This is a genomic window from Aneurinibacillus thermoaerophilus, assembly GCF_019603355.1.
Lineage (GTDB): Bacteria > Bacillota > Bacilli > Aneurinibacillales > Aneurinibacillaceae > Aneurinibacillus > Aneurinibacillus thermoaerophilus.
Window position 1 is genome coordinate 145,001 of sequence record NZ_CP080764.1, and the last position, 50,000, is coordinate 195,000.

At 45.9% G+C, this 50,000-nt stretch carries 45 protein-coding genes, 3 rRNA genes, 1 pseudogene and 2 other annotated features (2 of these 51 running past the window's edge); of the genes and pseudogenes, 47 read left to right on the plus strand and 2 right to left on the minus strand.

Going from position 1 to position 50,000, the window contains the following annotated elements:
• The 42 genes from K3F53_RS00730 to tuf all read left to right on the plus strand — a co-directional run.
• Positions 1–321: the end of a MurR/RpiR family transcriptional regulator gene (locus K3F53_RS00730; RefSeq protein ID WP_057897105.1), read on the plus strand. The gene continues 549 nt to the left of window position 1, outside the view; 321 of the gene's 870 nt are visible here — the last part of the coding sequence; its start codon lies off the left edge, out of view; it ends in the stop codon at positions 319–321.
• Position 322: 1 nt separating this feature from the next.
• A complete protein-coding gene (locus K3F53_RS00735; RefSeq protein WP_408863331.1) occupies positions 323–1,483 on the plus strand; it encodes a M20 peptidase aminoacylase family protein in 1,161 nt (386 codons plus the stop codon).
• On the plus strand, positions 1,480–2,319 hold the full coding sequence (locus K3F53_RS00740) for a GNAT family N-acetyltransferase (protein WP_220559260.1): 840 nt from the start codon (positions 1,480–1,482) through the stop codon (positions 2,317–2,319). The genes K3F53_RS00735 and K3F53_RS00740 overlap by 4 nt, the downstream gene beginning before the upstream one ends.
• Positions 2,316–3,428 (plus strand): o-succinylbenzoate synthase, encoded by a 1,113-nt coding sequence (menC, locus tag K3F53_RS00745; RefSeq protein ID WP_057897103.1) that lies wholly within the window; start codon positions 2,316–2,318, stop codon positions 3,426–3,428. The genes K3F53_RS00740 and menC overlap by 4 nt, the downstream gene beginning before the upstream one ends.
• 306 nt (positions 3,429–3,734) lie before the next feature.
• Positions 3,735–4,859, plus strand: a complete 1,125-nt coding sequence (gene pstS / locus K3F53_RS00750) for a phosphate ABC transporter substrate-binding protein PstS (RefSeq protein ID WP_204244850.1) — start codon at positions 3,735–3,737, stop codon at positions 4,857–4,859.
• Between the two features lie 81 nt (positions 4,860–4,940).
• Positions 4,941–5,864: a phosphate ABC transporter permease subunit PstC gene (pstC, locus tag K3F53_RS00755; protein ID WP_057897102.1), complete on the plus strand. Its 924-nt coding sequence runs from the start codon at positions 4,941–4,943 to the stop codon at positions 5,862–5,864.
• Positions 5,861–6,742: a phosphate ABC transporter permease PstA gene (pstA, locus tag K3F53_RS00760; RefSeq protein ID WP_236781927.1), complete on the plus strand. Its 882-nt coding sequence runs from the start codon at positions 5,861–5,863 to the stop codon at positions 6,740–6,742. Before pstC ends, pstA begins: the two co-directional genes overlap by 4 nt.
• A 20-nt stretch (positions 6,743–6,762) precedes the next feature.
• A complete protein-coding gene (gene pstB / locus K3F53_RS00765) occupies positions 6,763–7,512 on the plus strand; it encodes a phosphate ABC transporter ATP-binding protein PstB (RefSeq protein WP_057897101.1) in 750 nt (249 codons plus the stop codon).
• A 294-nt stretch (positions 7,513–7,806) separates the two neighbouring features.
• Positions 7,807–8,265, plus strand: a complete 459-nt coding sequence (locus K3F53_RS00770; protein WP_057897100.1) for a CtsR family transcriptional regulator — start codon at positions 7,807–7,809, stop codon at positions 8,263–8,265.
• Between the two features lie 36 nt (positions 8,266–8,301).
• Positions 8,302–8,823: a protein-arginine kinase activator protein McsA gene (locus K3F53_RS00775; protein ID WP_057897099.1), complete on the plus strand. Its 522-nt coding sequence runs from the start codon at positions 8,302–8,304 to the stop codon at positions 8,821–8,823.
• A gap of 12 nt (positions 8,824–8,835) precedes the next feature.
• A complete protein-coding gene (locus K3F53_RS00780; RefSeq protein WP_057897098.1) occupies positions 8,836–9,903 on the plus strand; it encodes a protein-arginine kinase McsB in 1,068 nt (355 codons plus the stop codon).
• Between the two features lie 42 nt (positions 9,904–9,945).
• On the plus strand, positions 9,946–12,390 hold the full coding sequence (gene clpC, locus K3F53_RS00785; protein WP_220559261.1) for an ATP-dependent protease ATP-binding subunit ClpC: 2,445 nt from the start codon (positions 9,946–9,948) through the stop codon (positions 12,388–12,390).
• Positions 12,391–12,630: 240 nt separating this feature from the next.
• Complete coding sequence (radA, locus tag K3F53_RS00790; protein ID WP_057897096.1) at positions 12,631–14,004, plus strand: DNA repair protein RadA; 1,374 nt, start codon at positions 12,631–12,633, stop codon at positions 14,002–14,004.
• Positions 14,005–14,006: 2 nt separating this feature from the next.
• Positions 14,007–15,086, plus strand: a complete 1,080-nt coding sequence (gene disA / locus K3F53_RS00795; RefSeq protein WP_057897095.1) for a DNA integrity scanning diadenylate cyclase DisA — start codon at positions 14,007–14,009, stop codon at positions 15,084–15,086.
• Between the two features lie 124 nt (positions 15,087–15,210).
• Positions 15,211–15,939: a CDP-diacylglycerol--serine O-phosphatidyltransferase gene (gene pssA / locus K3F53_RS00800; protein WP_057897094.1), complete on the plus strand. Its 729-nt coding sequence runs from the start codon at positions 15,211–15,213 to the stop codon at positions 15,937–15,939.
• Between the two features lie 176 nt (positions 15,940–16,115).
• A complete protein-coding gene (locus K3F53_RS00805) occupies positions 16,116–16,595 on the plus strand; it encodes a CarD family transcriptional regulator (protein WP_057897093.1) in 480 nt (159 codons plus the stop codon).
• Positions 16,596–16,779: 184 nt separating this feature from the next.
• Positions 16,780–17,874: a PIN/TRAM domain-containing protein gene (locus K3F53_RS00810; protein ID WP_057897092.1), complete on the plus strand. Its 1,095-nt coding sequence runs from the start codon at positions 16,780–16,782 to the stop codon at positions 17,872–17,874.
• Positions 17,875–17,885: 11 nt separating this feature from the next.
• Positions 17,886–18,599 (plus strand): 2-C-methyl-D-erythritol 4-phosphate cytidylyltransferase, encoded by a 714-nt coding sequence (ispD, locus tag K3F53_RS00815; protein ID WP_057897091.1) that lies wholly within the window; start codon positions 17,886–17,888, stop codon positions 18,597–18,599.
• The gene (gene ispF, locus K3F53_RS00820; RefSeq protein ID WP_057897090.1) at positions 18,574–19,056 is read left to right on the plus strand and encodes a 2-C-methyl-D-erythritol 2,4-cyclodiphosphate synthase; all 483 of its coding nucleotides are present in this window, start codon (positions 18,574–18,576) and stop codon (positions 19,054–19,056) included. The genes ispD and ispF overlap by 26 nt, the downstream gene beginning before the upstream one ends.
• A gap of 37 nt (positions 19,057–19,093) precedes the next feature.
• A complete protein-coding gene (gltX, locus tag K3F53_RS00825) occupies positions 19,094–20,572 on the plus strand; it encodes a glutamate--tRNA ligase (RefSeq protein ID WP_220559262.1) in 1,479 nt (492 codons plus the stop codon).
• Positions 20,573–20,574: 2 nt separating this feature from the next.
• Positions 20,575–20,818 (plus strand) — a binding site (T-box leader).
• 61 nt (positions 20,819–20,879) lie between these two features.
• Positions 20,880–21,539, plus strand: a complete 660-nt coding sequence (gene cysE, locus K3F53_RS00830) for a serine O-acetyltransferase (protein ID WP_057897088.1) — start codon at positions 20,880–20,882, stop codon at positions 21,537–21,539.
• Positions 21,526–22,938 (plus strand): cysteine--tRNA ligase, encoded by a 1,413-nt coding sequence (gene cysS / locus K3F53_RS00835; protein ID WP_220559263.1) that lies wholly within the window; start codon positions 21,526–21,528, stop codon positions 22,936–22,938. The genes cysE and cysS overlap by 14 nt, the downstream gene beginning before the upstream one ends.
• A 21-nt stretch (positions 22,939–22,959) precedes the next feature.
• Entirely contained in the window at positions 22,960–23,382 is a 423-nt protein-coding gene (locus K3F53_RS00840; protein WP_057897086.1) for a Mini-ribonuclease 3, read from the plus strand.
• 13 nt (positions 23,383–23,395) lie between these two features.
• Positions 23,396–24,139 carry a 23S rRNA (guanosine(2251)-2'-O)-methyltransferase RlmB gene (gene rlmB, locus K3F53_RS00845; RefSeq protein ID WP_057897085.1) on the plus strand — a complete coding sequence of 248 codons (744 nt, stop codon included), beginning with the start codon at positions 23,396–23,398 and terminating at the stop codon, positions 24,137–24,139.
• A gap of 12 nt (positions 24,140–24,151) precedes the next feature.
• Positions 24,152–24,664: an NYN domain-containing protein gene (locus tag K3F53_RS00850; protein WP_220559264.1), complete on the plus strand. Its 513-nt coding sequence runs from the start codon at positions 24,152–24,154 to the stop codon at positions 24,662–24,664.
• Positions 24,665–24,739: 75 nt separating this feature from the next.
• Complete coding sequence (sigH, locus tag K3F53_RS00855; protein WP_057897083.1) at positions 24,740–25,378, plus strand: RNA polymerase sporulation sigma factor SigH; 639 nt, start codon at positions 24,740–24,742, stop codon at positions 25,376–25,378.
• A 177-nt stretch (positions 25,379–25,555) separates the two neighbouring features.
• The gene (locus K3F53_RS00860; RefSeq protein ID WP_057897082.1) at positions 25,556–27,538 is read left to right on the plus strand and encodes a methyl-accepting chemotaxis protein; all 1,983 of its coding nucleotides are present in this window, start codon (positions 25,556–25,558) and stop codon (positions 27,536–27,538) included.
• Between the two features lie 221 nt (positions 27,539–27,759).
• Positions 27,760–27,909, plus strand: a complete 150-nt coding sequence (rpmG, locus tag K3F53_RS00865) for a 50S ribosomal protein L33 (RefSeq protein ID WP_043063763.1) — start codon at positions 27,760–27,762, stop codon at positions 27,907–27,909.
• Positions 27,910–27,945: 36 nt separating this feature from the next.
• A complete protein-coding gene (gene secE, locus K3F53_RS00870; RefSeq protein WP_057897081.1) occupies positions 27,946–28,155 on the plus strand; it encodes a preprotein translocase subunit SecE in 210 nt (69 codons plus the stop codon).
• Between the two features lie 39 nt (positions 28,156–28,194).
• On the plus strand, positions 28,195–28,728 hold the full coding sequence (gene nusG, locus K3F53_RS00875) for a transcription termination/antitermination protein NusG (protein WP_057897080.1): 534 nt from the start codon (positions 28,195–28,197) through the stop codon (positions 28,726–28,728).
• Between the two features lie 27 nt (positions 28,729–28,755).
• Complete coding sequence (gene rplK / locus K3F53_RS00880; protein WP_057897079.1) at positions 28,756–29,181, plus strand: 50S ribosomal protein L11; 426 nt, start codon at positions 28,756–28,758, stop codon at positions 29,179–29,181.
• 118 nt (positions 29,182–29,299) lie between these two features.
• Positions 29,300–30,010 carry a 50S ribosomal protein L1 gene (rplA, locus tag K3F53_RS00885; protein ID WP_408863273.1) on the plus strand — a complete coding sequence of 237 codons (711 nt, stop codon included), beginning with the start codon at positions 29,300–29,302 and terminating at the stop codon, positions 30,008–30,010.
• A 45-nt stretch (positions 30,011–30,055) separates the two neighbouring features.
• Positions 30,056–30,190: a sequence feature (ribosomal protein L10 leader region), on the plus strand.
• Between the two features lie 28 nt (positions 30,191–30,218).
• Positions 30,219–30,716, plus strand: coding sequence for a 50S ribosomal protein L10 (gene rplJ, locus K3F53_RS00890; RefSeq protein WP_057897077.1), 498 nt, complete (start codon positions 30,219–30,221; stop codon positions 30,714–30,716).
• 27 nt (positions 30,717–30,743) lie between these two features.
• Positions 30,744–31,109, plus strand: a complete 366-nt coding sequence (gene rplL / locus K3F53_RS00895) for a 50S ribosomal protein L7/L12 (protein WP_057897076.1) — start codon at positions 30,744–30,746, stop codon at positions 31,107–31,109.
• A 176-nt stretch (positions 31,110–31,285) separates the two neighbouring features.
• Entirely contained in the window at positions 31,286–31,885 is a 600-nt protein-coding gene (locus K3F53_RS00900; protein WP_220559265.1) for a class I SAM-dependent methyltransferase, read from the plus strand.
• Between the two features lie 260 nt (positions 31,886–32,145).
• Complete coding sequence (gene rpoB / locus K3F53_RS00905; RefSeq protein WP_057897074.1) at positions 32,146–35,673, plus strand: DNA-directed RNA polymerase subunit beta; 3,528 nt, start codon at positions 32,146–32,148, stop codon at positions 35,671–35,673.
• 35 nt (positions 35,674–35,708) lie between these two features.
• Entirely contained in the window at positions 35,709–39,350 is a 3,642-nt protein-coding gene (gene rpoC, locus K3F53_RS00910; RefSeq protein WP_057897073.1) for a DNA-directed RNA polymerase subunit beta', read from the plus strand.
• An 80-nt stretch (positions 39,351–39,430) separates the two neighbouring features.
• On the plus strand, positions 39,431–39,676 hold the full coding sequence (locus K3F53_RS00915; RefSeq protein WP_057897072.1) for a 50S ribosomal protein L7ae-like protein: 246 nt from the start codon (positions 39,431–39,433) through the stop codon (positions 39,674–39,676).
• Positions 39,677–39,830: 154 nt separating this feature from the next.
• Positions 39,831–40,253, plus strand: coding sequence for a 30S ribosomal protein S12 (gene rpsL, locus K3F53_RS00920; protein ID WP_057897071.1), 423 nt, complete (start codon positions 39,831–39,833; stop codon positions 40,251–40,253).
• Between the two features lie 59 nt (positions 40,254–40,312).
• A complete protein-coding gene (gene rpsG / locus K3F53_RS00925; RefSeq protein WP_057897070.1) occupies positions 40,313–40,783 on the plus strand; it encodes a 30S ribosomal protein S7 in 471 nt (156 codons plus the stop codon).
• A 69-nt stretch (positions 40,784–40,852) separates the two neighbouring features.
• On the plus strand, positions 40,853–42,934 hold the full coding sequence (gene fusA, locus K3F53_RS00930) for an elongation factor G (protein WP_057897069.1): 2,082 nt from the start codon (positions 40,853–40,855) through the stop codon (positions 42,932–42,934).
• Between the two features lie 143 nt (positions 42,935–43,077).
• A complete protein-coding gene (tuf, locus tag K3F53_RS00935) occupies positions 43,078–44,268 on the plus strand; it encodes an elongation factor Tu (RefSeq protein ID WP_057897068.1) in 1,191 nt (396 codons plus the stop codon).
• A 425-nt stretch (positions 44,269–44,693) separates the two neighbouring features.
• Here the strand turns inward: tuf and ftsW are convergent, their stop codons facing one another.
• On the minus strand, positions 44,694–45,881 hold the full coding sequence (gene ftsW / locus K3F53_RS00940; RefSeq protein WP_057897067.1) for a putative lipid II flippase FtsW: 1,188 nt from the start codon (positions 45,879–45,881) through the stop codon (positions 44,694–44,696).
• A gap of 289 nt (positions 45,882–46,170) precedes the next feature.
• On the opposite strand from ftsW, the gene phoU reads away from it, so the two are divergent.
• On the plus strand, positions 46,171–46,815 hold the full coding sequence (phoU, locus tag K3F53_RS00945) for a phosphate signaling complex protein PhoU (protein WP_220559266.1): 645 nt from the start codon (positions 46,171–46,173) through the stop codon (positions 46,813–46,815).
• A gap of 78 nt (positions 46,816–46,893) precedes the next feature.
• Here phoU and K3F53_RS00950 read toward each other — a convergent pair whose 3' ends face one another.
• Positions 46,894–47,124 carry a glutaredoxin family protein gene (locus tag K3F53_RS00950; RefSeq protein WP_057897065.1) on the minus strand — a complete coding sequence of 77 codons (231 nt, stop codon included), beginning with the start codon at positions 47,122–47,124 and terminating at the stop codon, positions 46,894–46,896.
• A gap of 165 nt (positions 47,125–47,289) precedes the next feature.
• On the opposite strand from K3F53_RS00950, the pseudogene K3F53_RS19210 reads away from it, so the two are divergent.
• The 4 genes and pseudogenes from K3F53_RS19210 to K3F53_RS00970 all read left to right on the plus strand — a co-directional run.
• Positions 47,290–47,388, plus strand: a pseudogene (locus K3F53_RS19210) (transposase); the annotation flags it as partial.
• 394 nt (positions 47,389–47,782) lie between these two features.
• A 16S ribosomal RNA gene (locus K3F53_RS00960) occupies positions 47,783–49,323 on the plus strand.
• Between the two features lie 89 nt (positions 49,324–49,412).
• Positions 49,413–49,527, plus strand: a 5S ribosomal RNA gene (gene rrf, locus K3F53_RS00965).
• Positions 49,528–49,679: 152 nt separating this feature from the next.
• A 23S ribosomal RNA gene (locus tag K3F53_RS00970) occupies positions 49,680–50,000 on the plus strand; it runs 2,617 nt beyond the window's last position.
• The 16S, 23S and 5S rRNA genes sit together here, the layout of an rRNA operon.

The following is a 50,000-nucleotide window of genomic DNA, read 5'->3' on the forward strand; positions in this document are numbered from 1 at the left end:
AATTGGGTGGTTCTGGCGCTCTCTTTTCGGCGCTATGCAAAGGAAACATTGCGGTTAGCCCGTTTTGCCAAAGAAAAAGAGGCCTGTATTATTGGAATTACAGATAGCCCTGTAGCTCCTATAAGCCGTTATAGTAACTTTGTTCTTCCTGTAGCTGTAACCGAGTCTACACTCGATTCTATACCGGCGCTTTTTTCTTTATTAAACGCATTGGTTACTGCAATATCGATTGAGAAAAACATAGAAATTACCGAGAAGCTCACGCGGTACGAAGAAACGTACGAACGTGTATATCTGGAAAAGGGGGAGAATCGTGAGTGATTTGAAAACGGAAGCCCAGGCTTTGTATCCGGAAATTATGCAGACTTTTGCTCACCTTCACGCAAATCCGGAAGTTAGCTGGAAGGAAGTTAAAACTACAGAATTTTTAGTAAAGAAACTTCATTCTCTTGGCCTCAAGACCATTACTTTTTCCGATTGCACAGGGGTTGTCGGGATATGGGAAAACCTATCTTCTGGAAGTACGGATGGAAAATCATTAACCGTGGCGTTGCGAGCCGATATTGATGCGTTGTGGCAAGCTGTCGATGGAAAGTGGAGGGCAAACCATTCTTGTGGGCACGACGCTCATATGACGGTTGTGCTTTCGGCAGTTCAACTTCTGAAAATAAGCGGATTCATCCCAGATGGCACAATAAAAGTTATTTTCCAGCCGGCTGAAGAAATGGGGGCCGGCGCTTTAAAAATGGTCGAGAAAGGCGTTGCAGATGATGTCGATTATTTGTACGGCGTGCATCTGCGCCCGATACAGGAACTTCCAGACGGGAAGGCGTCACCAGCAATATACAACGGAGCTACCCTTCTTGTACGCGGCGAAATTCACGGCACGACAGCGCACGGTGCGCGTCCGCATTTGGGGGTAAATGCGATCGAAGTAGCATCGGCTTTGCTGCGGGCGATTCAAGACATTCACATTAATCCGATGATTCCCTCCACGGTGAAGATGACAAGCTTGCATGCTGGAGATGAAGGAAGTAGTAATATTATCCCTGATTACGCAAAGTTTACGCTTGATGTCCGAACACAGTCCAATGCAGTGCTGGATGAATTATATGAAAAAATACAGACAGTTGCTTGTCATACGGCGGCGATGTTTGGCGCTCGAATTACACTTTGGCCGGAAGGCAGAACCGCGGCGGCCGAAGTTGCTGAAGAGGCGAAAGTGTTTATGAAACAGGCGATCGAAGATGTGCTTGGAGCAGAAAATACGGCGCCAGATGTTATTACGCCTGGCGGGGAGGATTTCCATTTTTATACGCTTGAGCGTCCCCGCATTAAAGCCACAATGCTGGGTTTAGGGTGCGGGCTTAAACCAGGACTGCATCATCCGCACATGACGTTTAATCGGGAAGCGCTGATTTCTGGTGCGCGAATTATGGCGCGTGCCGTTGTTCATACCTTTGAAAAAGGGGGGGTAAAATGAAGGATCAGCTTACGATTCTTGCGATGAATACCGTTGAGGAAATCGAACGAATTACGGAACTGGAAAAGCAAATTTGGCAAACCGATACACCCATGCCGGTAGACCAAATGCTAACGGCAGCCAAGCATGGTGGAATCGTTCTGGGGGCTTTTGTGGGAGAGAGGCTCGTGGGTTTTCAATATAGTTTTGCAGGTTATAATGGTCAAAAGGCATATGTTTGTTCGCATATGTTAGGTACACATCCAGATTTTCGCCATATGAAAATCGGTGAAAAGCTGAAATGGGCCCAGCGTGAGGAGGCGCTTAAGCTCGGATATGACCTTGTTACATGGACATATGACCCGCTTGAATTGGTGAATGGATATCTTAACATCCATAAGCTGGGTGCGGTTTGTTCCACATATATAGAAAATTGTTACGGAAATATGCAGGACTCATTGAACAGTGGGATCGCATCCGATCGTTTTCAAGTAGAATGGCATATCCGAAGTGAACGAGTGGCACGAAGAGCGAAAGGCGAATTGACACCAAAAGCTGAAATCCCCAAAAAATTCCTTATGGATTGGAGAACAGATATACACAATGATCCTGTTCCAGGAAAGGCAGACTGGAGACAACTGCAAGAGAATCATGTTCTCTATGTTCCGGTTCCTGCCTACTTTCAGCAAATCAAGCGGCGAAATAAGCCACTCGCCATTGCTTGGCGGGAGGCGGCGCGGGAAGTATTCGCCCGTTTGTTTTGTGAGGGCTGGGCGGTAACAGATGTTATCCGGAACGATAAAGAAGCGCCGGTTCATTTTTATGTACTATATAAAAAAGGGGAGTGTATGGTATGAGAATCAAACAAATCATTTTGCGTCACATGAAAATGCGGATGCTGCGACCATTTACCACCAGCTTGGGCACCGAATATGATAAGGAGTTTATTGTAGTAGAAGCAAAAAGCGAAGATGGATTATCGGGATGGGGAGAGTCTGTTGCGGCGATTGAACCTTTCTATAAAGAAGAAACCGTCAAAACAAATTGGCACATTCTTGAAGACTTCTTAATTCCGCTTGTACTTGAAAAACCGATTGCTCATCCGGATGAATTGAATGAAGAACGCTTTAAGCCTATTCGGGGCAATTACATGGCCAAAGCGGCGATTGAGGGCGCCATTTGGGATTTATATGCTAGACAACAAGGGATTCCGCTTGCGAAAGCGCTAGGTGGAGAAAAGAAAAAAATCGAGGTCGGTATCAGCCTTGGAATCGAGGAATCGGTGAATGAATTGTTATCGCTTGTCGAAAAATATGTACAAGAAGGGTATAAGAGAATTAAAGTGAAAATTAAGCCTGGCTGGGATGTAGAAGTGGTACGCGCCGTTCGTGAACGTTTTCCAGACATTCAGCTTATGGCTGACGCGAACTCTGCCTATACACTGGCAGATGCAGAGCGACTCAAAGCTCTTGACGAGTTCAATCTTACAATGATTGAACAGCCGCTTGCACATGATGACATTGTTGATCATGCCGAATTACAGGCGCAACTAAAAACTCCGATCTGTCTTGATGAGAGCATTCATTCTGTTGAAGACGTACGCAAAGCTATCAAACTGGGAAGCTGCGGCGTTATTAACATCAAGATTGGTCGCGTAGGAGGATTGACGGAAGCGAGGAAAATACATGACCTGTGCAAAGAGCGCAATATTCCGGTTTGGTGCGGCGGTATGCTGGAAGCAGGAATCGGTCGTGCGCACAATGTGGCCATTACTACATTGTCTAACTTCATTCTCCCCGGCGACACAGCTGCTTCTTCCCGCTATTGGGAAAAAGACATTATTACACCGGAAGTCACGGTGGAAGACGGATGGATTACTGTACCAGAGAAACCGGGAATCGGCTATGAGCCAGATCATGACTGTATGGATAATTTTACCCTATATAGCAAATCTTATTTTGCATAATCAGGAAAAAATACGGAGTGCTTGTATGACGCAAGCACTCTTTTTTGTTTACATATTTCTTAACATTAAATTTACAATTCGTTCTCAGGTTCACAAAAGCAAAGAGAAACAAGTAGTTTCCAAGGTGGGATGATGCTAGTAAAGCCTGTATTTTTAACGGTGTAAACACTTTGTAAAGATAGGTTAAAGATCGTGTAAAACACCTTGTTGTGCCTGTATTCCTCGATTATTATGAACAACGTAATTATTCAACACAAAAGAAAAAGTAAAACCATTTTACCAAAAATCTTAAGGGGGATTCTCGCAGTGAAGTTGAAGAAGCTCGGCGTACTACTTTTTGCGCTCGTGATGATGTTTTCTCTCGCGGCGTGTGGCTCTTCTGGCCAAAGCTTAAAACCGGAAGGAAACAAAGAAGCTGCAGCAGGAGGAGAACAATCTTCCGGCGATGGGAATGCAGGTTTGTTAAATGGCGCGGGTTCCAGCTTTGTAAATCCGTTATTCTCCAAAATGTTCAGCGAATATTCCAAAGAACACTCTGATGTAAAAGTGAACTATCAGGCGATCGGTTCCGGTGGCGGCATTAAGCAATTGACAGCCAAAACGGTTGATTTCGCTGCTTCTGACGCTCCGATGAAAGAAGATGAAATTAAAGCTGCCGGCGGTAACGTGCTGCATATTCCAGTAACGCTTGGTGGCGTAGCGATTGCATACAATCTTGAAGGTGTAAAAGACCTGAAATTGACTCCAGAAAACCTTGCCGACATTTATAACGGCAAAATCAAAAAGTGGAACGATCCAAAAATCATGGAGAATAACAAAGGTGTAAAACTTCCTAATGCGGATATTTTCCCAGTACACCGCTCCGATGGTTCGGGTACGACTCATATCTTTACAACATATCTGAATAAAGCAGTTCCGGATATGTGGTCAAAAGAACAGACAGGCAAATCCATCAAATGGGCGAATGTTGGTACCGGCGCAAAAGGTAACGAAGGTGTAGCAGGACAGATACAAAACACTCCGGGTTCTATTGGATATATCGAGCTGGCATATGTTATCCAGAACAATATGACCGCCGCGCAAATTAAAAACAAAGAAGGCCAATTCGTGGCTCCGTCTCTCGAATCTGTAACAGCTGCCGCAAAAGGCGCGCTGACGAATATTCCGGAAGATTTGAAAGTGGAACTGAACAATCAGCCTGGCAAAGACAGCTATCCGATTGTCGGTACAACTTGGGCGCTTGTTCCGGAAGATCTGAAAATGGATAAAGCAAAAGCAGAAAAAATGCTGACCATGCTTAAGTGGGTTGTAACGGACGGGCAGAAGTTTGCGTCTGATTTGCAGTATGCGCCGCTGCCGAAAGAATTGCAAGATAAGTGCGTGGAGCAGTTGAAAAAAGTAAAAGTAGATGGGCAACCGGTTCTTAAATAATGAAGAAGCACAAGGAAAAGCGTGCAAAAAACTCCGCGGAGTTTTTTGCCGCTTTTTTCAAGAGAATGGGGAGTGTAATCCTTGAAGAAAAGATATGGAGATCAATTGTTTAAAGGCATCGCGTATATTTTTGGTTTTTCCATTATTGCCTTGCTTGGCATTATGGTATGGGAAATGTTTCGCGGGTCAAGCTTTGCCATTGAAAAGTACGGTCTCGACTTCTTGTTTAGTTCGAATTGGGATCCGGTAGCTGAACAGTTTGGTGCATGGCCCTTCATTTATGGAACCATTGTTTCTTCACTTCTTGCATTGGTTATCGCAACACCCATTAGCGTGGGGATTGCTATCTTCCTTGTTGAGATTGCCCCGAAATGGTTTCGGGATATCGTAGGTTTCTTAATCGAGCTTTTGGCGGCTATTCCTTCTATCGTATACGGCTTATGGGGCATTTTTGTGCTTGCTCCGATTATTCGCGAGTATATCGCCCCTTTATTTATTAACACGTTAGGAAAGTTTATTCCATTTTTTGCGGGTCCGTCCTTCGGGGTGGGGATTTTTACCGCGGGTGTGATTTTAGCTATTATGATTATCCCGACTATCGCTTCCATTTCTCGCGAAGTATTGATGGTTGTTCCTAACGCGCAACGTGAAGCTGCTTTGGCTTTAGGCGCGACGAAATGGGAAATGATTCGTACAGCTGTATTAACATATTCGCGTTCAGGCATTCTCGGCGCGATGATTATCGGCCTTGGCCGCGCCATCGGCGAGACGATGTCTGTCACTATGGTTATCGGAAATCGACCGGAAGTTCCGGATTCAATATTTGACCCCGCCTACACGATGGCGAGCGTCATTGCTAATGAATTTAATGAAGCCTCCTCTGACATTTATATATCTACATTAATTGAGATTGGCTTCTTGCTGTTTGGTGTTACTTTGTTGGTCAATATTTTTGCACGCTTCCTCGTGTGGTCAACGTCTAAAGGCGTACAGGAGGCGAAATGATGGAAACGGTATTAGAAAATATGAAAAAACAAAAAGTAAATAAGTTAAGCGCCAATCTGGGGCGCCGCCGCATGTTCAGCGGATTCATGATTACGCTGACTGTTATCAGTATGATCTTGGCACTGACCCCTTTGTTCAGCATTTTAGGATATGTTATCGTTAAAGGTTTTTCGGCTTTAAATCTTGCGTTCTTCACTGAATTGCCCGCTCCTCCCGGAGAAGCCGGCGGTGGTATGGCGAACGGTATTATAGGTACGTTCACGCTTATTAGTTTAGCATCTGCCATCGGTATTCCAGTAGGACTAATGGCTGGTATTTTTCTTTCGGAATATGGTCGCAACCGTTTTGGTAAGCTAGTTTCTTTTTTGACTGATATTATGCTGGGTATTCCTTCCATTGTCATCGGCATCGTGGTTTATGCGCTCGTCGTGCTTGCGATGGGTGGGTTCTCCGCGTATGCGGGTGGCATAGCGCTGGCATTTATTATGATTCCAGCAGTAACGCGCACGACGGAAGAAATGTTGAAGCTAGTACCGAACCATATCCGCGAGGCGGGGCTTGCACTTGGAATTCCAAAGTGGCGTGTTATTATGCTTATTATTTTACCAACCGCGTTGCGCGGCATTATTACTGGCATTATGCTCGCCATCGCCCGCGTATCGGGTGAGACGGCGCCGCTGTTGTTCACGGCGTTCGGGAATATGTATTGGAGTCAGTCGCTGAATGAACCGATTGCTTCGATGCCAGTGCTTGTATTTAACTACGCGATTTCCCCATACGCGGAATGGCAGGCGCAGGCATGGGCCGGCGCGCTGACGTTAATTTTGATTGTTGTAGTTCTGAATGTATCAGCGCGTCTGATTACAAGAAAGCGATAGAAGATACGAGGTGGAGACCAATGATTGAAGCAAGAAACCTAAATTTATGGTATGGGGATTTTCACGCCATAAAAAATATCAACATGACCATTGAAAAAAATAAAGTAACCGCGTTTATTGGCCCTTCAGGCTGCGGTAAATCGACATTTCTGCGTGCGATTAACCGGATGCACGAAGTGATCGAAGGCGCAAGAGTAGAAGGCGAAATCTTGCTGGAGGGAGAAAATATTTACGGTCCGGATCGCGACCCGGTAACGGTACGTCAGCAGGTAGGTATGGTATTCCAGAAGCCGAATCCATTTCCGACGATGTCGATTTATGACAATGTGGCGGCCGGTCTGCGTATTAACGGTTTTAAAGATAAGAAGAAGCTGGATGAGATCGTAGAGCGTTGTTTGACACAAGCAGGATTATGGAACGAAGTAAAAGATCGTTTACACAAAAATGCGATGGGACTTTCCGGCGGTCAACAGCAGCGCCTATGCATCGCCCGGACGCTGGCGGTGGAGCCGGAAGTCGTGCTTATGGATGAACCGACTTCCGCCTTGGACCCGATTTCCACGCAGAGAGTAGAGGAATTGCTGTTTGAGTTGAAAAAGAAATATACTATTATCATTGTAACGCATAACATGCAACAAGCAGCGCGCGTATCCGATTACACAGCATTCTTCCTCCTCGGAGAAATGATTGAATTTGACCAGACAGAAACGATCTTTACTAATCCTCAGGATAAAAGAACGGAAGATTATATCACCGGTCGTTTTGGATAAAATATCGGCAGCCCTCTCCTTCTTTGAGTTTGGGTTGCCTTCTTTGTATAGACAATATGCCTCTTCTTCTATGACATTTTGCTGCTGATCGAAACGTTCACGGAGAACCTGAAGTAAGTTTGCTTCAGGTTTTTTTATAGGGATAAAAAAGGTTATATAAGAATAGGAACAAGAAAATAGGTCAACAATAAAAGTACAATCCCTTGCATTTTTTTTAAAATGTCATTATAATTAAAGTCAAAGAAAGTCAAAGTCAAATCGAAGAAAAAGCGAACCGGTGAAGGAGGTGTGTACATGAGGAACATATCGGACATCATTGAGCAGCATTTGAAAAAAATATTGCAGCAAAGCAATGGTGCGATTGAAATTCAACGCAGCGAATTAGCTGATAAGTTCCAATGTGTGCCTTCCCAGATTAATTACGTAATCAGCACCCGGTTTACAGTAGAGAAAGGATATATTGTGGAAAGTAAGCGGGGTGGTGGCGGCTATATCCGCATCCGGAAAGTTGAATTTATTGATAATCAGCGCTTTTACAATGTGCTAATGGAAACGATCGGAGAGAGTATAACCGCTACTGCCTGCGAAAATATTATTGAACGGTTACGGGAAGAACGTATCATTTTACCAAAAGAAATGCAGATGATGAAAGCGGCGACCGGAAAAGTCCTGTCGGCTGTCCCGGTTCCGCTCCGGGATCGTCTTCGCGCGGAGATTCTCCGGGCGATGCTGACCACGATTTTTATTTATTAGCTTATAGAAATATGTGTACTCGGGAGGGAAGCGGATATGATTTGCCAGGAATGTCAACAGCGTCCGGCAACGCTGCATTTCACCAAAATTGTTAACGGAGAAAAGACAGAATTTCATATTTGCGAAGTATGCGCGCAAGAAAAAGGGGATATGTTCCCTGGTGGTATAAACAACTTTTCGATTCATCATCTGTTATCCGGATTATTAAACAACGCCGAACCTGGTGTTAATGCGTTTAAGGTACAACAGGAAGCGCCACTACGTTGTGAGAAGTGCGGGTTAACATATGCTCAATTCAGCAAAAGCGGAAGATTCGGTTGTAGCAATTGTTATAAAGCGTTCGAAGAAAAGCTTGACCCGCTTTTCCGCCGCGTGCACGGCAATACACATCATAGCGGCAAGGTACCTGAACGCTCGGGAGGAGCGATCAAATTAAAGAAAGAAGTGGACCGACTTAAGGAAGAGCTACGGAAGCGTATTGAGCGCGAGGAGTTTGAGGAAGCGGCAAAGCTGAGGGATCGGATTCGTGAACTAGAGCAACAAATCGCAGGTTTGTAGGAGGGAAAACATATGTCTTTCCAGAAGTTTATAACCAATGCGGTAAGTGAATGGATGAATGGCGACGGCCAGGATGCCGATATTGTCATCAGCAGCCGGGTACGATTGGCCCGGAATTTACAAGACCAGCCATTTCCTATGCTGGCCACAGATTCGCAGCTGGAGCAGGTTCTGGGAAGAGTGGAGCAGGCCATGCAGGATGAGGCGTTTAAACAACAAGAAAACTTTGAAATGATACGGATGGACACTTTGACTCCGTTACAGAAGCGCGTGCTGATGGAGAAGCATCTTATTAGTCCAAACTTGCTTTCCGAATCGCGCAAAGGCGCTGTTATTCTTAGTGAAAACGAAGCCATTAGCATTATGGTCAATGAAGAAGACCATTTGCGTATCCAGTGCCTGTTTTCTGGACTTCAGTTAAGAGAAGCATGGAAAGTGGCGGATAGGGTGGATGATATTTTTGAAAAGTATCTGGACTTTGCTTTTGACGAACGGCGGGGTTTTCTCACCAGTTGTCCGACCAATGTCGGAACCGGCATTCGCGCTTCAGTCATGATGCATTTGCCGGCCCTTGTGCTAACCCAGCAAATTAACCGCATTTTGTCCGCAATTACACAGGTAGGGTTAGTAGTAAGAGGGCTATATGGCGAAGGCAGCGAAGCTGTAGGAAATCTATTCCAGATTTCCAATCAAATTACGCTTGGGCAATCTGAGGAGGAAATCATCGAGAATCTTATCAGTGTCGCGCGGCAGATTATCGATCAGGAACGCGCAGCGCGCGAATATTTAATGCAGAATCGCAGACTGCAACTAGAGGATCGCTTGTGCCGTTCATATGGCATTCTGACCAATGCGCGCACTATTGAGTCAAAGGAAGCCGCAGAACGGCTTTCCGACGTAAGACTCGGCATTGATTTGGACATTATTAGAAATGTGCCGCTAAGCGTCATGAATGAATTGATGGTTATGACACAACCGGGATTTTTGCAGCAATATGCAGGCCAGCAGTTGACGCCTGATTCCCGTGATGAGCGCCGGGCGCGTCTAATCCGGGAGCGGTTAAAGTCAGCGATGGAATAAGCAGTAAAGAATAATTATACTTCATTCGGAGGTGTTTGTTTTATGATGTTTGGTCGTTTTACGGAAAGAGCGCAGAAAGTTTTGGCGCTTGCCCAGGAAGAAGCGGTTCGTCTAGGTCATAAAAATATCGGAACTGAACATATTCTTCTTGGCCTAATCCGTGAAGGGGACGGTATTGCGGCGAAAGCCCTGCAAGCGTTGGGGCTTGGCCTTGATAAAATCCAGGGTGAAGTTGAAGCTCTTATCGGTCGCGGCGGCGAACAGCCGACCAATATCAATTATACGCCGCGCGCCAAAAAAGTTATTGAGCTTTCAATGGATGAAGCAAGAAAATTAGGTCATACGTACGTTGGTACGGAGCATATCCTGCTCGGCTTAATCCGTGAAGGCGAAGGTGTGGCAGCGCGCGTGCTTAACAATTTAGGCGTAAGCTTGAACAAAGCGCGCCAGCAAGTGCTTCAATTGCTGGGTAGCAGTGAAGCGATGTCTTCGCACCAGCAAAACTCAAGCAGTGCGGCAGTCAATACGCCTACGCTCGATAGTTTGGCACGCGACCTAACGGCGGTGGCGCGCGAAGGCGGCCTGGATCCTGTTATCGGACGCTCTAAGGAAATTGAGCGTGTCATTCAAGTGCTTAGTCGCCGTACGAAGAACAACCCGGTTCTTATCGGGGAGCCGGGCGTTGGTAAAACTGCAGTTGTGGAAGGATTGGCCCAGCGTATCGTGAACAACGAGATTCCGGAGACCCTTCGCAATAAGCGTGTGATGACGCTTGATATGGGGACGGTTGTTGCTGGCACGAAATATAGGGGTGAATTCGAAGACCGTCTAAAGAAAATTATGGATGAGATTCGTCAGGCAGGCAATATTATTTTATTTATTGATGAGCTACACACCCTTATTGGTGCAGGCGGCGCGGAAGGCGCAATTGATGCTTCCAATATTCTGAAACCGTCTTTGGCTCGCGGTGAGTTGCAGTGCATCGGTGCGACAACATTGGATGAGTACCGCAAGTATATTGAAAAAGACGCGGCTTTGGAACGTCGTTTCCAGCCGATTCAGGTAGACGAGCCAACACCAGAAGAAGCGGTGCAAATTCTGTTTGGTCTGCGTGACCGTTACGAAGCGCATCACCGTGTTAAGATTACAGATGAAGCGATTCGCCAGGCTGTATATTTATCTGACCGCTACATTTCCGACCGCTTCCTGCCGGATAAAGCGATTGACTTGATTGATGAAGCGGCATCGAAAGTACGTTTGCAATCATACACAATTCCACCGAACTTGAAGGAGCTTGAGCAGAAGCTTGAGGAAGTTCGCAAAGAGAAAGACGCGGCTGTGCAAAGTCAGGAGTTCGAAAAAGCGGCTTCCATGCGTGACAAAGAGCAGAAGCTACGTGAAGAGCTTGAGAGAACGAAGAACGAATGGCAGGAAAAACAAGGTCAAACTGACTCTGAAGTGACTCCGGAAGATATTGCAGCTGTTGTAGCAAGCTGGACCGGCATTCCGGTTGTGAAATTGAAAGAAGAAGAAACCGAACGCTTGTTGAAAATGGAAGAAATTTTGCATAAGCGTGTAATTGGTCAGGAGGAAGCGGTAAAATCCATTTCCCGGGCTGTACGCCGAGCACGTGCCGGATTGAAAGATCCGAAACGCCCAATTGGTTCCTTCATTTTCCTGGGACCAACAGGTGTCGGCAAAACTGAGTTGGCTCGTGCTCTTGCAGAAGCGTTGTTCGGTGACGAAGATGCGATGATTCGCATCGACATGTCCGAATATATGGAGAAACATTCTACTTCTCGTCTGGTTGGAGCGCCTCCGGGATATGTCGGATTTGACGAAGGGGGGCAGCTAACCGAAAAAGTGCGCCGTAAACCGTACTCTGTGGTGCTGTTGGACGAGATTGAAAAAGCACATCCTGAAGTATTCAATATTCTACTACAAGTGCTTGAAGATGGTCGTTTAACTGACTCCAAAGGGCGAACAGTAGACTTCCGCAATACGGTTATTATCATGACTTCCAATGTTGGGGCCGATTTGATTAAGAAAAACACAACGCTTGGCTTTACAACGCCGGACAGCACAAAACATTATGAAAACATGAAAGACCGGGTACTTGCGGAATTGAAACGCAATTTCCGTCCGGAATTCCTAAATCGGATTGACGAATTGATTGTATTCCATTCTTTGGAAGAAACGCATATTGCGGAAATTGTTCTACTTATGACGGAACAGCTGCGTAAACGCCTGAACGAACAGGATATTGACTTTGTCCTCACTGAGGAAGCGAAGAAATTCCTAGCAAAAGAAGGATACGATCCGGCGTTTGGTGCTCGTCCGCTGCGCCGCGCGATTCAGCGTCACATCGAAGACCGCCTGTCGGAAGAGTTGCTAACTGGAAATATTAAGAAAGGCGACACTGTAAAAATTGATGTGGTAAATGGCGAATTGATGGTGGAAAAAGCGAGCGAGTCTGTCTCTAAGTAAAGAGACGACGCGTAAAACGCGAACGATAAAATACAGAAGAGGCTCTCCTTGAGAAAGTATGCTTTGCTCAGGAGAGTCTTTTTATGTGAATAGGAAAGTGTATGGCTAAGCTTGTTAGCTTGCGTTAAGGCTTGGCACTAGCTGAGTTTTCTTTATAGAATAATGGTTAGGAAATGCTCAACAAAGCAGGAGTTTGACATATATAGCAAGAAAATATTGAAGAAAGAAGAGAAGAGAAGTATGGCAAAATACAAAACGAAATATGTATGTCAAGAGTGTGGTTATGAATCCCTGAAATGGATGGGCAAATGCCCAGGTTGCGGGAAATGGAATACAATGGTAGAAGAATTGGAAGAAAAAACGAAACCTGGCGAACCAGCACGCCGTGGTGTATCAATAGGAACAAGTCGACTTGTGCCCATTACAACCATTGTAGGAGAAGATGAACCGCGCCTGGCAACGAATATTAGTGAGTTAAACCGTGTGCTGGGCGGGGGCGTGGTACCGGGTTCGCTCGTGCTTGTGGGTGGCGATCCTGGAATTGGAAAATCAACGCTTTTGCTTCAGGCTTCACAGGAATTGGCAAACAACAACCATAAAGTATTGTATATTTCTGGTGAAGAATCGGCGAAACAGATTAAGCTGCGCGCCGAACGACTGGGCGCGGACAGTCCGAATTTATATGTTCTCGCCGAGACGGATTTGTTTTTACTGGAGCAGCAAATTTCTCAACTTATGCCTGCTGTCGTCATTTTGGATTCAATCCAGACCATTTTCCATCCGGATATTACGTCGGCTCCTGGAAGCGTTGCCCAGGTAAGGGAGTGCACAGCTCATTTGATGAGGCTGGCGAAGACGAAAGATATTGCAATTTTGATTGTCGGACACGTTACGAAGCAGGGAGCGATCGCTGGTCCCCGTTTGCTTGAACATATGGTGGATTCTGTACTTTATTTTGAAGGGGAACGGCATAATACGTACCGAATCCTCCGTGCGGTTAAGAACCGCTTTGGTTCTACGAATGAGATTGGGATTTTTGAAATGGGAGAGAATGGATTAAAAGAAGTGATAAATCCTTCTGAGATGTTTCTATCTGAGCGATCGCTAGGTGTGGCCGGGTCTACAGTTGTCGCCAGTATGGAAGGAACCCGTCCCGTATTGGTGGAACTACAGGCACTTGTTACGCCGACCGGTTTCGCTACGCCGCGAAGGATGGCCACCGGAGTCGACCATAATCGAATTGCTATGATTATGGCGGTGCTGGAGAAACGTGTCGGATTGCTTTTGCAGAATCAGGACGCATACGTGAATGTGGCGGGAGGCGTCCGTCTGGATGAACCGGCGATTGATCTTGCAGTAGCGGTAAGTATCGCTTCCAGTTTTCGTGATAGACAAACCCAACCTTATGATGTAGTAATCGGAGAGGTGGGACTAACCGGGGAAGTTCGTGGAGTTTCCCGTATTGAGCAGCGCGTCAGGGAGGCGCAAAAATTAGGATTTAAGCGTGTAATTATTCCCGCTAAGAATGTCATGGGCTGGGAGCATCCGAGCGGAATTGAAATTATTGGGGTGCAGACCGTGGCCGAAGCGTTGCGGGAGGCGTTGGGAGGATAATAATGGCAACAGACAACAAGCGTGAACAATTTATTAGTGATGTACTTTGCTTTGTATCGCCGGGCACGCCCCTTCGTGAAGGACTAGAAAATGTTCTCCGAGCCAAAACAGGCGCGTTGATTGTTATTGGAAATACCCCGGCGGTACAGACAATCGTTGACGGAGGATTTTCTATCAACTGTGATTTAACTCCAGCTAATCTGTATGAACTTGCCAAGATGGATGGGGCTATTATTTTAAGCGAGGACGCGAAAAGAATTTTATATGCTAATACGCAGTTAATTCCTGACTCTTCGATTCCATCTATGGAAACAGGAATCCGGCATCGGACGGCGGAGCGGGTGGCGCGGCAAACCGGACAGCTTGTAATTTCTATTTCACAACGACGTAACGTGATCACGTTGTACCGCGGGCCGTATCGTTATTCGCTCAAAGATATTGGAGTCATTTTGACCAAGGCGAACCAGGCTATTCAAACGCTGGAAAAATATAAATCTGTGCTCGATCAGGCATTGACCAACTTGGGTGCCCTCGAATTCGAAGAACTTGTAACACTCCATGAAGTGGCGCTTGTTGTACAGAGAATCGAGATGGTACTGCGCATTAAATCGGAGATTATTAAATATATTAATGAACTGGGGACTGAGGGACGCCTTATCAGTATGCAAATGGAAGAGCTTGTATCTAACATCGAGGATGATGCCTATTTGTTAATTAAAGACTATTGCCGTCTTGGAGATGATGTTGATCCAGAAGATGTACTGATGCAATTGCACAAGCTATCCGGTGATGAATTGCTTGAACCGGTAAACATTCTCAAGATTCTCGGATACACCCCGAGTGCGAATTTGAGTGATGAGCCAGTTTTTCCGCGCGGCTATCGGATTTTAAGCAAAATTCCTCGCCTGCCGGCTTCTATTGTAAATAATTTGATTGAGGAGTTTTCTAGTTTGCCGCGGGTTATGATGGCAACGATTGAGGAATTAGACGATGTGGAAGGAATCGGTGAAGTGCGCGCCCGTGCAATTAAAGAAGGATTAAAACGGATACAGGAACAAGTGTTTATTGACAGACATATTTGATTCGGAATAAAATAAAATAATTGTTTGAGGCCTGTCTTTGAATTTTCCAGATACAGACAGGTTTCAAATAAGAGGCGACTGTTTCAAGAGATAGAAACAGTACCAGGGAGGTAAAAAGTCTAGAATGATAGCGAGGACGATACCGAATCTGTTTACAGTAGGCAACTTGTTTCTGGGAATTATTGCAATGCTGCTAGCTTTCCGTGGGGAACCGACTGATTTGAGCTACGCGGCTATCATGGTTATTATCGGTATGGTATTTGATGGTTTGGATGGTCGTCTTGCTCGTATGCTAAACGCGCAGAGCGATTTTGGCAAAGAGTTAGATTCTCTTTCCGATATCGTGACATTTGGAGTGGCACCGGCTTTAATTATGTATGTCGTTGTGCTTGGTGATATGGGATGGACTGGGATTTTGCTGACTGGACTGTTTCCAATTTGTGGAGCTCTTCGTCTAGCGCGTTTTAATTCCTCTACGAGCGGCAATACGGGATATTTTGTAGGATTACCCATTACGGCGGCAGGTGGCGTATTGGCAACGTTGGCTTTGTATCACAACGCTTTTCCGCCGATTTATCTTGTACTAAGTATGTTAGGACTTTCTTATCTTATGATAAGCAACATTAAGTATCCCAACTTTAAAAAGGTAGGGATTCCGCGTTCGGCCTACTGGGTCACCCCTCTTGTTGTCCTGATTGCTGCGATCATGGCCGTGCGTTTTCCAGCACAGTTTCCGATGGTTGTATTTATCCCGCTTGTATTTTATGCGCTTTATGGTGTGAAGAAAAACGTTAAACGTATGCGAAGAAAACGCAGGCGTGAGAATACGGAAGAAGAAATTATTAATTTGTAGAAAGACCGGATGCTTGTCCGGTCTTTTTTTGGTTGCAAATTTTTAATATAAAATTAATTTGACATATTTATTGACATGATTATATTATATATGATATGATTATAAATTTTAAAATGTTGACAAAAAATGGGCGTTATGATATATTAGAAATGGATACTCTGTTGGGGGTGGGGTTGTTGTTTCGAATCGGAGATAAGATTGTTTACCCTATGCATGGCGCAGGTATTATTGAGGCCATTGAGGAGAAGGAAATCCTTGGTGAGAAACAGCAGTACTATATTATGAAGATGCCCGTCGGCAATATGCAGATCATGATCCCGATGGAGAAAGTGAAGAACCTTGGTATTCGCGAAGTCGTGGATGTTCAGGCTCTTGAGCGTGTCATGGAAATTTTGCGACACGGCGAGCTTGACACGTCCATGAGTTGGAATCGCAGATACCGTAAGAATATGGAAAAAATGCGTACAGGTGATATTTATGAGGTAGCGGATGTTGTCCGTGAACTGATGCGCAGGGAGAAAGAAAAAGGGCTGTCGACGGGAGAGCGAAAAATGCTGGACAATGCCCGACAGATATTGTTAAGCGAGCTTGTGCTTGTTAAAAATATTAATGAAGAGCAGGCAACAGATCTGCTTGAGCGTGTTGTCAATAGTTAGAGGGGAAAGCTTCTCTACGAGAAGCTTTTCCTTTTTTTCCTGTAACTTTTGTCGTTATTTCCTCGTAAGAAAGAGTAAAAGAAAAAAATAAAATCCATATTTATACAGTTTTTGTTTTTTCATCGTTTTTTATTCGGTAGATATGACTATAATGGAATATGAATCATTTTGAGGAGGTGAAGGTATGGTTAGACGAATCATTCAACTGTTTTTTCTCTTGGTCGGTGCGGGATTGGGCTATCAATTCGGTTCTGATTTGTTCGGGCTTTTGAGTTCGCTCATCCATATTGGTACAATCCCCGGCGTGGAGTATATCAGTGCGGTACTCGGGGCTATGCTCTTCTTCTTGATTACTTCTTGGCCGACAGAGTACATTGTAAAGATTATCAAACGCAGTGAAGAAACACTGATTAAGCTACCGATTACGGATGTTTTGTTTGGAGCCATGGGGCTTATCATTGGACTTATTGTGGCTTTTTTACTTTTTCTTCCCATTAATAGCATTCCTATCCCAATTGTGGCGAGATTGCTTCCGTTGCTTATTTCTGTACTATGCGGATACATTGGTTTTCAGGTAGGGTTGCGAAAACGTGATGAAATTATGTCCGTATTTTCGATTGGTCGTTTTAAAGGTGAGAAAAAGAAGGAAGAAAAACAAGAGCCGAACCAGACCGAATATAAAATTTTGGATACAAGCGTAATTATTGACGGACGGATTGCAGATATTTGTAAAACAGGATTTCTTGAAGGGGCGCTTGTGATTCCTGAATTCGTGCTAGAAGAGCTACAGCATATTGCAGACTCATCTGACACGCTTAAGCGCAACAGAGGGCGACGTGGTCTTGACATCTTGAACAAAATTCAAAAAGAATTAAAAGTAAAGGTTATTATCACAGATCAAGATTTCGAGGAAATTAGCGAAGTTGACAGCAAGCTGGTTAAGCTTGCTAAAGTGATGAAAGGAAAGGTCGTGACAAACGACTTTAATCTAAATAAGGTATGTGAGCTTCAGGGTGTATCTGTGTTGAATATTAACGATTTGGCCAATGCGGTAAAACCGGTAGTGTTGCCGGGTGAGGAACTGCATGTGCAGGTTATTAAGGACGGAAAAGAGAATGGCCAAGGTGTCGCGTACTTGGATGATGGAACGATGATCGTTGTCGAAGGTGGGCGGGATTATATCGGTTCGTTTGTTGACGTGATTGTAACTAGCGTTTTGCAGACGTCGGCTGGCCGCATGATTTTCGCGAAGCCGAAATTAATGGAAAAAGCGCTGTAAGAAATGAGTGGATGAAAGTGAATATAGGTGTGGTTATCGCAGCCGCTGGACAGGGTAAGCGAATGGGCGGATCGGTGAAAAAACAATTTATCGAACTGGGCGGAAAACCGGTCCTGCTTCATACGCTCTCTCTGTTTATCGGGCTTGAACATGTGAAGGAAATTATCGTTGTAACGGCTGAAGAAGATATGGAATGCACGCAGGAGTTGCTTCGTGGCTATCGAGGGGTTCGTGTCATTCCAGGCGGAGCGGAGCGCCAGGACAGCGTGTATCTTGGTCTTAAAGCTCTCCGTTCTGTCGAATATGTCATGATTCACGATAGTGCGCGGCCTTTTCTTACCCGTCCGACGCTGCTGAAACTGATAGAAGCGCTCCGTGCTAAGCGAGCAGCCATCCTCGCCGTTCCTGTCAAAGACACGATTAAACGGACGGATGCAGAAGGAATCGTGGTGGACACACCGCCAAGAAAAAGCTTGTGGGCTGTGCAAACGCCACAAGCTTTTGCTCTGTCTGATATTATCCGTGCGCATGAGCGGGCGCGCGAGGAAGGCTTTATTGGTACGGATGATGCCTCGTTGCTGGAGCGCATGGGACAGACTGTGCATATTGTTGAAGGAGAGTATACGAATATTAAGCTTACGACTCCAGAAGATTTGGTGTTCGGAGAAGCGATTTTGGAGCGGAGAAAGGAGACGGGCGATGATACGAGTAGGACAAGGATTTGATGTTCATCAGCTGGCGGCAGGCCGCAGGCTTATCGTTGGGGGTGTGGAAATTCCTCACGAAAAAGGGCTTCTGGGCCATTCGGATGCGGATGTTTTGCTGCATGCGATTACGGATGCGATTTTGGGTGCTTTGGGATTAGGGGATATTGGCAAGCGCTTTCCAGATACCGATCAGACGTTCAAAGATGCGGATAGCCGCGTGTTGCTTCAGGATGTCTGGAAGCTGGTAAAAGAAAAAGGATATATCATGGGGAATGTGGATGCGACCATTATTGCTCAGCAGCCGAAAATGGCTCCATATATAGAACGAATGCGCGAAGTTATCGCTACTTGTGTGGAAACGGATAAAGAAAGGGTAAACGTGAAGGCGACCACGACAGAACAGCTTGGTTTTACGGGCCGTGGCGAAGGAGTGGCCGCAATGGCTGTTGTATTGTTGCAAAAAGAAGGATTATAATAGATGGAGCTAAATTTTTGAAGGATGGTGGCCATTCATGTCGAAACAAGTCCGCGTTCGGTTTGCACCGAGTCCAACCGGACATTTACATATCGGGGGTGCCCGTTCGGCGCTGTTTAACTATTTGTTCGCTCGTCATCACGGTGGCGACTTCATTGTCCGCATCGAAGATACGGACCGGAAGCGGAATGTGGAAGAGGCAGAAGCGAAATTAATCGAAAGCCTTCGCTGGTTTGGAACGGAGTGGGACGAAAGCATCGATAAAGACGGCGGTGTAGGCCCATATCGTTCCATGGATCGGCTGGATATTTATAAGGAGTATATTGACAAGCTGGTAGAAGAAGGGAAAGCCTATCATTGCTATTGTACGGAAGAAGAGCTGAATGCAGAGCGTGAGGCGATGAAAGCAAGAGGTGAAACGCCGCGCTATTCGGGAAAATGCCGTCATCTGGCCCCGGAACAAATTGAGGCGTACAAAGCGGAAGGGCGGACTTCTTCTATTCGTTTTCGCGTACCAGAAAACCGGGAATACATTGTACATGATCATATTCGTGGTGAAGTAAAATTTGAATCAAATGGTATTGGAGATTTCGTCATTGCCCGTCCGGACGGGATTCCGACATATAATTTTGCCGTGGTTATTGATGACTATCTTATGAAAATTACACACGTTATCCGTGGCGAAGAACATCTTTCAAACACGCCGCGCCAGCTGATGATTTATGAAGCGTTCGGCTTTGAGGCGCCGGAATTTGCACATGTGGCGTTGATTCTAAATCCGGACGGGAAGAAGATGAGCAAACGGGACGAGTCCCTTATTCAATTTGTCGAGCAATACCGCGACCTCGGCTATCTGCCAGAGGCACTGATGAACTTTCTGGCGCTGCTCGGATGGTCGCCTGAAGAAGAACGGGAAATTTTCACCCGCGAAGAGCTTATTGATAAATTTTCACTAAGTCGTGTATCCAAGTCACCGGCTATCTTTGACATTCATAAGTTAAATTGGATGAATAACCATTATATTAAGCAAGCTCCTGTAGAGCGTATTGCTGAGCTTTGTATTCCGCATATGCAAAAAGCCGGGCAGCTGCCGCAGAAGCTGAATGAAGATCAGTATGAATGGGCAAAGCAAGTGGTTGCCCTGTATCAGGAGCAATTACAGTATGCGGCCGAGATTACAGGGCTTGCCTCTCTATTCTTTGAAAACGAAGTGCAATACGATGAAGAAGCGAAAGCAGTGCTCTCAGACGAGCAGGTTCCAGATGTTATGAAGGCGTTCCATGAAGAGTTGGTGACGCTTAAAGAATATACGCCTGATACAATTAAAGAAGCACTGAAGGCTGTGCAAAAGGTAACCGGCCAGAAAGGTAAGAAGTTGTTCATGCCCGTTCGTGTTGCTACTACCGGCCTTACACATGGGCGAGACCTAAATCAGACACTATTCCTTCTCGGCCGTGACAAAGTGGTTTCACGTGTGCAAAATGTGATAAACAACTACGAGAAAATTGCAAAATAAAGATAATGGCAAGGAACGGAAGAAGTACGAAAAGGAAGAAAGGCACCAGAGAAAGCCGCCGGTATGATAAAATGTACCGTGCTGGAAGCGGCTCTGCTTTTCGTTTTCGGAAATGCATCCGTGAGCCGGGTCTCTGAACCATTTTATAGTAGGAGACTCCGTGTCCCGCGTTACGGGTTTGAGCGCGCTTTGCTTTTTTAAGCAGAGCGAAACAGAGTGGAACCGCGGAAAATTACCGCCTCTGTAGCCATTATTTGGCTATGGAGGCTTTTTTATTGGTAATATTAGGAATGGAAGGGGTGGAAGTATGCTTAAAACGTTGCGGGAAGATATTCGTGCGGTAATGGAGCGGGACCCCGCAGCGCGTAGCGCGCTGGAAGTACTCCTTACGTACTCAGGATTGCATGCTATTTGGTTTTACCGCTTAAGCCATCGTTTATGGAAAAGGAAGTTCTACACACTGGCGCGGGTGATTTCGCAGTTTGCCCGCTTCTTAACCGGTATAGAGATTCACCCTGGGGCGAAAATCGGGAAAGGGCTGTTTATTGACCATGGTATGGGCGTCGTTATCGGAGAAACTTGCGAAATTGGCGACAATGTAACGCTTTATCAGGGAGTGACTCTCGGCGGTACAGGTAAAGAAAAGGGCAAGCGTCATCCTACGATTGGCAATAATGTGCTGATCGCTTCCGGGGCGAAAGTGCTCGGCTCGATGAAAATCGGCGACAATTCAAAAATCGGAGCTGGTTCGGTTGTGTTGCAGGAAGTGCCGCCGAATTCTACAGTTGTCGGTATTCCTGGTCGCATCGTTATTCAGAATGGTGTAAGGGTAAACCATGACTTTGATCATACTAATTTGCCGGACCCAATCGGCGAAGTGTTGCGCTCGATGCAGCGAGAAATTGATACCTTGAGACAAGAAGTAAAACAACTAAAGGAGAGTCGACAAGCCCATGAGCAGCATTAAAATATACAATACGCTGACCCGTAAAAAAGAAGAGTTTGTTCCGCTTGAGGCGGGCAAAGTGAAAATGTACGTTTGCGGGCCGACGGTGTATAACTTTATTCATATCGGAAATGCCCGTCCACCCATTGTGTTTGATGTAGTGCGTCGTTATTTCTCATACCGTGGCTATGAAGTAACGTACGTTCAAAACTTTACCGATGTAGATGATAAAATTATTAAAAAGGCCGAGGAAAGCGGCATGGGCGTGGAAGAAGTTGCAAACATGTTTATTGCAGCGTTTGAAGAAGATGTGCGGGCGCTCGGTGTAAAGAAGGCAGACGTCCACCCAAAAGTGACGGAGCACATCCCGGAAATTATCGCCTTCATTGAAGACTTAATCGCAAAAGGGCATGCGTATGTAGCAAGCGGAGATGTTTATTTCCGTACAGCTTCCTTTGCGGAATACGGCAAGCTCTCGTACCAAAACATTGAAGAATTGCAGGCGGGTGCCCGCATTGAAGTGAGCGATAAGAAAGAGAATCCGCTTGATTTTGTGCTTTGGAAAGGTGCGAAACCGGGGGAAATTTGTTGGGAAAGCCCATGGGGCAAAGGTCGGCCGGGCTGGCATATTGAATGTTCAGCGATGTCAATGAAATATCTCGGCGAAACTTTCGATATCCATGGTGGAGGTCACGATCTTATATTTCCGCATCATGAAAACGAAATCGCGCAAACGGAGAGCCTGACAGGCCATCCAATGGCAAAGTACTGGATGCATAATGGATATATTAATATTGAGAACGAAAAAATGTCCAAATCGCTTGGAAATGTGATTCTGGTAAAAAAACTGCGTGAGAATTATCCAGCGCGCGTTATTCGCTTCTTTATGCTAGGGGCGCACTACCGCAACCCGATTAACTTTAGCGATGCGCTTTTGCGGCAGGCGGCAAACGCTCTGGAGCGTATTGATACAGCTGTGCGCAATCTGAAGCATCATCTGGATTCAGCGGTGGACGAGGCCGCCACGGAAGAAGAAAAGCAACGGGTAGACAGTTTTCGCCAGCGTTTTATCGAAGAAATGGATAACGACTTTAATACGGCTGACGCTATCACGGTGTTGTTTGATATGGTGCGTGAAGTGAATCAGATGATGGCAGCGAATGTGTTAAGAAAAGAAATCGGCACAGCTTATCTTGCTTTATTTGCAGAATTGGGAGACGTGCTTGGCATTACCTTTGGGGAAGCGGAACAGAATATGTCGGGCCCATCCGATGAAGAAATTAATACGTTAATTGAGGAGCGGGCACAGGCACGTAAAGTGAGAAACTTTGCTCGGGCGGACGAAATTCGGAACCGATTACAAGAGATGGGAATTATTATCGAGGATACGCCGCAAGGCACGCGCTGGCATCGCAAATAAACGCAAGGATAGAGGCGCAGTATGAAACAAGATAAACTGACGAGAGATCCAAGACAAATCAATGCCCTTGCCCTTGCGTACATGGGAGATGCAGTATTGGAGGTTCGCGTCCGCCAGCATTTGATTGCGGCGGGTGAGGTAAAGCCGAATTTGCTGCAACGTGCCGCCGTGCGCTATGTTTCAGCCAAAGCGCAGGCCAGCATCGTAGAAGGTATTTGGGAACGGTTGACCGAAGAAGAGAAGGCTGTGCTAAAGAGGGGACGTAACGCTAAGTCGGCAACCGTTCCGAAAAATGCTAATATTGCTGAATACAGACTCAGCACTGGTTTTGAAGCGTTGCTTGGTTTTTTATATTTAACTAGGCAGGAAAAGCGTTTAGACGAAATTTTGTCTTATGCGCTTGAGTGGGTAGATAGCGGCTTGGCCGCTCCAACCAAAGAATAAGAAGGGGTTTGCCATGAGTGAATATATCGTCGGAAAAAATCCCGTCCTGGAAGCGTTGCGTTCGGGGCGTTCCATCAATAAAATATGGATTGCGGAAAATTCGCAAAAAGGAGCCGCCAATCAGGTAATAGCACTGGCCAAAAAAGCGGGTGTCACCGTACAAATTGTTCCTCGCAAAAAGCTTGATCAAGCGGCGGAAGGAGAAAGTCATCAGGGCGTACTGGCGTACGTAGCCGCTTACGATTACGTAGAATTGGACGAGATTTTACATAGAGCGGAAACGTCTGGAGAACCGCCCTTTCTCGTACTGTTGGATGAAATTGAAGATCCGCACAACCTTGGCTCCATTTTACGTACGGCTGATGCGACCGGCGTTCACGGCATAATTATTCCAAAGCGGCGTTCTGCCGGATTAACTTCCACCGTGGCTAAAACATCAGCTGGAGCAATTGAGTATGTACCGGTTGCCCGCGTCACCAATCTTGCTCGCACGATTGATGAGCTCAAAAAGCACAATATTTGGGTAATAGGTACGGATGCTTCGGGAGAAAAAGAATTCCGTGAAGCGCGTTTTGATATGGGAGTTGCTTTGGTAATTGGCAGTGAAGGAAAAGGCATGAGCCGTCTTGTCAAGGAAAAATGCGACTTTACGGTAAAGTTGCCGATGGTAGGCCGCGTCACTTCTTTGAACGCGTCTGTTGCGAGTGCCTTATTGATGTATGAAGTATACCGCCAGCGTCATCCATTAGCTAAATAAGGATGATCGGTGATGGAAGAAATACTAATTGTTGATGGCTACAACGTGATCGGGGATTGGAAGCGGCTGAAGGAAAAGAAGAAAATTAGCCTCGAAGAGGCGAGGGACGATTTGCTTGGCTGGCTGGCCGATTATCAAGGATTTACCGGAGTGCGCGTTATCGTTGTGTTTGATGCCCATAACGTAAAAGGCATGGGCAAGAAACTGCGGGAGTATCGCCTCGATATTCGCTATACAAAAGAAAAGGAAACAGCGGATGAGTGTATCGAACGTTTAGTATTCGAATTATCTGGTCGTCGTCGTCAAATTTATGTCGCCACGTCAGATTATACAGAACAGAGGGTGACATTCGGTTATGGCGCTTTACGTAAATCAGCGCGCGAGCTGTGGCGGGAAATGCAGCAAATTCATCGCGATATTAGAGAGAAAGTGCGCGAAACAAAACAGCAGCCAAAGGGAAGAGGAATTATCCTTAGTGATGAAATTAAAAAAAAATTCGAAAAGTGGCGCCGTGGAGATGGTTAACTTCATTGACGGTAAAGGTTACATAATATATAATTGCTTTATCTGATGCATAACGGCAGGTCGGAGGGATGATGTTTGGCTGCAGACCATACCCGCTATGATGCTTTGCACGATGAGGAAATTGTGGATCTTGTAAGGTCAGGTGACAGTGATGCGCTTGAGTACTTGATTAACAAGTACAAGAATTTTGTGCGTGCGAAAGCTCGTTCCTATTTTTTGATTGGCGCCGACCGTGAGGATATTGTGCAGGAAGGTATGATTGGGCTTTATAAGTCAATTCGGGACTTTAAAGGGGATAAACTTGCTTCCTTTAAAGCGTTTGCTGAATTGTGTATTACGCGCCAGATAATTACTGCGATAAAAACAGCCACTCGACAGAAACATATTCCTCTTAATTCCTACGTCTCGTTGGACAAGCCTATTTATGATGAAGACTCAGATCGTACTTTGCTGGATATTATCTGCGGCACGAAAGTGACGGATCCAGAAGAGTTGATCATTAATCAGGAAGAATATGACGACATTGAGGATAAAATCAGCGAAATTTTGAGTGATTTGGAACAACAAGTTTTGCTTTTGTATTTGGATGGGCGCTCATACCAGGAGATTGCTGTTGATTTAAGCCGTCATGTCAAATCGATTGATAACGCTCTCCAACGCGTAAAAAGAAAGTTGGAGAAGTACTTGGAAGTTCGCGCAGTATCGCAAGTATAGCTATAAAGCATCGTGAATATGGATAAGAATATAGAAAAAACAGGGCTATTGCCCTGTTTTTTTATTTCGAAAGTCATCTATAAATATTTGGAAAAGTTTTTCAAAATATAGTGTGTAAGGCGTTTATAATGGTATAATAGTACTAACTAATTTTTAGAAAAGAGAGGAGGATAAGTAATGAAAGCTAGAAGTTTGAAAATAAAGTTATTGATAGTTATTATTCCGTTAATTGTGATAGCGCTTTCTTTTGTGGCATGGATAAACCACAACAAGGCTAAGGAGTTTTTAGAAAATAATTTTAGGGAAAAGGCGTTTATCCAACTGGAGCTTTTGAATATGAAAGTCACTAGCTGGCTGGAGAAGCAAAAAGAGCTAGTCACTAATATGGCTTCTGCGCTGGATATTCGGAGTATGGACAAAGAACTACAACTCCAGTATTTAAAATCCCAACTGAAAGAACATCGTGACTATGAAATGTTTTTTATTGTGGATATGAAAGGAGAAGCTTTCACGACAGCAGGACAGAAAACAAATGTGGCCAATCGAGATTACTTTAAAAAAGTAATAAACGGTGAGCCGTATGCAATTTCGGATCCGCTTATTTCACGCGTAAGCGGGCAGATGGTTATTGTTATTGCAAGTCCGATTTATAACCGGGAGAACCAGCTAAGCGGTATTGTGGCAGCTACGGTGCCGGTTACTACCATGAACAATTTAGTAGCTGGCGAAAAAATTGGACAGACCGGCTATGCATATATGGCACAGCGCGACGGACTCGTTATCAGTTATCCAAAAAAAGAAGAAATTTTAAAGTTAAACCTATATAAGTTAAATATACCGCATTTGACAGAAGGTATTGACGAAGCATTTGCTGGCAAGACTGTATACAAAAGGTATACATATAAAGGCGTGGATAAATATGCTTTTTTCTCGCAGATTCCTACTACCGGGTGGCTGGTCGCCATTACTGCCCCAGTAAAAGAAGCATCCAGCCAGCTTGATTATCTAGCTAAACTTTCATTTGTCACAGCGATTGTTATTCTTACTTTTGCTATTGTTATTTTAATCGTGTTTTCTTCACGTTTTGTTCGTCCGATTCAGCATTTGAGCGAGCTGACCAGCATGATCGCCAAAGGGGACTTAACCGTAAAAACGCCAAATAGAAGCAGCGATGAAGTAGGTGTGCTTAGTCAAAATTTTAATCAGATGGTAGAGAACATTCATATGTTGCTTCTCGAAATTAAGGAAGCTTCAGGTAAAATGAGGCGTTCTTCCGAAGTTTTAACGCTCACCAGCCAGGAGACGACGCAGTCTGCTGAACAGGTAGCGACAACGATTAACGATCTGGCTGAAGGAGCGGGAGATATCGCTAATTCTATTCAATCGGTTCATATGGAAGTATCTCTTGTCAATAACGGTCTACAGCAGATTTCCGCTTATGCTGACGAGATGAACCGTACGTTCACAGCTACTATACAACTAACGGGAGAAGGCGAAAAAGCGGTACGAGCCGCCGTATATAAAATGGAAGAAATTCAGCGGATGGTAGATGATGCGTCGGCTGTTGTACAGAAGCTGGGGGACCGCTCGGAAGAAATCGGACAAATTGTCAATCTGATTACTGGAATTGCTTCTCAGACGAACCTGCTTGCGTTGAATGCAAGCATTGAAGCTGCGCGTGCCGGCGAAGCAGGGCGCGGTTTTGCGGTTGTGGCCGATGAAGTACGGAAGCTTGCAGAAGCAACGGACCGAGCGGCAGGCAATATTTCTCGTATTGTCGAAGAGAACAAACGGGAGACGCATGAAGCGATCGATTCGATTGTGCGCGGCCATGATATGATCGCACAGGGGCGGGAAATGGTGCGGCATACCGGGGATTCTTTCGGAGAAATTTACAAGCATATTACGCTTGTAGGTGAGAAAAGTTCGCATATCACTTCGTTCATTAAAATGGCGGAAGAGAACGCGCGCAAAGTTTCCCAGGAGATGGAACGTATCTCGGCTATTACGGAAGAAGCTTCCGCCGGTTCTCAAGAAGTTGCTGCGGTGAGTGAGCAGCAAGCCGCAGCTGCACAGCAACTGGCGAATGATGCAGCTACTATGGCACAGTTGTCTGAACAGTTAGAAAGTCTGGTAGCAAGATTTAAGGTGGAGCAATAAAGATAAGTTGTTGATGAACTCTCTTCTTTTGGTTGCTGCTTGTCTTTCTTACACAAAGTATAGTTTCTGTTCTATTTCTAGTTTAAGTCAATTTTTGTTTGACACTGAAATTCCCTTGTGATAAAGTATTTGAGGTAGCCGTGTGTCTGCGCGGTTTTACTTGATGCAAAATTCATTATGAAAGGCTAGTACATAGCCAGTAATGTGGGAGGTGTAACATCATGCGGGTAACTGTAACGTTAGCGTGCACCGAGTGCAAACAACGCAACTATACCACAACCAAAAACAAACGTAAGCAAACGGAACGCATTGAGATGAAGAAATACTGCAAATTCTGCAACGATCATACGCTTCATCGTGAGACTCGCTAGTATAGTTTGAGAGTTTGAAGTTATTGGGGGTGCGTTATGGGTTTTGTAGATAAACTCAAACGCGGACCGGCCTTTGTAAAGGAAGCTTGGGCCGAACTGAAGAAAGTTACTTGGCCAACCCGTAAAGAACTTGTTTCTTATACGACCGTTGTACTGGTAACAGTAACGCTTATTGCAATCTTCTTCGCTGTAATTGATTTAGGTATTTCCCAACTCCTTGAGTTAATCTTGAAGGCAGGGAAATAATCATTAGGGGGGTTAAGGACACCTGTTTGTCCTCGAATCATGGAAAAACACTGGTATGTTGTTCACACTTATTCAGGTTATGAGAATAAGGTTAAAACAAACCTGGAAAAGCGCGTAGAATCAATGGGAATGGAAGACAAAATCTTCCGTGTGCTCATTCCGACAGAAGATGAAACCGAAGAGCGTGACGGCAAGAAAAAGGTCGTAACGAAGAAGGTTTTTCCGGGTTACGTGCTCGTCGAAATGATTATGACGGACGATTCCTGGTATGTTGTACGGAATACACCGGGTGTAACTGGATTCGTTGGTTCTGCAGGTGCAGGTTCAAAACCGACTCCTCTACTTCCTGAAGAAGTGGCAGCTATTATGAAGCAGATGGGCATGGAGGAATCCGTGAAGCGTGTTGACTTTGTGCTGAAAGAAATGGTTCGGGTGAAAGAGGGACCGTTTGCCAATATGGTTGGCTCCGTTGAAGAGATTCAATTGGACAAGCGCAAAGTCAAAGTGTTGGTTGATATGTTTGGACGCGAGACGCCTGTTGAGTTGGATTTTACTCAAGTGGCTAAGTTATAGAGTCATTGTTTTTAGGAGGTGTACCACATGGCTAAAAAAGTTATCAAAGTTGTTAAGCTTCAGATCCCTGCGGGCAAAGCGAATCCGGCACCGCCTGTTGGTCCGGCGCTTGGTCAAGCAGGCGTAAATATCATGGGGTTCTGTAAAGAATTCAACGCTCGCACACAAGATCAAGCAGGTCTGATTATCCCTGTTGAGATCACCGTGTTTGAAGACCGTTCTTTCACATTCATTACAAAAACCCCGCCGGCTGCTGTTCTACTGAAAAAAGCGGCTGGAATTGAATCCGGCTCTGCTGTTCCGAATAAGAACAAAGTTGCAACGATTAAGCGCGATAAGGTTCGCGAAATTGCAGAGACTAAAATGCCTGACTTGAATGCTGCAAGCGTGGAAGCCGCTATGCGCATGGTTGAGGGTACTGCGCGCAGCATGGGCATCACAATCGTTGACTAATTTGCTGGTTAACCATACATGTTTCTACCGAGGGGTTGTGTAATGTGCGGGGAAATCCGCCTACGCGCAACCCTGTTTCGTGGGAGGCACAACCGTTACAACCACAATTAAGGAGGAAATGAAAGTGGCTAAAAGAGGTAAAAACTACTTAGAAGCTGCAAAGCTCATCGACCGCAATGTTGCATATGAAATCGAAGAAGCTCTTGAACTCGTGAAAAAGGCTTCTAAAGCTAAGTTCGACGAAACTGTGGAAGTAGCAGTTCGTCTGGGCGTTGATCCGCGCAAAAACGATCAACAAATTCGCGGTGCTGTTGTACTTCCGCACGGTACTGGTAAAACTCAGCGTGTACTTGTTTTTGCCAAAGGTGAAAAAGCGAAAGAAGCGGAAGCTGCAGGCGCAGATTATGTAGGCGACGAAGAATACGTAAACAAAATCCAAGAAGGTTGGTTCGATTTTGATGTAGTCGTTGCTACACCGGATATGATGGGGACTGTAGGTAAGCTTGGTCGTGTACTTGGACCAAAAGGTTTAATGCCTAACCCGAAAACCGGTACCGTAACATTTGAAGTTGAAAAAGCAGTTAAAGACATCAAAGCTGGTAAAATTGAATACCGCACAGATAAAGCAGGAAATATCCATGCTCCGATTGGTAAAGTATCTTTCGAAGTAAGCCAGCTTGCTGACAATCTGCGCACGCTGCTTGATGCGTTGTTGAAAGCAAAGCCGGCCGCTGCAAAGGGAACATACATGAAAAATATTACTGTAAGCTCCACAATGGGGCCTGGGGTAAAAGTAAACACTTTAAAAATTACAGCTTCGGCAAAATAATTGCTTGACATCAATTTTTAAAGTTGATAAGATAGCATTCGTTGATAAATGAATATGCCGTTACCGTAGACAGAAGGTGCCTGTTCAGGCAGGCTTAATATCCTTCCGAGGTGCTGATGAAGATATAGATTTGATATCTGAAGCCTTCGCATGTCTGCGTGGGCTTTTTTCATTTTGATAAAAGTCTCATGCTACAGGAGGTGCAAACATGTCCGTACGTGAAGAAAAAGTTCAAATTGTTAACGAAATCGTTGAAAAGCTTCGTAACAGCAAAAGCACTGTAGTAACTGACTATCGTGGATTGAACGTGGCTCAAGTTACTGAACTGCGCAAAAAGTGTCGCGAAGCGGGCGTTGAGTTCAAAGTGTACAAAAACACGTTGACTCGCCGCGCGACTGCTGAAGTTGGCTTGACTGATCTGGACGAAGTATTAACTGGTCCGACTGCTATTGCATTCAGCCTCGAAGATGAAATCACGGCTGCGAAGGTTTTGGCTGATTTTGCAAAAGAAAATGAGGCTCTTGAAATCAAGGGCGGCGTAATGGAAGGCAAAGTTCTTTCTGTTGATGAAGTCAAGGCAATTGCAAGCCTGCCGAATCGCGAAGGTCTGCTTTCTATGCTGCTTAGCGTGCTTCAAGCACCTATCCGCAACTTCGCGCTTGCTGTTAAAGCAGTTAGTGAACAAAAAGAAGGCCAAGGAGCTTAATCTAATAACTTGTTAGGAGGAATCATAATGAGCAAAGAACAAATTATTGAAGCGATTAAAGGCATGTCTGTTCTTGAATTGAACGATCTGGTTAAAGCTATCGAAGAAGAATTCGGCGTAACTGCAGCTGCTCCTGTAGCAGTTATGGGTGGTGCCGCTGGCGGTGCCGCTGAAGCTGAACAAACTGAATTCACAGTTGTTTTGGCGAACGCTGGCGCTTCCAAAATCAACGTTATCAAAGTTGTTCGCGAACTTACAGGTCTCGGCCTGAAGGAAGCGAAAGCAATGGTTGATGGCGCTCCTGCTACAGTTAAGGAAGGCGTATCTAAAGAAGAAGCTGAACAAATGAAAGCTAAGCTTGAAGAAGCTGGCGCAACTGTTGAACTTAAGTAGTTGTATAACTGCTCACGATAAAGCCCGGCGTATCTGATACGCCGGGCTTTATCTCCTTAGAAATAAACTGTGAAACACTTGCGAAGCGTGCTCGTCTTGCTTTTTGACATCACGTTTAGCAACTCGTCCTTTTTGTATATAATAATTGAAGAATTGTAAGAAGCGGGGTGGCACGGATGGAGCACTACTATACGAATCAACCTGGAGCCGACAGCAAAGAACAGAGCTTTACGTTCACCTTGCGGGGCAGAGAGTTTCGTTTTGTTACTGATCGCAGCGTCTTTTCAAAGAATCGCATTGATTTCGGAAGTGTACTTCTGATTGAAACAATGGAAATAAAAGATGGAATGGACGTTCTCGATGTGGGCTGCGGGTATGGTCCGATTGGCATTTCCGCCGCGACGTTGACGCCTTCCGGCAACGTGTTGATGCTGGATGTGAATGAGCGGGCAGTGTCGCTTGCAAACCGTAATTTGCAATTGAACGAAATCTCAAACGCGGAGGCAATTGTAAGCGACCGCTTTTCTGCTGTTCCTGTAGGCAAAAAATTTCATGTGATTTTAACGAATCCCCCGATTCGTGCCGGTAAACAGATTGTGCATGGGATTTTTGAAGAAGCTTTGGCTTATCTTGTGCCGGGCGGGAGCCTCTGGGTTGTCATTCAGAAAAAGCAGGGTGCTCCTTCCGCTCTTGCGAAACTACAGGAATTGTACTCTGAAGTTCGAGAGGTCGCCAAAAAGAAAGGATACTTCGTGTTTCAGGCAATAAGATCTTAAGTTGACATTATTTTTCGATTATGGTATCGTTATTTAATGCCACTGATTATGTGAACGAATAAGTGGAAGTTGCACAAAATGTCAACCTTTTTTTTATTAATAGTAAAGAAAGAGCAATCGGATGAAGTATGACAATATTATCTCTAGGGAATACTGAGGTAATATCAACATCCGGTTCTTCAAATGCATAAAGTCTTCTCTACATATTAGGAAGGCTTTGTTCTTTTTTGTGCAAAAACTCCGTTTGAGAGGTGAATAAGTTGGCAGGTCATCTAATTCAGTGTGGACGTTATCGCCAGCGTCGCAGCTACGCAAGAATTAAAGAGGTAATGGAATTACCTAACCTGATCGAAATCCAGCAGAAATCATACCAATGGTTCTTGGATGAGGGACTTCGCGAAATGTTCCATGAGATTTCTCCGATTCAGGATTTCACAGGTAATCTTGTTCTTGAGTTCATCGATTATAGTTTAGGCGAACCGAAGTATTCTGTCGATGAAGCAAAAGAACGAGATGTAACGTATGCTGCTCCGCTGCGTGTGAAAGTTCGTCTCATCAACAAAGAAACGGGAGAAGTCAAAGAACAAGAAGTATTCATGGGCGATTTCCCGCTTATGACGGAGACGGGGACTTTCATTATCAATGGAGCTGAGAGGGTTATTGTCAGTCAGCTTGTTCGTTCTCCTAGCGTTTATTTCAGCACAAAAGTAGATAAGAATGGCAAGCAAGCGTATGCGGCGACGGTGATTCCGAACCGGGGCGCATGGCTTGAACTTGAAACTGACGCCAAGGATATTATCTATGTTCGTATCGACCGTACAAGGAAGATCCCGGTTACGGTTCTTTTGCGTGCTCTGGGCTTCGGTACGGACGTGGAAATCCTCAATTTGCTCGGGGAAGACGAGTATATCAAAAATACGCTGGAAAAGGATAACACAGATTCAACGGAAAAAGCGCTCATTGAAATCTATGAAAGATTGCGTCCAGGTGAACCGCCAACTGTAGAAAACGCAAAGAGCCTGCTTATTTCCCGGTTCTTCGACCCGAAGCGATACGATTTGGCGAATGTTGGTCGTTACAAAATTAATAAAAAGCTTCATATTAAAAATAGATTATATAATCAGCGCCTAGCTGAAACACTAATTGATACGTCTACTGGTGAAATTATCGCAGAAGCCGGTCAAATCATAGACCGTCGTTTGTTGGATCGCATTTTGCCGTATTTGGAAGACAGCGTTGGCTTCACAACCATAAAGCCTCGCGGTGGCGTGCTGGAAGAAGACATTCGTCTGCAGGCAATTAACATTTTCTCGCCGATTGAAGACGGAAAAGTGATTAAAGTTATTTCCAATGGCATGATTGATAAAAAGGTCAAACATATTACGCCAGCCGACATTATTGCTTCCATTAATTACTTTATTAATCTGCTGCATGGCGTTGGTTCTACTGACGATATTGACCATTTAGGTAATCGTCGCTTACGTTCTGTAGGAGAGCTTTTGCAGAACCAGTTCCGTATCGGCTTGTCTCGTATGGAGCGAGTTGTTCGCGAACGTATGTCTATTCAGGATGCAAACGCGATTACACCACAGGCGCTCATTAATATTCGCCCTGTGATCGCGGCGATTAAAGAGTTCTTTGGAAGTTCGCAGCTCTCACAATTTATGGATCAGACCAATCCGCTCGCGGAACTTACGCATAAGCGTCGTTTGTCCGCGCTTGGTCCTGGCGGCTTAACGCGCGAACGCGCAGGCTTCGAAGTGCGTGACGTTCACCATTCGCACTATGGCCGCATGTGTCCGATTGAGACTCCGGAAGGTCCGAACATTGGTTTGATTAACTCGTTGTCTACGTATGCGCGAATCAATGAGTATGGCTTTATTGAAACACCACGGCGAAGAGTCGATCCAGAAACAGGCCGCGTAACTGATGAGATCGTATATTTGACGGCGGATGAAGAAGATGTATACAATGTCGCGCAGGCGAACGTGCCGTTGACAGAAGACGGATATTTTGCTAGTGAGACGGTGATTTGTCGCCGTAAGGGTGAAATTATTACTGTGCCGCGGGATAAAGTTGATTTTATGGACGTTTCTCCGAAGCAGGTCGTATCTGTAGCGACGGCAATGATTCCGTTCTTGGAAAATGACGACGCCAACCGCGCTCTTATGGGTGCAAACATGCAGCGTCAGGCTGTTCCTTTGCTTGTACCGGAAGCGCCATTTATCGGTACAGGTATGGAATACAAAGCGGCGAAAGACTCCGGGGTTGCTACGATTGCTCGCCATTCTGGCGTTGTTGAGCGTGTAACCGCGCGGGAAATTTGGATTCGCCGTCAGGGAGAAGTAGACGGTCGCACAGTGATGGGTGACATTGATAAGTATAAACTGCATAAATTTGAGCGCTCTAATCAAGGAACATGTATTAATCAGCGTCCTATCGTGAAGAAGGGCGAGTTTGTGAATGCGGGAGACATTATTGCGGATGGCCCTTCCACGGAGAAAGGTGAGCTGGCATTGGGCCGCAACGTTGTAGTTGCATTCATGACATGGGAAGGTTACAACTATGAGGACGCCATTCTGTTGAGCGAAAAGCTTGTAAAAGAGGATGTATATACTTCCATTCATATCGAAGAATATGAAGCGGAAGCGCGTGATACGAAGCTCGGACCGGAAGAAATTACGCGCGATATTCCGAACGTTGGGGAAGATGCGTTGCGCAATTTGGATGAGCGTGGTATTGTTCGCATCGGTGCTGAAATTAAAGACGGTGACATTCTCGTAGGCAAAGTTACTCCGAAAGGTGTAACCGAGCTTACCGCTGAAGAGCGCCTATTGCACGCTATCTTTGGTGAAAAAGCGCGCGAAGTGCGCGATACGTCCCTTCGCGTACCGCATGGTGGTTCCGGTATTGTCGTTGATGTTAAAGTGTTTACCCGTGAGAACGGAGACGAATTGCCGCCGGGTGTAAATCAACTTGTGCGTGTGTATATCGCACAAAAGCGTAAGATTTCTGTAGGTGACAAGATGGCGGGACGTCACGGTAATAAAGGGGTTATCGCTCGTATTCTTCCGGAAGAAGATATGCCGTTTCTACCGGATGGTACGCCCGTAGAGGTTGTATTGAATCCGTTAGGTGTACCATCGCGGATGAACATTGGTCAGGCCTTGGAAGTGCATCTGGGTATGGCCGCTAAAGCACTCGGTATCCATATGGCTACCCCGGTATTCGACGGTGCAACGGAAGAAGATGTATTCGACACGCTGGAAGAAGCGGGTTTAAGCCGCACAGGCAAAACCATTCTGTATGACGGGCGTACAGGTGAGCCGTTTGACCGTGAAGTAACGGTAGGAGTTATGTACATGATTAAATTGGCTCACATGGTTGACGACAAAATTCATGCCCGTTCTACAGGACCATACTCTCTCGTTACCCAGCAGCCGCTTGGCGGTAAGGCACAATTCGGTGGCCAACGTTTTGGGGAAATGGAGGTATGGGCGCTCGAAGCGTACGGTGCTGCTTATACACTCCAGGAGATCCTCACCGTCAAGTCGGACGATGTAGTAGGCCGCGTGAAAACGTACGAAGCTATTGTTAAAGGAGAAAATGTACCGGAACCTGGTGTACCGGAGTCCTTTAAAGTATTGATCAAAGAGCTGCAAAGTTTAGGTATGGATGTGAAAATCCTCGCTGAAGACGAACAGGAAATTGAAATGCGGGATACGGATGAAGACGAGGAAACATCTGGAGATAAACTTCACCTGAACATTAGCGGTGCCGAAGAGTAAAGGATGAAACCGGGAAGTAATGGGAGGTATGCGCCTTGTTAGATGTCAATAATTTTGAATATATGAAGATCGGCCTTGCATCACCCGATAAGATTCGTTCCTGGTCTTACGGAGAGGTCAAAAAACCGGAAACCATTAACTACCGGACCTTAAAACCGGAAAAAGAAGGCTTGTTCTGCGAGAAAATTTTCGGGCCGACAAAAGACTGGGAATGTCATTGCGGAAAGTACAAACGTGTTCGTTATAAAGGCGTAGTTTGCGATCGTTGCGGCGTTGAAGTAACCCGTGCGAAAGTGCGCCGGGAGCGCATGGGGCACATTGAATTGGCTGCCCCTGTCTCCCATATCTGGTATTTTAAAGGGATTCCGAGCCGTATGGGTCTTGTGCTTGACATGTCCCCACGCTCTCTAGAAGAGGTTATCTATTTCGCATCTTATGTTGTTATCGATCCAGGCGAAACGCCGCTTGAGAAAAAGCAATTGCTTTCTGAGAAAGAGTACCGCAACTATCGCGAGAAGTACGGTTCTTCTTTTACCGCTATGATGGGCGCAGAAGCGATTAAGCGTCTGCTTGCGGAAATCGACCTTGATAAAGAAGTGGACTGCTTAAAAGAGGAGCTGAAATCAGCGCAAGGCCAGCGCCGGAACCGTGTGATCAAGCGGTTGGAAGTATTGGAGGCATTTCGTAATTCTGGAAACCGTCCAGAATGGATGGTGTTGGATGTGTTGCCGGTTATTCCGCCAGAACTTCGTCCGATGGTGCAACTGGACGGCGGCCGCTTTGCAACCTCCGATTTGAACGATTTGTATCGCCGGGTTATTAACCGGAATAACCGCTTAAAGCGTTTGCTTGATCTTGGTGCGCCGGATATCATTGTACAGAATGAGAAACGTATGTTACAGGAAGCGGTAGACGCTCTGATAGACAATGGCCGTCGCGGCCGTCCTGTAACCGGGCCGGGCAATCGTCCGCTGAAGTCTCTCAGCCATATGCTGAAAGGTAAACAGGGGCGTTTTCGGCAAAACCTGCTTGGTAAGCGTGTGGACTACTCTGGGCGTTCCGTTATTGTCGTAGGCCCGCAGTTGAAAATGTACCAGTGCGGTTTGCCAAAAGAAATGGCGCTAGAATTGTTCAAGCCTTTTGTCATGAAAGAGCTTGTCGCAAAAGGTCTTGCGCACAATATTAAATCTGCGAAGCGTAAAGTGGAACGCGTGCATCCGGAAGTCTGGGATGTTCTCGAGGATGTAATCAAAGAACACCCGGTTCTTTTAAATCGTGCTCCCACATTGCATAGACTCGGCATTCAGGCTTTTGAACCCACGCTTGTTGAGGGGCGTGCGATTCGGTTGCATCCGCTCGTATGTACGGCATATAATGCCGACTTTGACGGTGACCAGATGGCTGTACACGTTCCATTGTCTGCGGAAGCGCAGGCGGAAGCGCGTCTGCTGATGCTTGCGGCGCAGAACATCCTTAACCCGAAAGACGGCAAGCCGGTTGTTACGCCGTCGCAGGACATGGTACTTGGCACGTACTATCTGACGATGGAAGATAAGACTTCTAAAGGAGAAGGCAAAGTTTTCTCCAATCCGAATCAGGCGATCGCGGCTTATGCGAATGGACATATTACACTTCATGCGCGTATCGCTCTGCCGCCGAAGAGTCTGAACAAAACTTCCTTCACACCGGAACAATTTGCGGCTCCGTTGATGGTAACAACGGTCGGAAAATTAATTTTCAATGAAATTTTCCCGCCTGAGCTACCATATATTAATGAGCCGACGAAAGAAAATCTTCAGAAGAAAGTGCCGGATAAGTTCTTTATTTTTGAAAAAGGTACGAACGTGCGCGAATTCCTAGAGAAGTTGCCTGAGCAAGACGCGGTCAAAAAAGGGTATCTAGGAACGATTATCGCTGAATGCTTCCGTCGCTTCGGCACGACGCAGACATCGATCATACTCGACAAAATTAAGGAGAATGGTTTTAAATATTCCACGCAGGCTGGTATTACTGTTGCTGTTGCCGACATCAAAACTCCGCCAGAGAAGCAACAAATTCTCGAAGAAGCGGAGAAAAAAGTTCAATCGGTTATGCAGCAATATCGTCGCGGTTTAATTACAGAAAACGAGCGTTACGACCGCGTTATCAGCATCTGGAGCAAAGCAAAGGACGATGTTACGAAAGTGCTTATGGCGTCGCTTGATAAGTTTAACGCCATTAATATGATGGCGACATCCGGCGCCCGTGGTAACGTGTCACAGATTACACAGCTTGCCGGCATGCGCGGTCTTATGGCAAACCCGTCCGGCCGTATCATCGAACTTCCGATCAAGTCCAACTTCCGCGAAGGCTTAACTGTATTGGAGTACTTTATTTCCACACATGGTGCGCGGAAAGGTTTGGCAGACACAGCGTTGCGTACAGCTGACTCAGGTTACTTAACCCGTCGCCTCGTCGACGTTGCACAGGATGTGATTGTCCGTGAAGAGGATTGTGGTACGGATAAAGGCGTTGTGGCAACTGCGCTTCGTGACGGGAATGAAATCATTGAGGAATTGCAGGATCGAATTGTTGGGCGTTATTCGTTCCAAACAGTGCGCCATCCAGAAACAGGGGAAATTATTGTCGGTCGAAATCAGCTCATTGATGAAAAAATTGCGGAAGAAATTGTGGCCGCAGGTATTACGGAGGTCAATATCCGTTCCGTTATCGGTTGCCGTACGCAGCATGGTGTATGCCGGAAATGCTACGGTCGTAATCTGGCGACGGGCAATGTAGTGGATATCGGTGAATCTGTTGGTATTATCGCGGCTCAATCTATCGGTGAGCCAGGTACGCAGTTAACGATGCGTACATTCCACACCGGTGGTGTTGCCGGCGATGACATTACGCAAGGTCTTCCGCGTATCCAGGAGTTGTTTGAGGCCCGGAATCCGAAAGGCCAGGCTGTTATTACCGAAATTGAAGGTGAAGTTATCGACATTCGCGAAGGCAAAGATCGGCGCGAAGTCGAAATTCGCGGGGAAACCGAGAATAAAGTATATCAAATTCCTTACGGTTCCCGTTTGAAAGTGTTCGTTGGTTCCAAAGTGGATCTTGGTGAAGAATTAACCGAAGGCTCCATTGACCCGAAAGAAATGCTTAAGATCCGCGGTATGCGTGGCGTTCAATACTATATTTTGCAGGAAGTACAGAAAGTATATCGTATGCAGGGTGTAGAAATTAACGACAAGCATATTGAGGTTATGATTCGCCAGATGCTGCGCAAAGTGCGTATCATTGACAGCGGGGATACTGAACTCTTGCCAGGTTCTTATGTGGAAATCCATGAGTTCGAAGAGGCGAATAAGAAAGCGCTCTGGGATGGAAAACAGCCTGCAGTGGCACGTCCGGTGCTGCTCGGTATCACAAAAGCGTCGCTTGAGACCGATTCATTCCTGTCTGCAGCATCGTTCCAGGAAACAACGCGTGTCCTTACTGATGCTGCCATTAAAGGAAAAGTTGACCGCTTGTTAGGTCTGAAGGAAAATGTTATTATAGGTAAGCTGTTGCCTGCGGGCACAGGTATGACTCGCTATCGCAACATTGCTTTGAAGCATGAACTCATGCCGGCTGAAGAAGTTGCGGAAGAGGCACTTGATGAAAGTCAGTTGAAAGATGTTATACTGGAAAAATAGTATGTAAAATTGTTGACACGCTCTATTGCAGGTGATATGATATTTGAGTGTGCCTAATACCTACTTTGGAGGATATGCAAATGTCTTATGAAAAAGTGGAGCAGGCCAAATCACTTGTAATCGGAACAAAGCAGACCACAAGGGCCATTGAGGCCGGAACGGTAGCGGAAGTTATCGTTGCTAGGGATGCTGATACCAGATTAACCGGAAAGGTTATTTCCCTTTGCCAAGATAAAGGTCTACCGGTTCATTACGTCGATTCGATGCGCCGTCTCGGCAAGGCATGCGGGATCGATGTAGGAGCCGCGGTGGTTGGTTTAAAATAATAATATGTAAGTTTAACTTTGTTTTTGCTTATTCTCGGGCATTAAAACGTAAGGTTTGATGCCCGAGAGCAAAAACTTTTCGTTTGCTTATGGATGAACCACCAGGACCTGTGGTCTTAAATTTTATTTGCAACATTGGAAGGAGGTGCGACGCATGCCTACAATTAACCAGCTCGTGCGTAAAGGTCGCGAAAAGAAAGTGTACAAATCCAAATCTCCAGCTCTTGGAAAAGGCTATAACAGCATGAAGAAGGAGATGACTGACACGAACTCCCCGCAAAAACGTGGTGTGTGTACTCGTGTTGGTACCATGACACCGAAAAAACCAAACTCTGCGTTGCGTAAATATGCTCGTGTACGTTTGTCAAACGGAATCGAGGTTACTGCATATATTCCAGGGATTGGTCACAATCTGCAAGAACACAGCGTTGTTCTTATCCGTGGCGGCCGTGTAAAGGATCTGCCGGGTGTACGTTACAAAATCATACGTGGTGCACTTGATACAGCAGGCGTACAAAATCGTCTTCAAGCTCGTTCTAAATACGGTGCGAAACGTCCGAAAGCGCCGAAAGCGTAATTTGCTTGAAGCAATATGAGAGATAACGTGAAAATTGACGGAAAAGGAGGGGAAAAAGAATGCCACGTAAAGGTCCAGTACCTCGTCGTGATGTATTACCTGACCCGATTTACAACAGCAAACTGGTAACTCGCCTTATCAACCGCATGATGATTGACGGTAAGCGCGGTGTTGCTCAACGTATTCTATACAATGCTTTTGATATGGTGAAGGAGCGCACTGGCCGCGATCCGATGGAAGTGTTTGAAGAAGCGCTGAAAAACATCATGCCGGTTCTTGAAGTACGCGCTCGTCGTGTAGGTGGTGCAAACTATCAAGTTCCGGTAGAAGTTCGTCCGGAGCGCCGCACTACGCTTGGACTCCGCTGGTTGGTAGAGTACTCCCGCAAACGCGGCGAGAAAACAATGGAAGAGCGCCTGGCAGCAGAAATCATCGATGCTGCGAATAACACTGGCGCCGCTGTGAAAAAGCGTGAAGACACGCATAAAATGGCGGAAGCGAACAAAGCGTTTGCTCACTACCGCTGGTAGAATGCAAAGCGGACGTTGGTCCGCTTTCCTTTGCCAAATCTCTAAGATGAGAAAGGGGCTAGTACTTACATGGGACGCGAATTCCCCTTAGTCAAAACTCGTAATATTGGTATCATGGCTCACATTGATGCCGGTAAAACCACAACAACAGAACGTATTCTGTTCTACACAGGCCGTGTTCATAAAATCGGTGAAACTCACGAAGGCGCTTCACAAATGGACTGGATGGAGCAGGAGCAAGAGCGTGGTATTACGATTACTTCTGCTGCTACGACAGCACAATGGAAGGGCCACCGCATCAATATTATTGACACGCCAGGCCACGTAGACTTCACAGTTGAAGTAGAACGTTCGCTTCGCGTCCTTGATGGTGCGGTTGCTGTTCTCGATGCGCAGTCGGGTGTAGAACCGCAAACGGAAACAGTATGGCGTCAGGCTACGACATATGGTGTACCACGCATTGTATTTGTCAACAAGATGGACAAAATTGGTGCGGATTTCCTCTACTCTGTGCGCACACTGCATGAACGCCTGCAAGCGAATGCGCATCCGATCCAAATGCCGATTGGTGTAGAGGATGCATTCCGTGGAATCATCGATCTTGTTGAGAAGAAGACATACATCTATACAAACGATCTTGGTACAGATATTGAGATCACTGAAGGTTTTCCGGCTGAATTCGCAGATCAAGCAGAAGAGCTTCGCAATCAGTTAATTGAAGCAGTTGCTGAATTTGATGAAGAACTAATGATGAAATATTTAGAAGGTGAAGAGATCACGGTTGAAGAGCTTAAAGCGGTGATCCGCAAAGCTACGATTAGCGTTCAGTTCTTCCCAGTAACTTGTGGTTCAGCCTTTAAAAACAAAGGTGTTCAACCGATGCTTGATGCTGTGATCGATTACCTCCCGTCACCGATCGATATTCCGGCAATTAAAGGTGTGGTTCCGGATAGCAATGAGGAGGTAACACGCGAATCGACTGACGACGGTCCGTTCTCAGCGCTTGCGTTTAAAATCATGACTGACCCTTATGTAGGTAAACTGACGTTCTTCCGCGTATATTCTGGTACGCTTGATTCCGGCTCATACGTGTTGAACTCTACTAAAGGTAAGCGTGAACGTATCGGTCGTATCCTACAAATGCACGCAAACCATCGCGAAGAAATCAAGAAGGCTTATGCTGGTGACATTGCGGCGGCTGTAGGTTTGAAGGATACAACAACTGGGGATACTCTCTGTGATGAGAAGCACCCTGTAATTCTTGAATCTATGGAATTCCCTGAGCCAGTTATCGAGATTGCAATTGAGCCGAAGACAAAAGCTGACCAAGATAAGATGGGTATGGCTCTTGCAAAGCTGGCAGAGGAAGACCCAACATTCAAGACATGGACCGATGAAGAAACAGGCCAGACGATCATCGCCGGTATGGGTGAGCTGCACCTTGACATCATTGTTGACCGCCTGAAACGTGAATTTAAAGTCGAAGCGAATGTTGGCGCGCCGCAGGTTGCGTACAAAGAAACTTTCCGTTCTGCTGCGAAGGTTGAAGGTAAGTTTGTTCGTCAGTCCGGCGGTCGTGGTCAATACGGTCACGTTATCGTGGAATTCGAACCGGTTGAAGCTGGTACAGGCTTCGTATTCGAAAACAAAATCGTCGGTGGTGCGATTCCAAAAGAATACATCCCGGCTGTTCAAGCAGGTATCGAAGAAGCTATGCAAAATGGTGTTCTTGCAGGTTACCCTGTGCTTGACTTGAAGGCGACTCTCGTAGATGGTAGTTACCACGATGTAGACTCATCCGAGATGGCGTTCAAAATTGCAGGTTCTCTCGCTCTAAAAGAAGCGGCTAAGAAATGTAATCCGGTATTGCTTGAGCCAATGATGAAAGTTGAAGTTGTTGTACCGGAAGAATACATGGGCGACATCATGGGTGACATTAACTCTCGTCGCGGACGTATCGAAGGTATGGAAGCCCGCGGTAACGCGCAAGTGGTTCGTGGCTTTGTACCGCTTTCCGAAATGTTTGGTTACGCAACAACATTGCGTTCCCGTACGCAAGGTCGCGGTACTTACACTATGCACTTCGATCACTATGAAGAAATGCCGAAGAATATCGCTGAGGAGATTGTTAAGAAATCCAAAGGCGAGTAATTTTTCGTAAAACCCCTTTATCGTAACTGAAGAAAGGTTTAAAATGTGTAGGTGGGTGCATACCCTTTGCGCATTTGGACCTTTCTTTACAAATACTTAACTTCTTAAAAAACCAACCTTAAATTAAGGAGGCTTTTTACCAAATGGCTAAAGAAAAATTTGAGCGGACCAAACCGCACGTAAACATTGGTACTATTGGTCACGTTGACCACGGTAAAACCACTCTGACAGCAGCTATCACAACTGTGCTTGCTCAACAAGGTAAAGCTAAAGCTATGGCGTACGATTCTATCGACGCTGCTCCGGAAGAGCGCGAGCGCGGTATCACAATCTCTACTGCACACGTTGAGTACGAGACTGAAAATCGCCACTATGCGCACGTTGACTGCCCGGGTCACGCTGACTACGTTAAGAACATGATTACTGGTGCTGCTCAAATGGACGGAGCTATCCTGGTAGTATCCGCTGCTGACGGTCCGATGCCGCAAACTCGTGAGCACATCCTGCTTTCTCGCCAAGTAGGCGTTCCTTACATCGTTGTATTCATGAACAAGTGCGACATGGTTGACGATGAAGAGCTGCTTGAACTGGTTGAAATGGAAATCCGTGACCTGCTCTCTGAATACGAGTTCCCGGGAGACGAAATTCCGGTTATCAAAGGTTCTGCTAAAGAAGCTCTTGACAATCCAAGTGGCGAATGGGCTCAAAAAATCCTTGAGCTGATGGAAGCTGTTGACAACTACATCCCGACTCCGGAACGTGCTGTTGATCAACCGTTCTTGATGCCGGTAGAGGACGTGTTCTCTATCACTGGTCGTGGTACTGTTGCTACTGGCCGTGTAGAGCGCGGTGTAGTTAAAGTTGGTGACCAAGTAGAAATCATTGGTCTGACTGACGAGCCGAAGTCTACAACTGTAACAGGTGTAGAAATGTTCCGCAAACTGCTCGATCAAGCAGAAGCTGGTGACAACATCGGTGCTCTGCTTCGTGGTATCGATCGTAAAGAAATCGAGCGCGGACAAGTTCTGGCTAAACCAGGCTCTGTAAAACCGCATACTGAATTCACAGCTCAAGTTTACGTTCTGTCTAAAGAAGAAGGTGGACGTCATACTCCGTTCTTCTCTAACTACCGTCCGCAATTCTACTTCCGTACAACAGACGTAACTGGTATCATTAAGCTGCCGGAAGGCACAGAAATGGTTATGCCTGGTGACAACGTTGAGATCACTGTTGAGCTCATCAGCCCGATTGCTATGGAAGAAGGTACTCGTTTCGCTATCCGCGAAGGTGGCCGCACAGTTGGCGCGGGTACTGTTGCTAAAGTCATCAAGTAATTTCTGTACAACGTATATAAAAAACCTGGTCATTAGACCAGGTTTTTTATGTGCCTTTTATTACTAGCAGGTATGTTTTTTATGCGTTTCAATTAACTCATGCACGACCAGATTAATATTTGTGGCATCAATCGGGATGAACTTACCCTCGTACTCCTATTTTTTGTAGTGATAAAGGGGATCGTAATATGCTTTTAGAATAGTGCGGATATGAAGCAGGTGTTGTTGAATCGAAGCGTATAGGCCGTGTTTTCGATGCGCATTCAGGCATGCTTCATGTGCGCTAGTATGCGTTTTTCGCAGATAGAAAGAACTCGCGTGCTGCGCTTGTCCTTTTGTCGCTTATGTAGCAAAAATCACTTCACTACGTTGTTTCACGATCGTATAAAAAAGAACCGTCTCTAAAAACAGACGGTTCTTTTGGCTTATGCTTTTCTTCGTTGGCTTATAACGGTAAGCGTTGGTTGTTTTGCTTGCTTTTCTTCTCCTATTAGCTTTTGTAGACGCTGCTTATAAACTTCGCGTGAAATACTAAGCACAATGCCGATGCTAATCAGGCAAACCAATAATGATGAACCACCATAGCTGATAAAAGGAAGCGGCACTCCCGTAATTGGAATCAGACCCGTGACGCCCCCGACGTTAATAAAGGCCTGTATAAAAATCATGCTTACTACGCCAACGCCGACCAATGTCGCAAAAGTGTCTTTGACTCGCAGCGCAATGACAAGGATCCTCCATAAGAAAAAAAGATATACAAGCAAAAAGATACAAGCCCCGATAAATCCAAGTTCTTCCGCCATAATAGAAAAAATAAAATCGGTTTGTGCTTCAGGAAGGTATAAGTACTTTTCAATACTTTTTCCAAATCCGGCGCCAGTAATTCCGCCGTGCGCAAGGGCAAAATAAGAGTGTGCAAGCTGGTATCCGTGCCCTAAACCGCTTAATCCATCCGCCCAGGGGTCCCCGAAGTGTAACAGCCGGTTTCTCCGGTATTCAGAAAGAATAATGAATAAAAAGCCAACGATTCCAACAGGGATTCCAAACATGAACAAATGCTTGAGATTTGCTCCTCCGGCAACAATAACAGTTACAGCGGTCATCATAAGGATGGCAGCTGAGCCAAAGTCCGGCTGGATGGCGATCATCATGCAGAAGATGCTGACAATAACCAGTACAGGTAGAAGTCCTGTTTTTAAGTCTCGGATTTTGCCCCCCTTCTTAGCAATAAGTGCGGATAAATAGATAATGATCGCAAGTTTTGCGAACTCAGCCGGCTGAAGCAAACCGACCCCAAGATTAATCCAACTGCGTGCCCCATTGCGCAAAACACCAATACCAGGGATGAGGACGGCAAGAAGCAGCAGAAAGATAATCAGAGCGATAGTAAGAAAATGTTTTTTATAGAAAGTGTAGGGGACGTTCATAGTAAACAGCATTGCTACCAAACCAATAACAGCCCACATCACTTGCTTTTTTACAAAGTAGGTATCTGTTCCGTAGTTGTAAAGGGAAAAAACAGAACTGGCGCTGTATACGATGACAATTCCAAACCCTACGAGAAAAAGTGTTAGAAGAAGGATGGGAAAATCAGGTCTTCCTCTTGTTTTCATATTCTTCCTCCATATAATAAGGTTTGTTAGTCTATCCAAAACTTAAGCATATTAGTAGTTTACTATACTCAAGCTGGTGAAACAGGGGTATTTTTTCCCTATCTTTGCGATAAATGCCGAGTTCTCAATTTCATCTTATATTAACAAAAATTTAATTGTAATTTAATAATTTACTTTTACTATTATGAAGATGCCGTATTTTCTCGTTTTCTTGATTGTGGGGGAATACCAGGCGATATTTTATGGAAAGTTATGCCTACTTTCTTGAAGAAAGGTGGAGTGTGCCTGGATGCAAGAAGGACAGTTAGAACAGTTAAAAAACGAAATAACGCAGATGGCCCTAATTGCCCAAGCAGGATTTTTTCAGGCGTGGAGTGCTTTTCAGGAAGTGGATCTGAAGTTAGCCAAAGATGTCATTGTGCGTGACGAGAAATTGAATGTACTCGCGGAAAAAATTTTTAAGATGAGTTTAAGCTTGATTGCGCTTCAAGCCCCTGTAGCGACAGATTTACGGACAATTGGCTCATACTTGAAGATCGCCACTGATTTGGAACGAATTGGCGATCATGCAGTTAAAATCGCCAAGGTAGTTGTTCGTCTCAATGGAAAAAAATCCTCTCTTTCCCCGAAAGAAATTCCTATAATGGGAGAAAAAGTGGCAGAAATGCTTGAAGTATGCGTTCAAGCGATTCAATCCGGCGATGCTCGCCACCTTCGTCTTCTTGATAATATGGACGATGGCGTCGATGAATATTACAAGAAATGCTTTGACTATATAGAATGGAGCATGGAGAAGCGGCCAGATTTGGTAAAGGAAGGTGTGCAGCTTATTAAGGTGATTCAGTCGCTGGAACGGATCGGCGATCATGCCACGAACATAGGGGAGTGGACGCTGTATATGTGTACCGGAAGCATTGCAGACTTAAATACATGATGAAAAGTACAAAGAAAGCGGCTGTAGGCAGATACTACGGCCGCTTTCTTTGATGTGCCCGGCATGGGCATTATCTTGTTATGCTTCCGACAGAAGCTTATCCAGTTCTGCTGGTTCAAAGCCTTTGATGGCTTTTCCGTTTATGACGGTAACAGGAATTCCCATAACGCCTAATGCTTCAACTTCCTGTTGATATTTTCGATTAGATAATACATCTCGTACTTCAAATGTATGACCTTTTTCTTTTAAGTAATTTTTTACCATTTCGCATGTGCTACATCCGGGGGCGGAGTACACGATAATTGACATATAGAACCCTCCTCACATATATAAGCAGAAACATTCGCGATATGTACTCTTCTTTTGCTTGTTAAAACAAGAAGCGGCCTGGTTTGCAAAAGGTAGGCGAGCACATTCGCGAGTTTTTCTTGCTTACAATTATATAGAAGTTTAACATGACACGCGAGAAGGTTCCTTATTGTGACCGGACGCAAAATCCGAAGCATTCACCGCCTGCGTAACAAGAAGCTCGCAGAGCTTCAGCGCAAAATGAACAAGTGCCAGAAATGCAGCATACATCGCAAACCTGTCCGATTTGCGGGACGAAAAAGAAAGTGACCAGAAGAGGGGTGTCAACAATCTAAAAAGGTATTGACGTACCTTCTTATCATGTGATAATCTAAATCTTGTCGTCACAAAAGTGACTGGAAGAGCTTAAAAAAAGATTTTTAAAAAAAGTTCTTGTAAAAAACTTTTTGATGTTATAAAATAAAAAAGTCGCCGCTAAAAAGAGGCGGAATAAAAGAAGTTCCTTGAAAACTGAACAGTGACACTCGTTTGTGTGCGAGGTAAATATCCCATGAAAGTGAAGGTCAGCTTCAAAGTTGATTTCAGGCACTTTTATGGGGCCCGAAAAACATTCTTTCTTTATTAGCTAGCTTACGAGCTTGCGTATCAATCTTCAACTTTTTTGGAGAGTTTGATCCTGGCTCAGGACGAACGCTGGCGGCGTGCCTAATACATGCAAGTCGAGCGAACCGATGGAGTGCTTGCATTCCTGAGGTTAGCGGCGGACGGGTGAGTAACACGTAGGCAACCTGCCTGTACGACCGGGATAACTCCGGGAAACCGGAGCTAATACCGGATAGGATGCCGAACCGCATGGTTCGGCATGGAAAGGCCTTTGAGCCGCGTACAGATGGGCCTGCGGCGCATTAGCTAGTTGGTGGGGTAACGGCCTACCAAGGCGACGATGCGTAGCCGACCTGAGAGGGTGAACGGCCACACTGGGACTGAGACACGGCCCAGACTCCTACGGGAGGCAGCAGTAGGGAATCTTCCGCAATGGACGAAAGTCTGACGGAGCAACGCCGCGTGAGTGAGGAAGGTCTTCGGATCGTAAAACTCTGTTGTCAGGGAAGAACCGCCGGGATGACCTCCCGGTCTGACGGTACCTGACGAGAAAGCCCCGGCTAACTACGTGCCAGCAGCCGCGGTAATACGTAGGGGGCAAGCGTTGTCCGGAATTATTGGGCGTAAAGCGCGCGCAGGCGGCTTCTTAAGTCAGGTGTGAAAGCCCACGGCTCAACCGTGGAGGGCCATCTGAAACTGGGGAGCTTGAGTGCAGGAGAGGAGAGCGGAATTCCACGTGTAGCGGTGAAATGCGTAGAGATGTGGAGGAACACCAGTGGCGAAGGCGGCTCTCTGGCCTGTAACTGACGCTGAGGCGCGAAAGCGTGGGGAGCAAACAGGATTAGATACCCTGGTAGTCCACGCCGTAAACGATGAGTGCTAGGTGTTGGGGAGTTCACCTCCTCAGTGCCGCAGCTAACGCAATAAGCACTCCGCCTGGGGAGTACGGCCGCAAGGCTGAAACTCAAAGGAATTGACGGGGACCCGCACAAGCGGTGGAGCATGTGGTTTAATTCGAAGCAACGCGAAGAACCTTACCAGGGCTTGACATCCCGCTGACCCCTCCAGAGATGGAGGTTTCCTTCGGGACAGCGGTGACAGGTGGTGCATGGTTGTCGTCAGCTCGTGTCGTGAGATGTTGGGTTAAGTCCCGCAACGAGCGCAACCCTTGTCCTTTGTTGCCAGCATTCAGTTGGGCACTCTAAGGAGACTGCCGTCGACAAGACGGAGGAAGGTGGGGATGACGTCAAATCATCATGCCCCTTATGTCCTGGGCTACACACGTGCTACAATGGACGGTACAACGGGCGTGCCAACCCGCGAGGGTGAGCCAATCCCTAAAAACCGTTCTCAGTTCGGATTGCAGGCTGCAACTCGCCTGCATGAAGCCGGAATCGCTAGTAATCGCGGATCAGCATGCCGCGGTGAATACGTTCCCGGGTCTTGTACACACCGCCCGTCACACCACGAGAGTTTGCAACACCCGAAGTCGGTGAGGTAACCTTCTGGAGCCAGCCGCCGAAGGTGGGGCAGATGATTGGGGTGAAGTCGTAACAAGGTATCCGTACCGGAAGGTGCGGATGGATCACCTCCTTTCTACGGAGTCTCGGCACGCACGAGCATTCACTGTTCAGTTTTGAAGGAACTTCGTTCCTTATAAAACAAGATAAGATATAAATACCTTGTCTGGTGACGATAGCGAAGGGGTCACACCTGTTCCCATCCCGAACACAGAAGTTAAGCCCTTCAGCGCCGATGGTACTTGGGCGTATGCCCTGGGAGAGTAGGACGTTGCCAGGCTGGAATGAACGTATCTTTTTTGTTTGTGGGTTTTGCCTGTAAACAAAAAGTACGTACTCATTCTAAACCCATCATAGAAGTTGTACCTTGAAAACTGGATACAGAAGAAACACGCGCAAAACAAGGATTCCATAAAAGAAACCCTTCAATGTGGTTAAGCTACGAAGGGCGCACGGTGGATGCCTTGGCGCCAGGAGCCGATGAAGGACGTGGCAAACGACGAAACGCTTCGGGGAGCTGTAAGCAAGCGTTGATCCGGAGATGTCCGAATGGGGAAACCCACTTCCCGTAATGGGGAAGGACTCCTGCCTGAATCCATAGGGCAGCGAGAGGCACACCAGGGGAACTGAAACATCTAAGTACCCTGAGGAAGAGAAAGCAAATGCGATTCCCTTAGTAGTGGCGAGCGAACGGGGAACAGCCCAAACCGGAAGGTTCGCCTTCCGGGGTTGTAGGACACTCTATACGGAGTT

Coding starts and splice junctions, on each gene's coding strand:
- K3F53_RS00740 (WP_220559260.1), top strand. CDS start 1,480: ATGAAGGATCAGCTTACGATTCTTGCGATGAATACCGTTGAGGAAATC.
- menC (WP_057897103.1), top strand. CDS start 2,316: ATGAGAATCAAACAAATCATTTTGCGTCACATGAAAATGCGGATGCTG.
- pstA (WP_236781927.1), top strand. CDS start 5,861: ATGATGGAAACGGTATTAGAAAATATGAAAAAACAAAAAGTAAATAAG.
- pstB (WP_057897101.1), top strand. CDS start 6,763: ATGATTGAAGCAAGAAACCTAAATTTATGGTATGGGGATTTTCACGCC.
- K3F53_RS00770 (WP_057897100.1), top strand. CDS start 7,807: ATGAGGAACATATCGGACATCATTGAGCAGCATTTGAAAAAAATATTG.
- K3F53_RS00775 (WP_057897099.1), top strand. CDS start 8,302: ATGATTTGCCAGGAATGTCAACAGCGTCCGGCAACGCTGCATTTCACC.
- K3F53_RS00780 (WP_057897098.1), top strand. CDS start 8,836: ATGTCTTTCCAGAAGTTTATAACCAATGCGGTAAGTGAATGGATGAAT.
- clpC (WP_220559261.1), top strand. CDS start 9,946: ATGATGTTTGGTCGTTTTACGGAAAGAGCGCAGAAAGTTTTGGCGCTT.
- radA (WP_057897096.1), top strand. CDS start 12,631: ATGGCAAAATACAAAACGAAATATGTATGTCAAGAGTGTGGTTATGAA.
- disA (WP_057897095.1), top strand. CDS start 14,007: ATGGCAACAGACAACAAGCGTGAACAATTTATTAGTGATGTACTTTGC.
- pssA (WP_057897094.1), top strand. CDS start 15,211: ATGATAGCGAGGACGATACCGAATCTGTTTACAGTAGGCAACTTGTTT.
- K3F53_RS00810 (WP_057897092.1), top strand. CDS start 16,780: ATGGTTAGACGAATCATTCAACTGTTTTTTCTCTTGGTCGGTGCGGGA.
- ispD (WP_057897091.1), top strand. CDS start 17,886: ATGAAAGTGAATATAGGTGTGGTTATCGCAGCCGCTGGACAGGGTAAG.
- ispF (WP_057897090.1), top strand. CDS start 18,574: ATGATACGAGTAGGACAAGGATTTGATGTTCATCAGCTGGCGGCAGGC.
- gltX (WP_220559262.1), top strand. CDS start 19,094: ATGTCGAAACAAGTCCGCGTTCGGTTTGCACCGAGTCCAACCGGACAT.
- cysE (WP_057897088.1), top strand. CDS start 20,880: ATGCTTAAAACGTTGCGGGAAGATATTCGTGCGGTAATGGAGCGGGAC.
- cysS (WP_220559263.1), top strand. CDS start 21,526: ATGAGCAGCATTAAAATATACAATACGCTGACCCGTAAAAAAGAAGAG.
- K3F53_RS00840 (WP_057897086.1), top strand. CDS start 22,960: ATGAAACAAGATAAACTGACGAGAGATCCAAGACAAATCAATGCCCTT.
- rlmB (WP_057897085.1), top strand. CDS start 23,396: ATGAGTGAATATATCGTCGGAAAAAATCCCGTCCTGGAAGCGTTGCGT.
- K3F53_RS00850 (WP_220559264.1), top strand. CDS start 24,152: ATGGAAGAAATACTAATTGTTGATGGCTACAACGTGATCGGGGATTGG.
- K3F53_RS00860 (WP_057897082.1), top strand. CDS start 25,556: ATGAAAGCTAGAAGTTTGAAAATAAAGTTATTGATAGTTATTATTCCG.
- rpmG (WP_043063763.1), top strand. CDS start 27,760: ATGCGGGTAACTGTAACGTTAGCGTGCACCGAGTGCAAACAACGCAAC.
- secE (WP_057897081.1), top strand. CDS start 27,946: ATGGGTTTTGTAGATAAACTCAAACGCGGACCGGCCTTTGTAAAGGAA.
- nusG (WP_057897080.1), top strand. CDS start 28,195: ATGGAAAAACACTGGTATGTTGTTCACACTTATTCAGGTTATGAGAAT.
- rplK (WP_057897079.1), top strand. CDS start 28,756: ATGGCTAAAAAAGTTATCAAAGTTGTTAAGCTTCAGATCCCTGCGGGC.
- rplA (WP_408863273.1), top strand. CDS start 29,300: ATGAAAGTGGCTAAAAGAGGTAAAAACTACTTAGAAGCTGCAAAGCTC.
- rplJ (WP_057897077.1), top strand. CDS start 30,219: ATGTCCGTACGTGAAGAAAAAGTTCAAATTGTTAACGAAATCGTTGAA.
- rplL (WP_057897076.1), top strand. CDS start 30,744: ATGAGCAAAGAACAAATTATTGAAGCGATTAAAGGCATGTCTGTTCTT.
- K3F53_RS00900 (WP_220559265.1), top strand. CDS start 31,286: ATGGAGCACTACTATACGAATCAACCTGGAGCCGACAGCAAAGAACAG.
- K3F53_RS00915 (WP_057897072.1), top strand. CDS start 39,431: ATGTCTTATGAAAAAGTGGAGCAGGCCAAATCACTTGTAATCGGAACA.
- rpsL (WP_057897071.1), top strand. CDS start 39,831: ATGCCTACAATTAACCAGCTCGTGCGTAAAGGTCGCGAAAAGAAAGTG.
- rpsG (WP_057897070.1), top strand. CDS start 40,313: ATGCCACGTAAAGGTCCAGTACCTCGTCGTGATGTATTACCTGACCCG.
- fusA (WP_057897069.1), top strand. CDS start 40,853: ATGGGACGCGAATTCCCCTTAGTCAAAACTCGTAATATTGGTATCATG.
- tuf (WP_057897068.1), top strand. CDS start 43,078: ATGGCTAAAGAAAAATTTGAGCGGACCAAACCGCACGTAAACATTGGT.
- ftsW (WP_057897067.1), bottom strand. CDS start 45,881: ATGAAAACAAGAGGAAGACCTGATTTTCCCATCCTTCTTCTAACACTT.
- phoU (WP_220559266.1), top strand. CDS start 46,171: ATGCAAGAAGGACAGTTAGAACAGTTAAAAAACGAAATAACGCAGATG.
- K3F53_RS00950 (WP_057897065.1), bottom strand. CDS start 47,124: ATGTCAATTATCGTGTACTCCGCCCCCGGATGTAGCACATGCGAAATG.